The organism is Bradyrhizobium sp. 18BD (assembly GCF_054185225.1).
On sequence record NZ_JAVAYL010000009.1, the window covers coordinates 172,664 to 229,264 of the forward strand.

The window sequence follows — 56,601 nt, forward strand, 5'->3', positions numbered from 1 at the left end:
CGCCTTCGCCGGCATGTCCGTTGACGAACACCGCCGCGATGCCGTCGGGACAGGCGCAATAGTCGAGCACCCGGGCATAGCCGTCCCAGTCGATCGAGCTGTCGTCCCTGAAGGGCAGCACGGTCGCGACCGTGACGCCGCGCAGATCAGGTTTTGTCATCGGCTTGCTCATGATGGTTTCCGCCGTGGGAATTTCAGGCTCGCCCGCGCCTTCAGCACTTCGAGGCCGCCCTCGTTGCGGGCGCTCGCCTCCCAGATGATGGTGCGGGTCTCGTCGTGCTGCTCAGCGATCCAGACATCGAAGGTCAGCGTGTCGCCGTAGAACACGGGACCAGTGAACCAAAAGCGGTCCTCCACCGACACGCCGATGGTGCCGACCAGCTCGCTGGTGAGGATGCTGGTGCAGAGGCCCGCGACCATGATCCCCGGCGCCAGCCGTCGGCCGAAGCGCGTCGCTCCGGCATAGACCTCGTCGACATGAACGGGGCCGAAATCGCCGGTCGCAGCGATATAGAGCGCGCCATCCGCTTCCGTGATGGTCTTGCTCAGGCTGACCCTGTCGTTCACCTTCAGATCGTCGAAGGATTTCGGCTCATACATGGCTCAGACCTTGGCAAAGGGAACCAGGGTCGCGGTGCCGTCGATCACGGTCGTCCCTGATGGCGACAGCGTGCAGGTGACCCGGCAGGTCGCCTCCTCGCCGGCGACCGAGACGATCTCGGCCCTGGCCTCGACGGACTCACCGACGATCACAGGGGCGGCAAAGCTGAGCGCAATGCTGCCGATCCGCCGCGTCGGTCCGCCGAGCTGGCTGAGGCAGGTCGTGGCGAGACCGCCGACCGCGAGCTCGAAGGCCACCATGTTGGACGCGCCCGCCTTCTTCGCGCGGACGGCATCGACATAGAGACCGCCGAGATTGCCGCTGATGCCTGTGAACATGGCCTGCTCGGCGACCGTCATGGTCTTGCGAAAGGCGAAGGCGGCGCCGGGATTGAGAGGTGTGTGAGACATCGGTCGTTCCCTAGAGCTGCAAGCCGTTCTTGATGGTGCTGCGCGCAACCAGCATGCGGTGGATTTCGGAGGTGCCGTCATAGATGCGGGTGACGCGGGCGTCGCGATACATGCGCTCCAGCGGCAGGTCCTTGCTGAAGCCCATGCCGCCGAACACCTGGATGGCGCGGTCGACCACCCGGCCCTGCATCTCGGACGCCGCGACCTTGATCATCGAGACCTTGTCGCGCGCGTCCTTGCCCTGATCGATGTCCCAGGCGGCGTTCATCACCATCATCTTGACGCCGAAGATTTCGGTCGCGGAATCCGCAATCAGCTTCTGCACCATCTGGAAATCTCCGATCAGCTGGCCGAACTGGCGCCGCTCGCCGGCGTGCTTGCGCATCATCTCCAGCGCGCGCTGCGCCATGCCGACGGCGCGCGCGCCGATATGGGCAAGGCGGATCTGCAGCACACTCTGCATGATCAGCTTGAAGCCGCCGCCGACCTCGCCGAGCACGGCCGCCTTCAGAATGCGGCAGTCCTCGAAGCTCAGCTCGGCATGGCCGTAGCCGCGATGGCCCATCATCGGCTGCGTGCGCGCCACCTTGAAGCCGGGCGTGCCGCGATCGACCAGGAACAGCGTGATGCCGCCGCGGGCCCGCTTGTCCTTGTCGGTGAGCGCCATCAGGATCACGTAGTCGGCGATGTCGCCGTCGCTGATGAAATGCTTGGCGCCGTTGAGCACCCATTCGTCGCCATCGAGATGGGCCGTGGTGCTGATCGACGCGGCGTCGGAGCCCGCGCCCGGCTCGGTGATCGCCATGGCGCAGATCTTGTCGCCCTTCACCGTCGGCAACAGATAGCGCTCGACCTGATCGCCTTTGCAGGCCATCAGCATCGGATAGACTTGGCCGAACACGCGGCGGATCAGGGCGTCGGAGGTCTTGCCGAACTCTTCCTCGACGAGGCAGTGCTCGACGCAGGACAGCCCGCCGCCGCCGACATCAGCCGGCATGTTCATGGCGTAAAGGCCGAGCTTCTGCGCCTTGGCCTTGGTGACCGCGAGCGCATCGGCGGGCACCTTGGCCGTCTGCTCCACCACGTCCTCGAGCGGCTGCACTTCCGTCTCGACGAAACGGCGGACGGTGTCGACCAGGAGACGGGTATCCTCGGGCAGCGAAAAATCGATCATCGCGCCACCCCCACGGCCTTGCCGGCGATCATGGCGTCAATGTCGGCAGCGACATAACCGATCTCGCCGAGCACCTCGCGCGTCTGCGCACCTAATCGTTGCGGCACCAGCCGCACCTCCGGCGTTCGGCCGTCATAGCGCGCGGGATGAGCGACCATCCGGATCGGTGCACCGCCGGCACTCTCGGCACTCTTGAAGGCGCCGAGGTGGTTGAGCTGCGGATCGGACACGAGGTCGCTATAATCCTGCACGGGCGCGTGCCAGACGCGCGCAGCTTCCAATGAAGGCAACCAATCGGCCGTTGATTTCTGCTTCAGCCGGGCCGCAACGATCCGCGTGATCTCCTCACGCTTCGAAAAACTGTCGGCCTCCCCGAACTGCTTCAGCTCCTCGCTGCCGAGCGCGACCGCCAGCGCCCTGGGCGCGGCCATCGAGATTGCAAGGTGGCCGTCGGCCGTGGCGTGAACGCCGTAGGGACCGGGACTGAACCAGGCGGCGATGCCGGCCGGACCACGCGGCGTCGGCGACGGCGCGCCGTTCAGCCAGGCCGTCAGCGGCTCGACCTGGAGATCGATCGCGGCCTGAAAGAGATTGACCTCGACGAGCCGGCCCTTGCCGGTCTTCGTCCGCGCGAACAGAGCAGCGAGAATGCTCATGGCATAGAGCGAGGCGGCATGCTGATCGACGATGACGGCACCGACCGCCGTCGGTTCGCCATCGGCCCGCCCGGTGCGCATTGCAAGGCCCGACATCGCCTGAAGCAGCAGGTCCTGGCCGGGACGATCCTTGTAAGGACCGTCCGATCCGAAGCCGGTGGCGACCGCATAGATCAGACCGGGGTTGATCGCCTTCAGCGTCTCATAGCCGAGGCCGAGCTTGGCCATGGTGCCGGGCCGGAAATTCTCCATCACGACATCTGATGTCGCGACCAGCCTCTTCACGGCGGCGATGCCATCGGGATGCTTGAGATCGACAGCGATGCTGCGCTTGTTGCGCCCGGTCGCCAGGTGATTGACGCTGTCGCCGGCGACGAAATGATTGGCGACCGCCCAGTTGCGCTGGAACGCGCCCTCGATCGGCTCGACCGCGATGACGTCGGCGCCGAGATCGGCGAGCGTCTGCGCGGCGAGCGGTCCCGCGAGGTAATGATTGAAGCTGAGGATTTTGACGCCGTCGAGCAGGTTCATGCATTCACACCATGCTGGCGCTTGGGCTCTCGCATTCGCAAATGCTGTGGCCATCGCGCGATGTCTTCGCCTGGAGCGTAAGCTGGTGCCTGAACGACCGACAACATCGCCATCAATTATTTTCCGCACGAGGTTGATAACCGAAAGCTATGATGCGCATTGTCATCGCTCACCCATGACTGGATCGACCTGATGAATCTTCGACAGCTCGAAATCCTGCGCGCCGTGATGCGCACGCGATCGACGGTCGCGGCGGCGAAGGATCTCGGCATGTCGCAGCCGGCCGTCAGCAACGCCATCAAGCATGCGGAGGCCGCGCTCGGCTTCCTGCTGTTCGACCGCGTCAACAAGCGCATGATCCCGACGCAGGAGGCGCAGATCCTGCTCGCCGAAGCCGAGCCGCTGTTCCTGATGCAGGATCTGATCAGCCAGACGGCCGCGCATCTGCGTGCCGGGCGCAAGGGCCGGATGCGGATCGTTGCGACCTCGGAGCTGTCGGAATCGCTGCTGCCGCAGGTGGTCGCGCGCTTCAGCCGCGATCATGGCGGGGTGGAGATTTCGCTGGAGACGCAGCGGCTCGACGATCTCCTGGAATATGTCGAGACCGGCGTGGTCGACATCGGCTTCGCCATGGAGCCGCATCCGCGCCCGACGCTGGACTATCTGCCGCTGGCCCAGCTTGACATGGTCTGCGCCTGCCCTGCCGACAGCCCGCTGGCGCAATTGAGCTTTGTCAGCCCGACCGATCTGCGCGACACGCCGCTGATCAACGCCCGCACCTCGAGCCGCATCAGCAGCCTGATCCAGGAGGCGTTTCGCCGCAGCGCCGTCAACTTCGCGCCCGCCATCGACGTGCGCTTCATGAACGTTGCCGGACATTTCGTCGAGGAAGGGCTCGGCGTCACCATCATGGACGAGCTGACCGCGTCCTCGAAACGCTACAGACGCCTCAAAAGCGTGGCGTTCAAGCCGCGGACCGAAGTCACCATATCCGCCATCGTACCGGCCGGCCGCATGCAACAGCGGCTGACGCAATCCCTGATCAAGCATGCGCCCGAGGAAATCGCGGCCCGGATTGCGGCGGCGCGGCAGTGACGCGGTCATGCGCACGCTCGCGATAATGTCGCAACCGGCCATGCCAAGCCGAAGCGCATGACGAGCGCAAGCGCCGCCGCATCCTGCGCGGCGGGCAGCGGCAGCCGCGGGGGCCGCGGATGGCCAACCGCAAGACCCATATGGCCGAGCAGCGCCTTGCTGCCGGCGACATAGGCCTGGCCGCCGACGAATTCGATCACGGGCAGATATTTCAGGTAGAGCTCGCGCGCCTCCTTGATCGCACCGTGATCTGCAACCAGGCTGAAGATGCGCGCCATCTCTGAAGGCACCACGTTGGAGGCCACCGCCACCCAGCCTTGCGCGCCCTCGACGAAGGATTCGAAGCCGAGAATGCCGCCGAACACAGTCATCCTGTCGCCGCAGAGGCGGATGATGTCGCGCACCCGCGTCACCTCCAGCGTCGACTCCTTGATATAGAGGCAGTTGTCGATCTCGGCGATGCGCGCCACCAGCGGTGGCTTGAGATCGACATTGGCGGTCGCCGGATTGTTGTAGACCATGATCGGCAAGGAGATCGCGTCCGCCACCATCTTGTAGTGATGGACGAGCTCGTCGTCGGTCGGGGTCGAATAGAACGGCGGAATGATCATCACGCCGTCCGCGCCCAATTTTTCGGCACGGCGACTGAGACGCACCACCTCGCGCGTATCCTCCGCGCCGGTGCCGATCAGAACCGGCACGCGCCCTGCGGCCTGCTTGATGACGACCTCCGCAACGAGCGCCTTCTCGTCATCGTCGAGCGACAGGAATTCGCCGGTCGAACCGAGGGGGATCAAGCCGTGAATGCCCTGCTCGATCTGCCACTCCACGAAGGCGCGCAGGCCCGCGACATCGACCTCGCCGGCGGCCGTGAACGGGGTGATCATGACGGTGTAGGTGCCGCGAAACGTCTTCATCAGGAAACTGCCGGGAATACAGGTGAATGGAGCGGATGGCAGGTGCCTGCGGAATATCCGCATCTTTTCTGCAAACGATTGCAAGACTGGCTCTGCATTGGGCAACACCATCCATTTTTTGAGCTTGATCAGCGTAGAATTAGCTCTTAGCTTTTTGCAATCGTTTGCAGTGTATCGGCAGGTTTGATGAGCGTCACGCTCAAAGATGTGGCACAGGCGGCCCGCGTTTCGGTCAGCACTGCTTCCCGAGCTCTGACGGGAACCGGGCTGACGAGTGAGCGCACGCAACAGCGCCTGGCGCGCATCGCGCGCGAGCTCGGCTATCGGCCGAACCCGATCGCGCGCGGATTGAAGACCGGGCAGTCGCGGCTCGTTGCGCTGCTCGTGCACAATCTCACCAACGCCTCGTTCCAGGTGATGGCCGAAGTGGTGCAGGCGCGCCTGAAGGCGCTGGGTTATCAGATGCTTCTGTGCATCGGTGGCGATGACGCACAGCAGGAGGGCGACACCCTCACCACGCTGGTCGACCATCGCATCGACGGATTGATCGTCGTTCCCACCGGCAAGAATGGCGCTCAGCTCGAGGCGCTGGCAAAGGACGTCCCGATCGTCTGCCTGGTGCGGCGCGATGACGCAACCGATCTGGAGACCGTGCTGGCCGACGATCCGCAAGGCGCCTATCTCGGCACGCGCCATTTGATCGAACTCGGGCACAAGCGCATCGGGCTGATCGTCGGCCGCCAGGACACCACATCCGGTCGCGAGCGGCTGTCCGGCTATGTCCGCGCGCTGCGCGAAGCCGGCATCGCCAAGGACGATACATTGATTCATGCCGGCCATTTCGTGCCCGAGACCGGCGCGACATGCGCCCGCAAGCTGCTCGACCTGCCCCGCCCGCCCAGCGCGATCTTCGTCGCCAACCATGAGGCGACGCTCGGCGTGCTGCGCGTCACCGCCGAGCGGAACATCGCCATCCCCGACGATCTCTCGCTGCTCTGCTATGAGGACATGCCGTGGTTCGAATGGCATCGCCCGGCGATCAGCATCGTCGACAACGGTGCGCGCGATCTCGCCAATCTCGCCGTTGACCGGCTGCTGCACCGCATGGATGCCAAAGGCAACGGCAACGACCGCGTGCGCGAATATCGCGTCGGCGCGCGCCTGGTGCAGCGCGACTCCTGCCGCCAGTACGACGCCGCAAGCAACGGCAGGGCCGGCAAGCCCAAGCCCTCCGCCACCAAATCCAAATCATCTGCGGCCAAATCCGCCAAGGTCTGATCGATGCCCTATGTCGAAGTGCTCGCCCCGCAAGTTCCGTCCCAGCGCAAGGCCGCGCTGGCGCGGGCCGTGACCGACGGCCTGATGTCCGCGTTTGGCGTGACCGCCGACACGGTCACGCTCTATTTCCTGCCCATTGCTGCGGACGATTACGCGCATGCCGGCACGTTCGGCGCGCAGGCGACCGGCCAGCGCATCCTGCTCAAGGTCCACGCCTTCCGCCGCAGCGAGGCCGAGCGCCGTGCCGCCGCCATCGCGCTGACCCGCAGCGTGTGCAGCGCCTATGGCGTGCCGGGCGACGACGTCGCGGTCTACTTCCTCGATCGCGACCGTAGCGAGGTCTCCCACGATTCCAAGCTCGCCAGCGACTGACGGGAGTACGCCATGGATCGCTTTTACACCCCGGACCAGAAGGCTCTCCGCGACACCGCCCGCCGCTTCGCGGAAGCCGAGATCCTGCCGCGCGCCGCCGCGATCGACCGCGAGGACCGGTTCGACCGCACACTCTACAAGGGCATGGCCGATCTCGGCCTGTTCGGCATCTGCCTGCGCGAAGGCGCCGGAGGAGCCGGGCTCGATGCGGTCGCAGCCTGTATCGCGATGGAGGAACTGGCGCGCTGCTCCGGCGCGGTCGCCAATGCTTTTGCTATCCCCGTCGAAGCGGCACTCTTTTTCGATCATCACGGCACCGACGCGCACAAGGAGCTGATCCCCAGGATCCTCAGCGGCGACATCATTCCCGCCACCGCCGTCTCCGAGCCCGACCACGGCTCCGACGTCGCGGGCATCCGCACCAACGCGGTGCGCGAGGGCAATGGCTGGCGGCTCAACGGCACCAAGGCCTGGGTGACGCTCGGCGGCGTCGCCGACCGCATCATGGTGTTCGCGCGCACCGGCACGGACGCCGGCCACCGCTCCATCTCGTGCCTGCTGGTTGACGGCGCCCTGCCCGGCATCGCCCGCGGCAAGAACGAGGAGCTGCTCGGCATGCACGGCCTCGACGACTGCCAGATCACCTTCTCCGACGTCCGTCTGCCGGCGGACAGCGTGATGGGGCCGGAGAACCAGGCCTTCAAGATGGCGATGAGCAATTTCAACTTCAGCCGGCTGATGATGGCCTCGATGGCGCTCGGCATGGCGCAGGCCGCGTTCGAGGACGCCACCAAATACGCCCGCGACCGCAAGCAGTTCGGCCAGGCCATCATCGGCTTCCAGGCGGTGCAGTTCATGCTCGCGGACATGTCGACCGACATCGCCGCCGCGCGCCTCCTGATCCACCACGCCGCGCGCCTGCACGATGCCGGTGAGCCCATCGCCAAGGAAGCGGCGCAGGCAAAGCTGTTCACCACCGACATGGCGATGAAGCACGTCTCCAACGCGCTGCAGATCCACGGTGGCAACGGCTATTCGCGCGAGTACCGCATCGAGCGCATCTTCCGCGATGTCCGCCTCGCCCAGATCTACGAGGGCACCAACCAGATCCAGCGGCTTATCATCGCCCGCCAGGTCGAGAAGGAGGCCGCGTGATGCGGGACGCGCACCCATGCTGAGCATCATCACGGCCGAGCAGGCCGCTGGCCTGATCCGCGACGCCGACACGATGATCGTCGGCGGCAATGGCGGCACCGGCGTTGCCGAGTCCATCCTCGACGCGCTGGAGCGGCGCTTCGTCAGCGGCCAGGGCCCGCACAATCTGACGCTGATCAACATCACCGGCGTCGGCGCCGTGACGGAGAAGGGCATCTGCCATCTCGCCCATGAAGGCCTGATCGCCCGCGTGATCGGCGGCAATTTCGGACTTCAGGTGCCGTTCATGCGCCTCGTCCGCGACGAGCTGATCGACGCCTATAATTTTCCGCAAGGCGTGATGAGCCAGCTCTGCCGCGCCATGGCGGCGAAGCATCCGGGCGTGCTCACCCATGTCGGCCTCAACACCTACATGGATCCGCGCCAGGACGGCGGCCGCATGAACAAGCGCACAACCGCGCCGCTGGTCGATCTGCTGGAGTTGCACGGCCAGTCGTACCTGCTCTACCGCGTTCCGGCACCGCCCGACGTTGCGCTCATCCGCGGCACCTCGGCCGACGAGGACGGCTATATCAGCATGGAGCACGAGGGCACGACGCGCGAGGATCTCTCGATCGCACAGGCCGTGCACAATGCCGGCGGTACCGTGATCTGCCAGGTCAAGCGCATCGTGAAGCGCGGCTCGATCCATCCGCAGATGGTGAAGATCCCCGGCTTCCTGATCGACCACGTCGTGCTCGAGCCCGATCAGATGCAGACCTACGGCACCGTCTACGATCCGGCGCGCTGCGGCGAGACGCGCGTGCCGGTCGCGATGATCACGCCCGATCCGCTGACCGAGCGGCGGGTGATTGCCCGCCGCGCCGCCTTCGAGCTCCGCCCGCGCGACGTCGTCAATCTCGGCGTCGGCATTTCCGCGATGATCCCCAATGTCGCCGCCGAGGAAGCCATCTCCGACCTGATCACGCTGACGGTGGAATCCGGCGTGGTCGGCGGGGTGCCCGGTCATGCCCGCGAGTTCGGCACCGCCATCAATCCGCGCGTTATTCTCGACCAGGCCTATCAGTTCGACTTCTACGACGGCGGCGGGCTGTCCTGCGCCTTCCTCTCCTTCGCCGAGGTGGACGAGACCGGCAACGTCAACGTCACCCGTTTCGGCGAGCGGCGCGACGGCTCGGGCGGCTTCATCGATATCACCCAGAACGCCAAGCGGCTGATCTTCAGCGGCACCATGACCGGCGGCAAGCTCGACATCGGCGTCGAGAACGGCCGCCTCGCGATCCGCCGCGACGGCGCCTTCCGCAAATTCGTGCCGCAAGTCGGCCAGATCAGTTTTAGCGCCTCGCTCGCCGCGCAGCGCGGCCAGCACGTCAGCTACGTCACCGAGCGCGCCGTGTTCGAGCTCGAGAACGGCAGCGTGACCTTGACCGAGATCGCGCCGGGCGTTCGACTTGAAGAAGACATCCTCGCCCATATGGGCTTCCGGCCGCGCATCAGTCCGCAGTTGAAGGACATGGACCCGCGCATCTTCCGCTCCGGGCCGATGGGGATTGCGCAGAGCTTCAAGGCCCTGCCGGCGCGGCCGCGCAAGGTCGCCTGAGGGATCAGCATGGACACGAGCGCCCCGATCAATCTCCGTTACGAGGACATCGCGCTCGGCGCGGAGTTCGAGACGGCCGTGCACACCGTGACGGAGGCCGACATCGCGACCTTCGCCGACGTCACGCGCGACCATCATCCGCTTCATCTCGACGCAGGCTACGCGCGCTCGCGCGGCTTTCCGGCCGTGATCGGCCACGGCCTGTTCGGCCTGTCGCTGATGGAGGGGCTGAAGTCGGAGCTGAAGCTCTATGAGGAGACCTCGGTCGCCTCGCTCGGCTGGGACGAGGTGAAGTTCAAGGGCCCGATCGTCGCCGGCGATGCCTTGCGCGTGCGTTTCCGCTTCGTCGAGAAGCGGCCGACCAAAAATCCAGAGCGCGGCATCGTCGTCGAGACGCTCGACCTGCTCAACCAGCGCGACGAGGTCGTGACCGCCGCGCGCCACATCTCGCTGATCCTGACCCGGCAAGCCGATCGCGATGCGGCGGCTGCCACTTAGGCCAGGAATAGACGTCGGACCGGAGACGGCTCAACTGCCACCCACGATTTGACAGGAGTACCTTGATGCGATTTTCCAAAACCTTCTCCGCCCTGGCGCTTCTGATCGGCCTGACGCAGGCGGCCGGCGCCCAGACGTGCACGCCGAAAGTGCCGGCATCGAGCCTGATCGAGGCGCCGAAATGGCAGATGTCGATCAACCCGACGCTGCCGCCGCAGCAATTCGTCGACGACAAGGGCGAGCTGCAGGGCCTCAATGTCGAGCTCGCCCGCGAGATCGCCAAGCGCATCTGCGTCGAGGCCGTGTTCCTGCGCATGGACTTCCCGCCGATGATCCCGGCACTGCGCTCAGGCCGTTTCGATGCCATCAACACCGGCCTGTTCTGGACCGAGGAGCGTTCCAAGATGCTCTACCTCGTGCCCTACGCGCAGCAGGCGATCAGCATCTACACCGATCCCTCCTCCAGCTTGAAGCTGGAAAAATTCGAGGATCTCGCCGGCCGCGTCGTGGGCGTGGAATCGGCGACCTACACCGAGCGCAAGGCGCGCGAGTTCAGCACCGCGATGGAGGCCAAGGGACTCAAGCCGGTCGAGCTGCGCACCTTCGCCACGGTGACCGCGACCTCGGCCGCGCTCCGCGCCGGCCAGCTCGAAGCCGCCCTCAACATCAACGAGACCGCGAACTCGCTGGAGCAGAAGGGCATCGCCAAGATCTGGGTCCGCGACATCGCCGGCACCGACATCACCTTCGCCTTCCGCGACAAGCTGCTCGCCCAGGCTGCCGCCGACGCCCTCACCGCGATCCGCGCCGACGGCACCTACGACAAGCTGTTCGACAAGTTCGGCATGACCAAGCTGAAGGCGACGACCTTCGCCATTCGCGGGGACGGGCCGACGAATTGAGGGAATAGGATTGCGCTGATCCCGTCATCCTGAGGTGCGAGTTCTGTGGCGCGAAGCGCCGCAGGGCGAGCCTCGAAGGATGAACGGCCAAGCTGACGCAGCGGGGCTGTCGCCCTTCGAGGCCTCCGCTACGCTCCGGCACCTCAGGGTGACGGTTATATATATGAGCGCCTGTATCCGCATCGTCATAGCGAGCGTAGCCGACTGCACGGACACAAGTGGTAGGGTGGGTTAGGAAACGCCTAACCCACCCTACCTTTTCTTACGAGCTCGCCTGCGTCACGAACTTCGTGTTCAGGTACCCCTCGATCGCCTCGAGGCCACCTTCGGAGCCGTAGCCGGAATCCTTGATGCCGCCGAACGGCACTTCGGGCAGCGCGAGGCCGTGGTGGTTGATCGAGACCATGCCGCTCTCGATGTCGGAGCCGATCGCCTGCATCGTCTTGGTCGAGGTGGTGTAGGCATAGGCCGCAAGCCCGTAAGGCAGACGGTTCGCCTCGGCCACCACTTCGTCATAGCTGCGGAACGACGTGATCGGCGCCAGCGGGCCGAACGGCTCCTCGTTCATGATGCGGGCATCGCGCGGCACATCGGTGATGACGGTCGGCTCGAAGAAGAAGCCTTCGTTGCCGATACGCTTGCCGCCGGCCTGCACCTTGGCGCCGCGCTGGACGGCGTCGGAGACCAGACCTTCCATCGCGTCGACACGGCGCGGGTTGGCCAGCGGGCCCATGCGGGTGTCCTTGTCGAGGCCGTTGCCGACCTTGAGGCTCTTGGCCGCCGCGACGAACTTGTCGACGAAGGGCTGGTAGACGCTTTCATGCACCAGGAAGCGCGTCGGCGAGACGCAGACCTGGCCGGCGTTGCGGAACTTGTTGGCCGACAGAATCTTCGCGGCGTTGTCGAGATCGGCATCCGCGAACACGATCGCCGGCGCGTGACCGCCGAGCTCCATGGTGACGCGCTTCATGTGCAGGCCGGCGAGCGCAGCCAGATGCTTGCCGACCGCAGTCGAGCCGGTGAAGCTGATCTTGCGGATGATCGGATGCGGAATGAGATATTCCGACACTTCCGACGGCACGCCGAACACGAGCTGGACGACACCGGGCGGGATGCCGGCGTCGGCATAGGCGCGCACCAGCTCCATGCAGCTTGCAGGCGTCTCTTCCGGGCCCTTGACGATGATCGAACAGCCGGCTGCAAGCGCGGCCGAGATCTTGCGCACCGCCTGGTTGATCGGGAAATTCCAGGGCGTGAAGGCTGCGACCGGGCCGACCGGCTCCTTGGTCACGAGCTGGGAGACGTTGCCCATCCGCGGCGGCACGATGCGGCCATAGGCGCGGCGGGCTTCCTCGGAGAACCAGTCGATGAGGTCGCCGGCGAGCATGGTCTCGCCCTGCGCTTCCACGACCGGCTTGCCCTGCTCCATGGTCATCACGGGCGCGATCTCGGCGGCGCGCGAGCGGATGATGTCGGCGGCCTTGCGCATCAGCTTGTAGCGGTCGAACGGCGAGGTCTTGCGCCAGACGTCGAAACCGGCCTTGGCGGCCTCCAGCGCGCGGTCGAGGTCCGCCTTGGAGGCGTGCGGGGTCTTGCCGATCGGCTGGCCGGTGGCGGGATTGAGGATGTCCTCCGACTTGCCGGACGTGCCGTCGGTCCACTCGCCGGCGATGAACATTTGAACTTTCGGGTACATCCCTGGTGTCTCCTGCATGATTTCGGCGGCCATCGGCCGCCTAATAAGTGGGCGCAGAGCTACACCGAAAGGCGCCCGGCGGAAAGGGATCAATGATGCCGCAGCAGCGCATCGCTGATCTTCTCGGCGGCCATGATCACGGGGATGTTGGTATTGGCGGTCGGCAGCCGCGGCATGATCGAGGCGTCCGCCACGAAGACGTTATCGCTGCCGATCACCCTGCCCTGGGGATCGACCACCGCCATGGCATCGGCGGGATCGCCCATGCGGCAGGTGCCGACGGGGTGCCAAACGCCGAACACGCTCTGCCGCACGAACGCCTCCAACGCGCGGTCGTCCGCCAGCGTCGCCTGGAAGGCGGTGCCGTTCAGCAGCACGAGGCGGATCAAGAGCTGCCTGAGGCCCGCAGGCACGTCGAGCATTGGGCCGAGGATCGAGGCGACAATGCGGTTGGCCGTGCCATACCGGCTCAGGCGCTTGATCCGCGGCGAATAGGACGCCGGGAAGAAATCGCCCGCCTCCGGGTTGAGCGCGGGATGAACGACAAGCCTGGCGAGCAGCCGGACGGCATCGACCATCCGTTCGAGATCGCGCGGATCGGACAGCAGGTTGAAATCGACGACCGGATAGGTCCTGGGGTCGCGGCTCGTCAGGGTCAGCGAGCCGCGCGAATATGGCCGGTTGCACCAGAGGAAATAGAGCCCGAGCCGCGTGCCCAGCGCGTGCCAGCCGCCGCGGGCCGAGGCCGTGATGTACATGTCGGAGGCGTCACAGCCCGGATGTCCCGACGAGAAACGCATCGCCGCGAAATTGGGACGCCGCCGAGCCAGCGGCAGCCGCAAGCCACGCGGCAGATATTGGCAGAAGGACATCGCGGGATGATCGCGTAGATTGCTGCCGACACCGGGGAGATCGATGGTGACAGGGATGCCGAGCGCCTGCAGCGCCGCGCCCGGACCGATGCCCGCCCGCATCAGGATCGCCGGCGATTGCAGCGCGCCTGCGGTGAGGATCACGCGGCCGGCGCCGACCGTGAGCTTCTGGCCACCACGCGAGACCACCACGCCCGTCGTGCGGCGGCCTTCGAGCTGAAGCTGCTCGACATCGCTGTCAGCCCAGATGGTCAGGTTCGGCCGCGCCCGCGTCGTTGCATCGAGATAGCCGGCAGCAGTGGAGACGCGCCTGTCGTTGCGGTTGGAGAAAGCCGGCGGAAAGATGCTGTCCTCGAATTCGGCGTTCTGGTCCTTTCGGAACGGCAGGCCGGTTGCCGACAGCGCTTCGCTCACGGCCTTGCCGAATGGCGGCATCGCCTCGCGCGCGATACGGCGGATCGGGATCGGGCCGCTTTTCCCATGCAGCGGGCCGTCGAAATCGAGATCGGTCTCGAGCTTGAGGAAGTAAGGCAGCACGTCCGTCCAACCCCAGCCGCGCGCACCGAGATCGCGCCACTCATCGTAGTCGCGCGGCAGGCCGCGATTGGCCGACTGCACGTTGATGCTGGAGCCGCCGCCCATTACCCGGCCCTGCTCATAGGCGCGGACGACCGGCCTGCCCTCGGCGTTACGACCGGCCGCGGCCGAAAGTCCCGGCCAGATGTATTTGTCGCCGAAGAACAGCGTCATCGGATAGCCGTCGAGGATTTCCGGCGGCGTCGCGTCCGGCGGGGTGTCCATCCCGGCTTCGATCAGAAGCACGCGGCGGCTCCCATTCGCGGAAAGCCGATTGGCGAGCACGCAGCCCGCCGATCCGCCGCCGACGATCACATCGTCGAAATGCAGCTCATCCATTCCCGTCTCGTCGCGCAATTCGAAGGATCGGCGCGGCCGCTGGTGCAGCCGCGCCGAGTGAGCTCAGCGGAAGTTGCCCTTGGTCTCGGGGATCACGATCGCGCCGATCAGATAGATCACAAACACGCCGACCGCGAAGTAGGCCAGCGACATCGGAATCTCCGCCGGGCTGCCGCTCACCAGCGAGACGAAGGTCGGCATCATGCCGCCCAGTGCAAAGCCGATGTTCCAGGACAGACCTGTGCCGCTCGCGCGCAGCGCGGTCGGGAAACGTTCGTTCAGGAAGATCAGCACCGGCGCGTAACCGGCATTGCCGATGAACGCGATGGCGAGCGCAAGAAGCGTGATCTGCGTCGTGTCCTTGGTGCCGGCGAGGTTCAGATAGCACAGCGGCAGCAGCACCGCGGCCAGAACGCCGATAATGAGGAACGTCTTCTTGCGGCCGATGACGTCGCTGAGCGCGCCGACCGCCACCGCGGAGAAGAACGCCGAGACACTGGCCCCCATCAGGATCAGCGACGAGGTCTGGTTCGGGACCGCGTTGATCACCTTCAGGAAGCTCGGCAGGTAGCCGGAGGTCAGGTAGTAGCCGGCACCGCCGCCGAAGGTGATCAGCAGGTTGACGAGCAAGACGCCGCGATATTCGCCGGAGAACACGTCCTTCACCGGCGCCTTCGAGACCTTCGCCTGCTTGTTGCCCTGCTGGCGCTTGAGCTCCCTAAAGTACGGGGATTCCTCGAGGTTGCGGAAGATGAACCAGCCGAGCAGCGAGCTCAGCAGCCCCGAGAAGAACATGAAGCGCCAGCCCCACACCGCGAACGCATCGCCGGGGAACACCGAGGACGTGATCAGGAAGATGAAGGACGCCAGCAGCGCGCCGATGCCGGCGCCGCCACCACCGACCAGGCCCGACATCGCGCCGCGCCATTGCGGCGGCACCGACTCGGTGCCGATCGTGTGGGTCGAAGCCACGACACCGCCGACGAACACGCCCTGCACCAGGCGCAGGATCAGGAAGATGATCGGCGCGATCACGCCGACCTGAGCGATGGTCGGCAACAGGCCGAACGCCGCCGTGCTGATTCCGACGCCGATGATAGCGATCAGCATGGCCTGCTTGCGGCCATGCACGTCGGCGAAATGTCCGAATACCGCCGATCCCAATGGCCGCATCAGGAGCGTAACGGCGAACGAGCCGTAAACCGCGGCCAGCGACAGCGCCGCATTGCTCGACGGAAAGAACAGCGCGCCGACGACCGGCGCCACGTAGAGCAGAATGAACAAATCGAACAGATCCAGCGCCCATCCGAGCACCGATGCGATGATCGCGTTGACCATCTGCTTGTTGTCGGCCGATGCTTGCGCACCCGCGACCGGCATATCCATCTCAGCCATGTTGTTTTACCTCCCCCGTTTGAGTAGCGCCGCGGTTCGCATCCTTGCGAACCGCGGCAGTTCGTTCAGTCGCGTCTCAGCGGCCGACGAATTTCGGCGGGCGCTTGGCGTTGAAGGCCTCGACGCCTTCCTTGAAGTCTTCCGACTGGCGCAGCCGGCTGTAGCAATGGCCTTCGAGCTCGATGGCGATGGCGAGCGTCGAATCCTCGGTGTCGTTGAGCAGCTTCTTGGCGGTGCGCTGCGCCAGCGGAGAGAAGGTGCGGAGCTCGTCGACCAACTTGTCGGTCGCCTTCTCCAGCTCGGCATCCGGCACGCATTCGGTGGCGATGCCCCAATCATAGGCCTGCTTGGCCGAGATGCGCTTGGAGCGCATCACGATGTCCTTGGTGCGGGTGATGCCGACCATCTTCTGCAGGCGGGCCGAACCGCCCGAGCCCGGGATCTGGCCGAGCTTCTGCTCCGGCAGCGCGTATTGCGTGGTCTCCGAGGCGATGCGGAAATCGCAGGCCAGCGACAGCTCGAAGCCGACGCCGAAGCAATAGCCGCGGTTGGCGACGATCACGGGCTTGGCGCAGCGCGCGGGCGCGGCGATGTTCAAGGCGAGCTTGGAGACGTGCTCGGGGCTCGCCTCCATGAAGCCGCCGATATTGCCACCGCTGGAGAAGTGCTCGCCCTCGCCGCGCACCACGATGACGCGCACGCGCGGATCCTCGTCCAGCGTCTCGAAGGTCAGGCGGAGCTGGTCGCGCTGCGGCATCGCCACGACGTTATAGGGCGGACGGCCCAGGATGATATCGGCGCGCTCATGCGCCTCGTCGATCTCGACCTTGAATCCGTCGAGCTTGGCGAGCCGGGGATCGGCGAATGTATAGGGTGACGGCATGGCTTCTTCCTTCTGTTGATGGGTGATGATCAGGCCGCGTCCGACGGCGGCAGGCGCTCGGCCTCGTATTCTCCGGCGACGAGCAGTCGCCGCAGCAGCTTGCCGACCGGCGATTTCGGAATCGCGTCGACGAAGACGTAGCGGCGCGGCCGCTTGAAATTGGCAAGGCCCGTGGTGCGGCAGAACTGCTCCAGCTCGACCTCGGACACCGCGCGGTTGCGCTTGACGAAGGCGGCGACGATCTTGCCCCACTTCTCGTCGGCCACGCCGACCACCGCGACCTCGTCCACGGCGGGATGCAGCGACAGGCAGCTCTCGATCTCGACCGGCGAGACGTTCTCGCCGCCGGTGATGATCATGTCGTCGACACGGCCGGTGACGAACAGATCGCCGTCGGGATCGACGAAACCGGTGTCACCGGTAAAGTACCAGCCCTCGCGCAGCGATTTTGCGTCGGCCTCGGGGCGGCGCCAGTACCCCTCAAAAGCTTCGTCGCCCGCAAGCGTGGCGATGATCTCGCCCTCCTCACCGACCGCAGCAAGCTCCGCGACCGACTTCGCGCTGATGCGCACGACCTTGACGTGCTGGTTCAACCCGGCCTTTCCCGCAGAGCCGGGTTTTGCCGCGGCGTTCTGGTCGATCGTAAAGGTGTAGATCTCCGAGCTGCCGTAATGGTTGACGAACAGGTCGGGCTTGAACGCTTCGTTCAGCTTCTTCAGCAGGCCGTCAGTCATCGACGCGCCGGCAAAGCCGAGCTTGCGCACGCTGGACACGTCAGTCTTCGCAAAGGCCTCGTGATGGACGAGGTCGTGATAGAGCGTCGGCACCAGATAGAGGTTGGTGATCGCTTCCTGCTCGATCAGCGCCAGCGCCTGGCGGCTGTCATAGCGCGGCAGACAAATGAAGGTGCCGCCGATCAGCGACATCGCCAGCAGCGAGCGAACGCCCATGGTGTGGTAGAGCGGCATCACGCCGAGTGTGCGCTCACCGCGCCCGTAGAGATTTTGCGCGACATGGGCGATCGCCGCGGCCCGCTCGGCACGATGCCGTCGCGGCACACCCTTCGGCCGCGAGGTCGTGCCCGAGGTGTAGAGCATGATCGACCAGGAATCAGCGCCGACGCGCGGCTCGGCATCTAGCGCAGCGTCCGTGATCAGGCCGGCGAAGCTCGTCGCCTCGCCTATTCCGGGATCGACGGAGACGCGCAGCAGCTTGCCTGCCAGCGCCGAGCCCTGCACGGCTTCGGCCGAGATGTCCTGGTAGAACACCGCGCAGGCTTCGGCGTTCTCGATGCAGTAGTCGAGCTCGTCGGCCTTGGCGCGCCAGTTGATCGGCGTGATCACGAGGCCGGCGAACTGGCAGGCCCAGTGCAGCGTCGCCGCCTCCCAGCGGTTTTGCAGCAGCGTGACGACGTGATCACCGGGCTTGAGGCCAAGGCGGTCGAACGACGCAACGAGGGAGGAGATCTTGTCGTACCATTGCCGGTAGGTCAGGCGGAGATCGCCATCGACCAATGCGATGGCGTTGGGATCGCGCGCGGCGCTGGCCATGAAGCTGCTGGCGAGATCAAGCATCTGACGTCTCTTTTTTGGATGAAGCGAGCTGGGCGGCGGCTTCGAGCGCCGCCTGGATGATCGGGGTGTAGCCGGTGCAGCGGCAGATATGCCCGCTGAGGAGATCGCGGATCTCCGCCTCGGTCGGCGCCGGATTCCTCGCGAGGTAGTGGTCGAGCGACATCAGGATGCCGGCGGTGCAGAAGCCGCACTGGAGCGCGTGGTTGCGGCGGAACGCCTGCTGCAGCACGCCGAGCCGGTCGGCCGAGGGCGCGAGCCCTTCGACCGTTTTGAGCTCGCAACCGTCGACCTGCGCCGCGAGGGTCAGACAGGAACGGGTCAGCATGCCGTCGACGACGATGGTGCAGGCGCCGCAGACGCCGTGCTCGCAGCCGACATGGGTACCGGTCGCGCCTAACTGGTGGCGCAGGAAATCGGACAGCAGCATGCGCGGCTCGGCTTCGCCTTCGACCGGCTTGCCGTTGAGCGAGAAGCGGACGGGATGGCGGTGATCGGCCTTGAGACGGGTCATTGCAGCACCTCGCGGATCAGGTCGCGGCCGATCATGCGCACGAGATCGCGGCGGTACCGCGCTGTGGCATGAACGTCGTCGCGGGCGCCGAGCTCGTAGGCAAAGGCATTGAGCGCATCGTCGAGCGCGCTGCCCTCCAGCCGCGGCCAGTCGCGCACGGTCGGGACGTCAGCGACGCCGCCGACGGCGAGACGCACGCCGGTTGACGTTTTCATCGCAGCGCAGGCCACGATGGCGAAATCGCCATGGCGGCGCGCGACTTCACGGAAGGCGAAGCGCGACCCCTTCGTGACCGGCAGCGAGATGCTCTCGATCAATTCATCGTCGCTGCGCGCGGTCAGCATCATACCGGAGAAAAAGTCCTTCGCGGCGACCCGGCGACGGCGCTTGGCGCTGCGGAGCAGCACCTCGCCGCCGAGCGTGACCATTGCCAGCGGCATCTCGGCGCTGGGATCGGCATGCGCGAGCGAGCCGCAGATGGTGCCGCGGCTGCGGGTCTGCATGTGTCCGACCCAGGGCAGCGCCAGCGCGACCAGCGGCAGCGCCTCGGCGAGGTCAGGCCATGCGAGTAGATCGGCTTGGCGTACACCGGCGCCGATCATAACGGCATCGCCCTTCCGCTCGATCTGGCGCAGCTCCCTGATGCGCATGATGTCGATCAGCAGCTTTGGCTTGGCGAGGCGCATGTTCAGCATCGCCATCAGCGATTGCCCGCCGGCGAGCACGCGCGCATCGCCGCCCTGCTGCGCCAGCCCTTCGAGGACGTCGCCAACGCTCCCGACGCGGAGATAGTCGAATGCGGGCGGTTTCATCGGCGCCCCCCGAACAGCCTGGCGACCTTCGCCAGCAGCGCGAACAGCGAGAAGCCGCCGCCCTCCGCGCCGCCACCACCGGCCTTGCGCGCCAGCGCAGTGAAGAACTGGCCGATGATCACCCGCGTCGCGCCGTCGAGCAGACGACCGCCGATGCTGGCGACCTTGCCGCCGATCGCGGCGTCATAGCTATAGGTCAGCTTGGTCCCACCGTTGCCGTCGGGCGCGAGCGTGACCCGTCCCTCGGCGTTGCCAAAGCCGAGCGCGCCGGTGGCGCCGCCACGCAAGGTGACAGCATGCGGCGGATCAAGATCGAACAGCTCGACATCGGCGCGATAGCGGCCGGTGACGGGACCGATGCCGAGCGTGACGTCGGCGCGGAAATGCGTGTCGGTGACCTTGTCGACGCGCTGGCAGCCGGGGATGACGGATTGCAGCGTCGCGGGATCGAGCAGCATCGCCCAGACCTGCTCGGGCGCACCCTTCACCGAGGCCTGCCCCTCACCGCGCAGCCGGCGATCACCCTCGCGCATGGGCGCAGCCGTTGCGCCGCCCGCGGGCGGCGGCGCTTCGGCACCGCGCACCAGTTCGACAAGCCGCGCCGGCACCAGCGGCAAGGTGATATCGGCGACGCCGAGCGCATCCGCGACCGCATTGGCGAGGCACACCGGCGTCGACATGCAATTGCCCTCGCCCACGCCCTTCGCGCCGAGCGGCGTGAACGGCGACGGCGTCTCCATGTGGAAGATCTCGGGCTCCGGCACCTCTGTCGTGGTCGGCAGCAGATAGTCGGCGAGCGTTCCCGTCAGGAAGCTGCCGTCCGCGGCATAGGCATATTCCTCGAACAGCGCGGCGCCGAGCGCCTGGGCAAAACCGCCGCGGATCTGGCCGTTGACCATGCCTGGATGCAGAATCGTGCCGCAATCGTGCATGGTGACGTAGCGGTCGATCCGCGTCTCCAGCGTGACAGGATCGATCTCGACGCCGCAGAAGTCGAAGATGAAGCCGTGGCAGAGCGAGGAGTTGATGCGGTCGTTCTCATCGGGCGGCGTCAGCTCCGGAGGGGTCCAGAACACGGTCTCGCGGATGGTCTGGCCGGCATCATCAGGCAGCGAGCCCGGCGACCAATGGCTGAGCGCGGCGACGCGCGAGAATGCGATCCGGTTCTCCGGATTGTGCTTCGAGGCGACAAAGCCCTTTGCAAATACGATGTCGGCAACTTCGACATTGAGCTGGCTCGCGGCGATGCGAGCGAGCCGGCCGGCGACGCGCTCGGCCGCGAGCTTCGCGGTGCCCGCCACCGCCGCGGCAAAACGGCTGGCGTAATTGCCTGACGCGATCGACCAGGCATCCTTGGCGGTGTCGATCTCGGTGTTGACGCGGATGTCCTTGGGTTGGAGGCCGAACACGTCGGCGACGACCTGCGACAGCACGGTGCGATGGCCCTGCCCTTGCGGCACCGAAGCCACGTGCACCGTGACGCTGCCGACCGGATCGAGCCCGACCGTCGCTGTCGCCTGCGCGCCGTTCTTGGGACCGGCCTTGCGGCGCTCGGCCGCCGTCAGCACGGTCGTGATGTAACCCATGTTGGAGACGCTGGGCTCGACCACCGCGGTGAAGCCGATGCCATACAGGCGGCCCTGCGCGCGTGCCTCATCACGTTTCGCCTTCAGCTCCGCAAGCCTGCCCTGTTCGACCGCACGCGCGACGGCTTCCTGGTAGTTGCCGGAATCAAGCAGAGCACCGGTCGCCGTGCGATAGGGGAATGCGCCTGAAACGATCAGATTGCGCTTGATGACATCGAGCGGATCGAGGCCAAGGCCGATCGCGATCCGCTGCACCAGACGTTCGAGCGCGAAATAAACCTGCGGGCCGCCAAAGCCGCGATTGAGGCCGGTCGGCGTCTTGTTGGTGACGACGACGCGGTTGCGGATATTGACGTTGTGGATGTCGTAGGCGCCGGTCAGATTACCGTGCATGCGGTACAGCGTGGCCGGCTCCGGCGCGCGCAGATGGGCGCCGCAATCCTCGACCTGGTCCCAGTCGAGCGCGAGGATCTTTCCGTCGGCCGCGACCGCCGCCGACAGCGTCGTCGCGCGGTTGGTCGCCGACACCGACGCGGTGAGATGCTCGAGCCGGTCCTCGATCCACTTGACCGGCCGTCCCGTGACACGCGCGGCCGCCGCAATCAGCACGATGTAAGGGAACACACCCTGCTTGACGCCAAAGCTGCCACCGGAATCCGGCGGCGTGCGCAGCCGCAGCCGGTTGCCCGGCACTTTCAGCGCACGCGCGATCACCGTGTGGATGCTGAACGGGCCCTGGAAATTGGCGAGCACCTCATACGCATCCTCGCCGGCATCGTGCGAGGCGACGACGCCATAGGTCTCGATCGGCGTGCAGGAATTGCGCGGATATTTGATATCGATGGAGAAGCGATGCGGCGCATCCGCGAAGGCATTTTCGGGATCGCCATACCGGAAGGCGCGGTCGCTGGCGAGATTGCCGGGAAAGCCGTCATGCAGCACCGGCGCACCGGGCGTGATCGCGTCCAGCGGATCGACGACGGCGCCGCGCGGGCGGTATTCGACATTGATGAGCTCAGCCGCATCTTCGGCCCGCGCGCGATCGGTCGCGACGACCACGGCGACGGGCTCGCCGACATAGCGCACGCGATCCATCGCGATCGGCCAGCACTCGACCGGCGCCTTCACGCCGACGACGAGGCTCGTGGTGACGGCCTTGACGTCGCGTCCGGTCAGAACTGCTGCAACGCCCGGCAGGCGCTTTGCAGCTTCAGCATCGATGGAGAGAACATCGGCATGCGCATGCGGCGAGCGCAGGATCGTTGCGTGCAGCGTGCCGGGCTGAACGCCGAGATCGTCGATGAAGCGGCCGCGGCCAGAGAGCAGCGCGGCATCCTCGACGCGCTCAATCGAACGTCCGACCCACGGCTCATCGCCACTTCCCGGATTTGCGGATTTGACCGCCTGCAGCATATCCCGGCATACCTCCCGACGCGTTCTTTGACGCGACGATGACGTTTGTCAGGACAGGGGTGCAGGGCCCATACCGCCCGCTCTCACGACTTACCAAATCGTCTCATTCGAGAGCGTGCAGCGCAATATCAGTCTGGAAGAATCAACCAGCAAGACGCGAGACGTTGCGAAACTCGCGCGGGCTGACGCCGGCGTGATCACGGAAGAAGCGCGTGAAATGCGCCGGCTCCGGAAAACCAAACCGCTCGCTGAGCTCGCCGAGCGGCGTGTCCTCGCGCATCACAGCCTCCAGCGCGCGCTCCATGCGGACGACGTTGAGATAGATTTTTGGCGAGACCCCGAGCGAGGTCTCGAACAGGCGGAAGAACTGCGCGCGCGAGAGCCCTGCGCCCTTCACGAACTGATCGACATTGGCATAGGAGTCATGCACGCGCATCGCATCCATCGCGCGGCGGATGCGCCAGTCGCAGCTCACCGCGCTCATGCCGCGGATCGAGGTCGGAAAGCTGCGCCAGGGCGTGAACCGCTCGATCACCGCGATCATGAGATCGGACAGCGTCTGCTCGTGGGTGCGCACCGCATCGGGATTCGCCATCATTTCAGCGGCCAGATGCAGCGTGAGCTGGCGGATGCGCGGCGACACTTCGCCCGAGGGACGCTCGAAAAAGCCCGGCGCGCCGCTCGCGGCCCAACCGGGGCGGAACTCCTTCAGCCATTCCGGCTCGATATAGAGCGCCATGATCAGCGTGCGCGGGCGATTGACGTCATGCACATAGGCATGCGGCTTCCAGCCGTCGACGAGCACGGCAGCAGCGTCCGTCAGCGGCGTGACCTGGTCACCGACCATAAACTGCGTGTCGGCGCCCTCGACCTTGAGCAGGACGTGGCAGTGATGATGAGCGTGGCGGACCAGTGAACGGTCCATGTCGAGCAGAGCGACCCTGCCGAAAGCGCCATGAGCGATGCGCAGGGCCGTCGACATCAGTTCCTTCCTCCCAGCATTGCGCTGCAAAATGGTTGCTTTGTTGGCGCGGCACTATAGGCAGCACCCGCTTCATATTCCAACGATGCAAACCGACGCAAGTTGCTTGGAGGCGGTAACCGGCTCATGCACGCGCCTCCGCGAGAAGGCGCGCGACCGCGGCGCTGGGGTCGGCCTGCAACGCCGTGGCGAGATCGACGTCCTCCTCGCCCTTGACGCGGATGCGCTTAAAGGCGAGCTCGGGCGCACTGACCGGCGCGGTCGCATCCAGGCCCATCTTGGCGCTGATGCCGTTGTCGGTGGTCGGGTCGAGTTTTGAGCCGAGCGCGCCGGAGACGACCATGAGATCGCGGTCGGCCTGGAAGCGCGTCGCCACCGCCCATTCGATCTCCTCGGACGAGGAGATGTCGACGTCCTTGTCCACCACGACCACCTGCTTGATGTCGTAATGCGCGCCGAAGGCGCACATCATGATGTTCTTGGGCTCGCCGTCATTGGCCTTGTCGATCTTGATCACGAGATGGTAGCGGCAGGTGCCGCCGCGCGTCAGGCGAACGTCGAGCACGTTCGGGAAGCTGCGGCGCAGATGCTGGAGCAGCGTCGCCTCGCGCGGCACGCCGCCGAGGATCAGATGCTCGAAGCCGCCGCCAACGATGGTGTGGAAGATCGGCGCCTTGCGATGCGTGATCGCATCGACCTCGATCACCTCGCGATTGGCGCGCGGGCCATAATATTGGGGGAATTCACCGAACGGTCCCTCAGGCTCGCGCACGGCCTGCAGGATGCGCCCCTCGATCACGATCTCCGCATGGGCGGGAACGCGGACCGAATTGGTGCGGCACTTCACGACGTCGACGGGCGCGCCGAGCAGCGCGCCGGCAATCGCCATCTCGTCCTCGTCGAGCGCCGCGATCGCCTGCGAGGCCAGCATCAGCGCCGGATGCGCACCGATCACGATCGCGATCTCCAGCGCCTGGCCCAGCTCCTCGGCCAGGCGATAATAGGAGAAGGTGTGCCGCGGCAGCAGCAGCACGCCGATGCGATTCTTGCTGGAGATCTGGCAGCGGTGGATCGAGACATTCTGCACGCCGGTCTTGGGATTGCGGGCAATCAGCAAGCCGGCCGTGATGTAGGGTCCGCTGTCGCGCTCATTGTGCTTGGGCACCGGAAGCTGACGAAGCAGATCGACGTCTTCGTGGACGACGTCCTGCACCGGCCCGCTCGCGACCTCATGCGTCGGCAGCGGACAGCTCGCCGCGGCCAGGAACCGTGGCAGCAGCTGCTCCTCGGTGACACCGATGGAATCGGCGACCCAGTCGCGGCCGGCGAAGAGATTGGCGACGACGGGGATCGCGTGTCCATCGGGCCGCGGAAACAGCACCGCGCTATCGCGCTCCAGCCGCTTGGCTATGGCGGCGAGCTCATCAGCCAGCCCAATACCCTCGCGGGCAATCGCGAGCCTGCCGCGCTCGGCGAGGTAAGCGAGCCAGGTGCGCAGATCGGCTTGCGCCTTGGCGCTTGTTCCAGCCGGAGTTTCTATTTGCATGTAACGGGTCTTTCCTTGGGTCTTCAGATCAGGGCGCTACCTTGCGCAGCGTCGGCGAGCGGCGCTTGAGCGCCTCGTCCTCGCCCCAGCGTCGCACCACGCCGATATCGATGTCGTAGAGATCGAGCACGCGGCCGACGGTGTGCTCGACCATGTCTTCGAGATTTTCCGGCTTGGCGTAGAAGGCTGGCACGGGCGGCGCGATGATCGCGCCCATCTCGGACAGCGCCGTCATCGTCCTGAGATGTCCGGTATGCAGCGGGGTCTCGCGCACCATCAGCACCAGGCGCCGCCGCTCCTTGAGCACGACGTCGGCGGCGCGCGTCAGCAACGTCGTGGTCACGCCGGAGGCGATCTCGGACATCGAGCGCATCGAGCACGGCGCCACGATCATGCCGGCGGCGCGGAACGAGCCGCTCGAAATTGCCGAGGCCATGTCGTCGATCCCATGGCAGACATTGGCAAGCTCCCTCACCTCCGCGATCTTCAGGTCCGTCTCGTAGGCAAAGGTCAGCTCGGCGGTCTTCGACATCACCAGATGCGTCTCGACGCCGGCATTGCGCAGGAGCTGCAGCAGGCGCACGCCATAGGTGACGCCGGAGGCGCCGGAAATGCCGATGATCATCCGCTTGGGCGTGGTGTCCTGCATAGGTCCGGTTTCGCTCCCTGAGCACGCGCCCTTGAGGCGCGGTCCGCCGCAAGACTAGGCAATCGCAGCCATCACCACAAATAATGATTGATTATATTATTCATCATCTGAGATGATGACATGAGCTGGATTGGCGAACGAAGGACTGGCACCGTGGAACTCAGGCAGATGCAATATTTCCTATGCCTGGCCGAGGAGAAGAACGTCACAAGGGCCGCGCGCCAGCTCAACATCGTGCAGCCGGCGCTGAGCATGCAGATCGCCAAGCTCGAGGCCGAGCTTGGCCAAAAACTGTTCGACCGCAGCGTCCAGGGTATGACGCTGACCAGCGCCGGCGAAGCGCTGGTGCGGCTGACGGCCCCGATCGTGCGCGATGCCGAATATGCCCGGCAGGAGATGGCGCAGCTCGGCGGGCGCATCTCCGGCCGCGTCTCGGTCGGCCTCATCACATCGGTCGCGCAGAGCACGATGGCGAGTTCGTCGGCGACCGTCGCGAGCCGCTTTCCCGAGATCACGCTGTCGGCCTGCGAGGGTTACACCGAGACGCTGGTCGATTGGGTCAACACCGGCCAGCTCGATTTCGCGCTGATCAACGTGCCGCGGCGGAAGACGCCGCTGGCCGCGCATCAAATCATGGACGAGGAGATGGTGTTCGCCTGCCGCAAGGACAGCCCGATCAGGCCACCGGCAAAATTGCGCTTCGATCACATCGCGGGTTTTGACCTCGTGCTGCCCTCCAAGCGTCACGGCCTGCGGCTGATCCTCGACGAGCAGGCCGCCGCCGTCGGCATCGACCTGCGGCCGCGCCTAGAGCTCGACACCCTGCCCGCGCTCTGCGACGTGATCGCGACCACCGATTTCGCCACGGTGCTGCCGACCATCGCGCTCCGGCAATCGCTTGCGAGCGGCGCCATTCGGGCGCATCGCTTCGACGCGCAGCGGATCCTGCGCTCGATCGCCTGGGTGCATCACCCCCGGCGCGCCGTGTCGGTCGCAGCCAAGGCCGTGCTCGACGTCATCAGCCACGATCTGGCGCAGGCGGCCGCCGTCGCACGAGAGTTCGTGGAGCCCTCCTCCGGCGGCAAAGGCTCCTCTTCTCGCAAGGACCGTCGCAAGCCGCGAAATCGTGCCGGTTAGAACCGATCGAGATTGGCGCTCTGTACGTTGAAAGTCGCGATCGCCGATCAGATATTGCATGAGCCCGCCCTCGCGTCCGGACCGACCATCGCCCGCCATGCCCTTCTTCCGGCTCAACGACGACCATGTTCTCCCCGACGACCTCGGGGAGTTCGACCCCGAGACCGTGCCGCGCACCCTCGCCGCCTTCGGTGGCCGCATGGTCACCAAGGGCATGGAGCTGGCCATGCACGCGCATCGCAAGGATGAGCTGGTCCTGACCTTGCGCGGCATCGTCAGGCTGGAGGCGGGACACGGCGTCTGGATCGTGCCGCCGCGCTGCGCGGTGTGGATCCCCGGAGATGTACCGCACAGCGTCAGCATGATCGGCGATGTCGAGATGCATTGCCTGTTCATCGAACCGGAGGCGGTGCCGGCGCTGCCGCGGCAATGCTGCGCGCTGTCGATCTCGCCTTTGCTCGCGAGCCTGCTGGTCCATGCCACCCACATGCCTGTGATGTACGATGTCGACGGCGCCGACGGTCGGATCGCAACCGTGCTGCTCGACCAGCTCGCGGTCGCGCCGGTCGAGGAGCTGCGCTTCCCGATGCCTGTCGACGCGAGGCTGCGCCGCATCGCGAGCGCATTGATGGAAGATCCGTCGGATCGCGCCACGATCGACGATTGGGGCCGGCGCATCGCGGTTGCCCCTAGAACCCTCACCCGCATCCTGCAACGCGAGACAGGCATGAGCTTTGGCCGCTGGCGTCAGCAGCTCCACATCCTGATCGCGCTTCAGCGCCTCGACCAGGGTGCCTCGGTGCAAACAGTGGCGCTCGACCTCGGCTATGAGGGTGCGAGCGCCTTTGTCACCATGTTCCGCAAGGCGCTGGGCAAGCCGCCGGCGCGATACCTCGCCGAACGCCGTATCGCCGCGCACTGACCGGAATTCGCAATCGATTGTCCGATTCGCCGAATGCGGCTTGAGGGATGATCTCGTATCCAGGCTCCCGTAGCGCCGGCGGCGCATTGCAAGGGAGCCGATCACCATGGATTCACTCAGCACGGGCCTCGTCGCCGAGGTCCTCCATCGCCTTCACCAGGACGCAGAGATCGCCGACGCGCCGCTGATGCAGGCCCTCGTCGATGAAGCCGGCAGCCGCGAAGAGATGATCAGCCAGGCCATCGCGGCCGAGAGCCGTGATCTCAACGAAGTCTACCAGAACTATGCGAACAATTTCCTGAGCGTCTCGCCGCGGTTCGGGCGTTTCCTCTATATGTGCGCCCGCGCCTGCAAGGCGAAACGCATCGTCGAGTTCGGCTCGTCGATGGGAATTTCGGCGATCTATATGGCGGCCGCGCTGCGCGACATGGGCGGTGGCCGCCTGATCGGGACCGATCTCGAACCCGGCAAGATCGAGCGCGCCCGCGCCAACGTCGCCGCCGCGGGCCTCGCCGACTTCGTCGAGTTCAGGCTCGGCGATGCCCGCGAGACCCTCGCCTCCGGCTTCGGTGAGATCGACATGGTGATGCTCGACGGCGCCTTCACGCTCTATCTTCCCATTCTCCAATTGCTGGAGCCGCAATTGAAGCCCGGCGCGCTCATCGTCGGTGAGAACGCGTTCGAGGAAGCCTCCGGCTATATCGACTACGTCAGAGATCCCGGGAACGGCTACCTCTCGCTGTCACTGCCGTTCGACCCCGGCCGCGGCAACGAACTCACGATCAAGACCTGATCATCCGGGAGCCAAGCCTTGAACGAGCCGGGCCAGTCACCGCAAATCCCCGAACCATCACAGGGACGGGTCACAAAAATGTTGCTGCGCTGGCTGATGCGCTCCGTGCGCGTCACCGCCGTCGAGACGCTCTCGCCGCGCTTTCGACTCATCGAACTCGAAGGCGAGGCCCTCAAGGACGTCGCCTGGACTGCCGGACAAAAGATCCAGGTCGCGATGGGTGCGGGCCTCAGCGCACGCACCTATACGCCGATGTCGTGGGACACGGGCCGCGGCAGGACGCGGCTGCTCGCCTTCGCGCATGGCGACGGCCCGGGCAGCCGATGGGTGAGTGGCTTGCGCACAGGCGATGCCTGCCAGTTCTTCGGCCCGCGCCATTCGCTCGATCTTGCCGGTCTGGAGGCGCCTGTCGTTGTGTTCGGCGACGAAACTTCGTTTGGCGTCGCTGCAGCTCTGCGCAACAATCTGCAGGCCGGCGGCGCGCTCCACATGTTCGAAGCCACAGATATCGCGGAGTCGCGGCAAGCGCTGGATGCCATCAACCTTCGAGAAGCGAGATTGATCGCACGCAGCACCAGCGAGAACCATCTCGCGACTGTTGAAGCGGAAATGCTGCGCCTTGCTGCAAACGGAGCGCAATTCGTGCTGACCGGCAAGGCATCCTCGATCCAGCGCATCAGTCGCGCGCTGAAAGCCGCGGGCGTTGCGTCATCGCGCATCAAGGCCAAGGCTTATTGGGCACCGGGCAAGACCGGGCTGAATTGAGCTTTTCTTCACTCGGATAAGATGTCGCGCCCACTGCAGAATGAGACGGGTTGGTAAGTTTTGAGACCAGCAGGCATGACGGTCGCATTCGCGAGCTAATTACGATCCAGGCGTAGAAAATCGCGACTTGGCGCTCACCCCGACGACTCCTGTCCCGGACGATCCCAGGTCTGGCAGAACAAGCAGTCGGGAGATTCAGTCCGAGATGACACGGTTCGATCGCAGCAAGATCACGGACAGCGCAACGCGGTACGCTGAGGAGTTTCGTCCCGACCGCCGGATTCTGCTGTCGCTCGTTGCAGGCGCCGCTATCGCCGCGACCGGACTGCGCTCTGCGCAAGCACAAGATTATCCCGCCCGCCCCGTGCAGGTGCTCGTGCCCTTTGCCGGCGGCAGCGCCAGCGACGTGATCACGCGCATCCTGCTCAACCACATGTCGACCTCGCTCGGGCAAGCCTTCGTGGTCGACAACCGCCCCGGCGCCGGCGGCAATATTGGCACCGCAGCCGCAGCGCATGCCGCCCCGGACGGTTACACCTTGCTGATGAGCACCTCCGGCCCGCTGGCCGCGAACAAGGCGCTCTACAAGGATCTGCCCTACGATCCGCTGAAGGACCTCGCCCCGATCGGCCTGTTCGCAACGCTGCCGAATGTCATCGTGATCAATTCGAAACTGCCGCCGAAATCGCTCGCCGAGCTGATCGACTACGCCAAGGGCCATCCCCGCGAGCTGAACTACGGAACGGTCGGCGTCGGCTCGTCGCAGCATCTGGCGGCGGCCTATTTCGAGCAGCTCACCGACACCGAGCTCACGCACGTTCCCTACCGCAACATCGCCGCATATACGCCGGACTTCATCGCGGGCCAGGTCCCGCTCGGCTTCCAGCTGCTGCCGAACGTCCTCGGCCTGATCAAGAGCGGCGATGCGCGACCGCTCGCGGTTGCCAACGACAAGCGCATGACGGCGCTGCCTGACGTGCCGACCGCGTCCGAGGCCGGCCTGAAGAACTACGAGAGCGCGGCGTGGCTTGCGCTGCTCGCGCCGGCGAATACCGACAAGGCCGTCGTCGACAAGCTCTACAAGGCAATGGTCGAAGCGATGAACGATCCGAAGGTGCGCGCCCTCTTCGTCGAACAGGGCGCCGAGCCGCTGGTGATGGACTCCACGCGCCTGACGGACTTCATGACCGCTGAGACCACGAAGTGGGCGGGGATCATCAAGAAGATCGGCATCGAACCGATGTAAGGATCACATCGAGCCGGTGTGATCACATCGCATCGATGTGAGGATTACACCAGGCTCGACTTGCCGCGGCTCAGCACCTCGCCGGCGCCCTTGTCGCCGACGATCCTGCCCTGCTCGTATACCACCCGCCCCCGCGCGATGGTGGTGACGGGCCAGCCGGTGATGTCAAAGCCTTCCCACGGCGTGTAGTCGGAGCCGTGGTGCAGATCGGCCTGCTGAATCTTCTTCGTCAGCTTGGGGTCCCACAGCGCGATGTCGGCATCGAAGCCGACGCCGATCGAACCCTTGCGCGGGTAGAGGCCGTAGATCCGCGCATGGTTGGTCGCGGTCAGCTCGACAAACTTCTGCAATGTAATGCGTCCCTTCGAGACGCCCTCCGAGAACAGGATCGGCAGCCGCGTCTCGACGCCGGGAATGCCGTTCGGCACCCAGCGGAATGACGTCCGTGCATTCGGCGTCAGCTTGCCCTTGGGATCGTCGTAGCGGAACGGGCAGTGGTCGGACGAGAAGGTCTGGAACACGCCCGTGCTGATACCTTCCCAGATCGCCTGCTGGCTTTCCGCATCGCGCGGCGGCGGCGAGCAGACATATTTCGCGCCCGTGATGTCCATGTTGAGGCCCTTCATGTCGTCGGCCGTCAGCGTGATGTATTGCGGGCAGGTTTCGGCATGCACCGGCAGGCCGCGCTGCTGGGCCCAGCGCACCTGCTCCATCGCCTCGCGGCCTGAGACGTGCACGATCATGATGGGAACGCCGATCACCTCGGCATGGCTGATGGCGCGATGCGTCGCCTCGCGTTCGACCGCCTGCGGCCGCGAGGTGCCGTGATAATAGGGCGCGATGTGGCCTTCGCGCTCGAGCTTGCTGGTGAGGAAGCGGATCGCGTCATAGCCCTCGCAATGGACCATCACCAGCGCCTCCTCGCGCCGTGCGACGTCGAAGACTTCGAGCAGTTGCTTATCGCTGAGCACGAGGTCGTCATAGGTCATGAACACCTTGAACGAGGTGTAGCCGTCCTTGACGAGGGCCGGCAGCTCCTGCCCGAGCACGACCGCGGTCGGGTCGGAGATGATGAGATGGAAGGCCGTGTCGATGTAGCACTCGCCCTCGGCGAGCTTGCGGTAGTTCTCGACGCAGGTGCGCAGCGAGGTGCCCTTCTCCTGCAGCGCGAAGGGCAGCAGCATGGTGTTGCCGCCGGCTGCCGCCGCGCGCGTCGCCGAGGCGAAATCGTCGGCCATGACGACGTCGGGGCCGGAGGGCTGCGAAATGTGGACGTGGCTGTCGATGCCGCCGGGCAGCGCGAGCAGGCCCGTGGCATCGATCTCGCGCGCCGCGCCCTCGATGCTGTCGGCGATGCTGACGATGCGGCCGTCGCGAATGCCGATATCGGCGCGAAACTCGTCGCCGGCCGTCACGATGGTGCCGCCGCGAATGGCGAGATCGAGCTGCGTCACAGGAGTCTCCGTCACTTGATGCCTGCTGATGTCTGGAAGATCCGGCCCCATTGCGCAAGAGCCCCGATGTCGCCCCCGGCGAGCTCGAGCGTCCGCCACAGCGTCACCGCGACCGAATCCAGCACGGCGATGTTCAATTCCCGTTCGAGCGATGCGGCGAGCGCGGCACCGTCGAGATTGGTGCAGAGGATGACGACGGCATCGGCGCCCTCCGCGGCCACAGCGCGGCTCATATCCGCGATGGTCGCGGGCGCGACCTCGCCAAAGGAAAAATTGTCGCGCAGGCCGAGATGCCGCTCGGCAAGCGGGGCGACGCCGTCCTCCGCCCAGACGGCACCGATGCGCCGCTGCACATCATCCGTATAGGGCGAGACCAGGCCGACACGTTTTGCCCCCAGCGCGCGGGCGGCATCGATGCAGGCGAGCGTCGATGTGGTCGCGGGGACACCGGTGCGCGCGGTGATCGCCTCGCACAGGCTCCGGTCGCGGCCGATGCCGAGCCAGCTTGCGGAGGTGCCGTTCCACGCGATGGCGTCGACCTTGGCGTCCGCCAGCAGATCCGCCGCCGGCAGCATCACCGAGGCATCGAACTGGTTCAGCGCCGCGGCGTCGAGCGCAATCTCGGTGACGCGGAAGCGCGAGAAATGCGCGGTGACGCCGTCGACGCCGGCCAGCATGGCGCTGGTGACGGGCTCCAGCACCGAGTTGGAGGACGGCGTGATCATGCCGAGGCGCTTGCGCATGGTGGTCATCTTCCTGCGGCCCGTTGCCTGACGGGGGTGACATTGTGTCTGGCCCACAGCGCTTCCGCAACCTTCTGCGCCTCGCGAACCAGCTCGGCACCATCGGTGCTCAGCAAGCGGCCGTCCTCGATCACGATACGGCCATCGACAATGACGGTCTTTACGTTATTGCCGTTGCCGGACCACACCAGCGCGCCGAAACCGTCGATGACGGGTGCGAGTGTCGGCTCGGACAGGTCGAGCAGGACCAGATCCGCCTTCTTCCCCACCGTGATCGAGCCGATCGCGTCGCCCAGCCCGAGCGCTTCGGCGCCGCCCTGTGTCGCCCAGCGGAGCGCCGTCCGCGCGTTCAGCCCGTCCTTCTCGCCGCGGATCCGCTGCATGGCGACCGCCCAACGCATCGCCTCGAACATATCGCCCGAAAACGTATCGGTGCACAGCGCCATCCGGGCGCCGTGACGCGCGATCGAGGCCGCGGGCGCGATGCGACCGGTCTTGGCATTGCCGATCGGCGTATAGGCCATTGTCGCCTTCGCAGCGCCGAGCGCGGCTTCGTCATCGGCGGTCACGTGGATGCAATGCGCCGCAATCAGGCGCTGGTCGAGCAGCCCGGCCGCATCGAGCACCTCGACCGGCGACCGGCCGCTGCGCGCCTGGGTTTGCGACACCTCGATTGGGCTCTGGCAGACGTGGGTGTGGACGTTGCCGCCATATCTCTGCACGAGACCGGCGACCTCGCGCAGCAGATCGTCCGAACAGGTATCCGGTGCATGCGGGGCAAAGTCGCACCTGATCCGGCCATTGTCGTGGCCTTGCCAGCGTTCGACCAGCGCAACGTTCTCGGCGATGCTCGCAGCACCAATGGCGGCCGAATAGTCGTAACGCTTCTGCGTCAAGGCTTCCGGATCGGCGTCGTGGATCCGGCCCGCGATGACCGCGCGCGAGCCAAGCTCGGCATGCGCCTTGGCCAGCGCTTCCGGGTAGCGGTAGAAATCGACGATCGTCGTCGAGCCCGTCCGCAGCATCTCGTAGACGCCGAGCCGCGACAGCGCGGTGGCCTCGCCCTCGGTCAGCCGATGTCCTTGCGGAATGCCGGCCGTGAACATCGGCGCAAAGCCGAGATCCTCGATCATGCCGCGCGTGATCATCAGCGGCGTGTGGTTGTGAACGTTGACCAGCCCCGGCATCACGAGCTTGTCGCGCGCGTCGATCGTCCGCTTTGCTGACCAACGCTTCGCGAGCTCGTCGCCATCGCCGACGTCGACGATGCGGCCGTGCTCGATGGCAACCGCGCCGCCTTCGACCATGCGATCGGCGCCGTCCAGGGTGACGAGAAGTCCGCCCTTGACCAGGAGATCACAGGCGCGCGGTATTGTTGCTGATTCCATCGCTCAAGACGCCTGCGCAAGGCGCGTCGACTCCTCCCGGATCAGGGACAGGATGTGGCGCTTTGCGTCATTGAATTCGGGGCTGGTGATGTCGCGCGGGCGCGGCAGGTCGAAATTGACGGCCTCGCGGATCCGGCCCGGCCGCTTGGTCATCACTACGATCTTGTTGCCGAGCACCAGCGCCTCGTCGACGCTGTGGGTGACGAACACGATGGTGCAGCGGCGCTTCTGCCAGATCGCGACCAGCTCTTCCTGCATTTCGAGCTTGGTCTGGGCGTCGAGCGCGGCGAACGGCTCGTCCATCAGGATCACGCTCGGGTTCATCAGCAGCGCCCGGGCGATACCGACCCGCTGGTTCATGCCGCCGGACATCTCGGACGGATGGTGATGCTCGAAACCGCGCAAGCCCACGAGATCGATGAACTCCATGGCGCGGTCGTAACGCTCGGCCTTGGCGACGCCCTTGAGCTTGAGGTGGAAGGCGATGTTGTCGATCGCCGTCAGCCACGGCATCAGGGTCGGTTGCTGGAACACCACGCCGCGGTCTGAGCCGGGCCGCTCCACCTGCTTGCCGTCCACCAGCGTGCGGCCGGAGGTCGCCTGCTCGAAGCCGGCGATGATGTTGAGCAAGGTCGACTTGCCGCAGCCGGACGGGCCGAGCAGGCAGACGAAGTCGTTGGCCTCGATGTCGAGATTGATGTTGTCCAAGGTTAGCAGGTCGCGGCCGCGCCGCTTGTCGGAGAACACCTTGACGATGTTGCGAAGCTCGATTGCCGCCATCAGCCCGCCCTGCCCTGCACGGTGGTTGTCTGCTGCCAGCGCAGCGTGCGTGCCATGATCGCCTTGAGGCCGAGATCGGAGAGATAGCCGAGCAGCCCGATCGAGATCATTGCCGCGAGCACGATGTCGTAGCGCAGGAAGTAGTAGGAATCCCACAGCACGTAGCCGAGGCCGCTCTTGACCGCGACCATCTCGGCGGTGACCGTCAGCATCCAGGCCGATCCGACGGCGATGCGCAGGCCGGCGAAGATCGAGGGCAGCGCCGCCGGCAGCACGATGTCGGTCAGCATCTGCCGACCGTTCGCGCCCATCATCGCGCCGGCGCGGACGAGATTATGGTCCACGGTCTTCACGCCGTGGATGCTGTTCATCAGCACGGGAAAGAAGGCACCGAGGAAGACGAGGAAGATCGCCGGCTTGTCGGCAATGCCGAACCAGATGATGGCGAGCGGAATCCAGGACACCGGCGGGATCGGCCGCAGCATCTGCAGCGTCGGCTCCAGCGTCTTCTCGAACAGGCGCGACCAGCCGATCGCGACACCGGCGAGAATGCCGAGCAGGCTCGCCAGTGCAAAACCGCCGAACACGCGGAGCGCGCTGGCGAACGCGTCGCGCAGCCAGTGCCCGGAATAGGTCTGCGTGGTCTCGTCGAAGCCGAACACCCAGTCCCCGAGCGCGTGCAGCACCGCGCTCGGCGCCGGCAGCAGCGCCGGCGGCAGCATGCCGCTGCGGGCAAAGGCCTCCCAGCCCGCGATCAGCAGCGCAGGGACAATGACGCGTTCGAGCCCCTGGAACGCCCGCGTCAACCGGAACGCCGGCTTGGCCGGAGAGACGTCAGTAACCGAGGTCATTCTTGGCCTTTCCGGTGGCCTTCTCCAGGAACGAATAGTCCATGTTCTTCTCCGCTTCCGCGGAGACATCCTTGGAGATGTATTTGAGGTCGCGCATCATCGCAGCGATCGCGAGCGTCTGCGAACGATGGATCGCGGGATCGGGCGAGGCATTGTTCAGCGCTTCGGTTGCCACGGTCTTGTCGAGGCCGGTGAGCTTGTTGATGACTTCGATCCACGGCCCCTTGTCGGCGATCAGCTTGTTGTCGAGCTCGACCACCGCGCTGACGATGCCTTGCACGCCGGCGCGCTGGCTGGCGATCACGTCGGAGCGGGTGACGATCAGGTTGGTCAGGTTGCCCGCGGCCTGGTCATACGGCAGCACGAAATGCTTGCCGGCGCCGGCGAGCCGGATCTGCGAGGCGAACGGCTCGACCGAGCAGATCATGTCGACCTCGCCGCGCTGCAACGCCGCGAGATGGTCGGACGGATTGGGAATGTTGATGAACTGGATGTCCTTGTTGGGGTCGACACCCTGCTTGAGGAAGGCGCCGCGCATGTGGATGTCCTGCGCGTTGCCGCGGGAGGCCGCGACCTTCAATGGCTGGCCGTCGCTCTTCGCCTTCGTCACGGTCGCCTTGAACGCGGCCCAGTCCTCCGCCGGCAGGTTCAGCTTCGCGGAGGAGAGACATTCCGAGCCGCCGTTGATCTGGCCGGACACGGCGACGACGTCAAAGCCCTTGTCGAGCGCGGTGATGTAATGGAGGTAAGTCACCTGCGCGACGTCGATGCTCTTCGAGATCAGAGCAGTCAGCACGTCATTACCCGAGTTGAAGCCGGTCGCCTCGACCTCGACGCCCTTGGCCATACCGGGAATCAGCGACATCGGCAGGCAGTGCGCGCATTTGGCGTAGCCGAGCTTGATCTTCGCGGTCTGCGCCATGGCGAGGTCGCCACCGCCGAACATCGCCGCCATCACCACGAGGCCCACTCGCAAACTCGTCCGCATCGCTTACTCCGTTTCGGAAGGCGCGAGATCTCGCGCGTCGCGCCAGATCATTGGCCGGGCTTTGCGGCAACGCAATCCGGTTTTTGCATGCTGCATACAATTTGCGCGCTATGCCATTGTTTTCAGCTACATGCGTCAGTATTTTGGGCAAGCCAAGGGGCCGGAAACGGCTAGGATGAACTGAAGCAATGAGGCGCGCGTGCAGCAGAAGTCGGAAACCCTGAAGGGCCGAAAATCGCCCAAACTCAAGAGGATGGGCCTGCATGAGCGCGCCGCCGCGCGGATGCGGACGATGATCATTCGCGGCGAGCTGGCGCCGGGATCGCAGACCCAGGAGACCCGGCTGTCGAAGGAGCTCGGCGTGTCGCGCACCCCGCTGCGCGAGGCGATGAAGGTGCTGGCGGCGGAAGGGTTGATCGAGCTGCGCCCCAACCGCAGCCCGCGCATCGCCGACATCGCGGTCGAGGGCATCCAGGAATTGTTCGAGGCGCTCGCCGGCATCGAGCGGCTGGCCGCGGAGCTTGCCGCGGAGCGCGCCACCGAGCGCGACCTCGCCCGCCTCCGCACGCTGCAGACCCGGATGGAGGGTCACCATCGCAACGGCAAGCTCGACGAATACTTCGCCATCAATGGCGAGATCCACAACACGATCGTCCGCATGGCCCGCAACACGCCGCTGCGCGAGGCGCACGAGACGCTGATCTCCCGCGCCGAGCGCGCGCGTTATCTGGCGCTCGGTGCCGACAAGCGCTGGAGCAATTCGGTGGACGAGCACGCCGACATCCTTGCCGCCCTCGAGGCGCGCGATAGCGAGGCTGCCGGACGCCTGCTCGGCGCCCATGTCCGCCAGACCGGCACCGCCCTGCTCGAAACGCTCGCCCCCAAGCCCAAGCTGACGGCGGCCTGACCATGAAGCTGCTGCTGCTCAACCCCAACACCAGCACCTCGGTCACCCAGTTGATGACCGATGTCGCCCGGCGCGCCGCCGCGCCCGGCACCGAGCTCGTCCCCTGCACCGCCTCGCGCGGCGTGCCCTATATCGCCACGCGTACCGAGGCGCAGATCGGCGGCGCCATCGCGCTGGAGATGCTGGCCGAGCAGCACACCAAGGTCGACGCCGCGATCATCGCCGCGTTCGGCGATCCCGGTCTGTTCGCCGCGCGCGAGACCTTCGACATTCCCGTGATCGGCCTTGCGGAAGCTGCGATGCTCACGGCGTGCATGGCCGGACGCCGTTTTGCGATCGTCACCTTCGCGCAGGCACTGGGCCCCTGGTACGAGGAATGCGTCCGCGACCACGGGCTGCGCGAGCGCTGCGCCGGCATCCGCATGCTCGATACGCCGTTCAAGGCGATCTCGGACGTCGGCACCGAGAAGGAGGATCTGCTCGTCGAACTCGCGCAGCGCGCCATCGTCGAGGATGAGGCCGATGTGCTGATCTTCGCGGGCGCGCCGCTCTCGGGTCTTGCCGAGCGCGTCGCCCACCGGATCCTCGTCCCCGTCGTCGACCAGGTCGTCGCCGCCGTGAAGCAGGCCGAAGCGCTGGTGGCGCTTCGCCTGCGCAAGGCGACCGCGGGCACGTTCCGCCGGCCCGCTGCGAAACCCACTATCGGTCTTGCCGACGCGCTCGCCGCGCGGCTCGAGCATCGCGACAGCTAGGGGAGCTTCGGCCGCCGATGCGAAAAGCCCAATTCGTTTTCGATGGCACGGCCGAAGGCAAACAGACGGGATTCGCAGCCCGGCGGCGCGATGATCTGGATACCGAAGGGCAACTCATTTGCGTCTCGCCGCGCCGGCAAGGTCAGGACGGGAAAGCCGACCAGCGAGACGATGAAGGTGACCGCGAGATAATCGATCGGCGTCTCCAGTACCGTACCGTCGATCGCGGTGACATCGCTGATCTCGTTCGGCCAGGGGAAGACAGAGGCCGCCGGCGCGATGAGGAAATCGGCGCGGGTGAACAGCTCGCGAAAGCTGCGATAGATCGCGGTGCGGCGCCGCTCGGCGTTGAGATAATTTTCGGCGGAGAGCTTTGCGCCCGCCTCGATGTTCCAGATCACGGTGGGCGTGAGCTCGGCGCGGCGTGTTCTCAGCAGCTCGCCATAGAGGTTGGCGATGTGCGCGGCACGCAGCGTGCGGAAGGTCTCGATCGCGCCGCTGCAATCGGGCGAGGACGGCACGACATCGGCAATTCCGGCGAGCGCGTCGCAGGCGGCGGCAAAACGCGCGCGGACATCGCGCGCAATTGTCGCGACACCGAAATCGGGTGTGACTGCGATCCTGGGGCGCCCCACGATGGCCCGATCATCACTGACGATGTCCGCGGAGAGCGGATCATTCGCATCGCCTCCTCCACAAACCGCCAACGCCAATTCGAGATCATCGACGCCGCGGGCGAGAAAGCCGTGGGTTGCGAGCATGTCCCAGCCGAGTGGGCGGCGCGGCGACGGGATGCGGCCGGGCGTTGGCCGGATCGAGGCTACATCGCAAAAGCTTGCGGGCGTGCGCACCGAGCCGCCGAAATCGGTGCCATGCGCGAGCGGCACCATGCCGGCCGCGACTGCGACGGCGGAGCCGCCGGACGATCCGCCGGAGGTCAGCGCGGGATCGAACGGATTGCGCGTCGGCCCGCACACTTTATTGGTGCAGACCGCACCGAAGCCGAATTCCGGCGTGTTGGTCTTTCCCAGAATGATCGCGCCGGCGCGTCGCAGCCGCGCCACGACGAGATCGTCCTCGGCGGGGACGTGATCGCGAAACAGCACCGAGCCATAGGTGGTCGCAAGCCCCGCTGTGTCGGTGAGATCCTTGATCCCGACGGGCACGCCATGCAGCGGACCGACCGGCGCGGGCGCGGCATCGCAGATGTCAGCGGCGCGACGGGCACCTTCCGCATCCACGGTCACGAACGCCGCCAGTTGCGGATCCCGTTCGGCGATCCGCGCCAGATGCGCCTCGACGGCGTCGCGCGAGGACAGCTCGCCCGTCGCGATGGCGCGCGCAAGGGTTGTGGCAGTGAGGTCGCAGATCGATGGCTTCGATGTCATCGCCGCACCATGCCAAACCTCGCAGCGAAAGGCGAGCGCGGCGGGCACGAGACTTGCTTTCTTCCTCGGAAGAACCGGAGGCAACACCATGGCTGAAGCGCAAGGCGGGCGTTCGCTCGTCGTCGATGCCGTCACCCACCGCTATCCCAGCGGCGCGCTCGCGGTCGAGAACATCAATCTCGACATCAAGGGCGGCGAGATCATCGCCCTGCTCGGCCCGTCCGGCTGCGGCAAGACCACGCTGCTGCGCATCATCGCCGGCTTCATCGCGCAGACGCAGGGGCGCATCATCATCGGCGACGACATCGTCGATGCGCTGCCGCCGAACAAGCGCGCCGTCGGCATCGTGTTCCAGAACTACGCGCTGTTCCCGCATCTGTCGATCAGCGAGAATGTCGGCTACGGCCTCGCCGCGCGCGGCATCGACAAGGCGACGCGCCAGCGCGAGGCGCAGCGCCTGCTGGAGCTGGTGCAATTGCCGTCGATGGCCGAACGGCTGCCGCGGCAGCTCTCCGGCGGCCAGCAGCAACGCGTCGCGCTCGCCCGCGCGCTCGCGATCAAGCCGTCGATCCTGCTGCTCGACGAGCCTTTTGCCGCACTCGACAAGAATCTGCGGCTCGACATGCAGATCGAGGTCAAGCGGCTGCAGCGCGTCTCCGGCATCACCACGCTGATCGTGACCCATGACCAGGAAGAAGCGTTGTCGATGGCCGACCGCGTCGCGGTGCTGAGCCACGGCAAGCTCGAACAGTTCGGCACGCCTTCCGACGTCTACGACCGGCCGCAGACCCTGTTCGTGAATACCTTTGTCGGCTCGACCAACCGCATGCCCGGAATCGTGGTGTCGGCGGACCGTACCGAAGCCAAGGTGCGTCTCGATGCCGGCGCGGAGATCATCGCGCGGCCGGCGGCCGGCAGCCTCACCGAAGGCGGCCGCGTCACCGTCTGCATCCGGCCCGAGCATCTACAATTCGTCGGCGACGAGACCGGCTTTGCCGGCGTGGTCGGCATGTCGCTGCCGCTCGGGGCCACCGTCGTCCACGAGGTCACCACCGCCGACGGCTCCGGCGTCAAAGTTTCCCAGGCGCGCATCGGCGAGACGCGCGCGCTGGAGAGCGGCGTGGCCGTGCGCCTCGCCCCGCTCGCCCCTTCGCTCGCCAACGCCTTTCCCGCAACGCTTTAGTTCCAGTCATTGTCCACAACGGAGTTCGACATGATCCTCAACCGCCGCAGCCTGATGACGACGGCCCTCACCCTCGGGGCCATGAAGGCGTTTCCCGGACTGAGCTTTGCCCAGGCCCGCCCGCTGGTGTTCGCGACCTTCACCGGAAGCTGGGAAGAAGCGCACAAGGCCGTGCTGGTGCCGGCCTTCCGCAAAGCGAATGCCGATGCGGCGATGGTGCTCGACCCCATGCTCTCGGTGGACCAGATCGCGAAGGTCAATGCCGCGAAAGCCAATCCGCCGATCGACGTCATGCTGCACGATCCGGGTCCGGCGCTGGTCGCGATCGGCCAGGACCTCGTCGAGCCCTATCCGGTCGAGAAGAGCGCCTATTACAAAGACCTGATCAGCGAGGCGCAGGAGCCGATGGGCCCCGCCCCGTTCTTCCAGGTCGTCGGCCTCACCTATAATCCTGAAGCCATCAAGACGCCGCCGACCTCGTGGGCCGATCTGTGGAAGCCCGAGTTCAAGGGCCGCGTCGGCATCACCAACCTCAACTCGACGCTCGGCACCGGCTGGCTGGTCGAGATCGCCAAGATGCGCGGCGGCTCCGAAGCCAATGTCGATCCCGCCTTCAAGGCACTTGAAGAGCTGAAGCCCAATCTCGCCGCGGTCGCCGCCAATCCCGGCGCGCTCGCAACCCTGTTCCAGCAGGGCCAGATCGACATCTCGCCCGGTAATTTCAACGCCATCCAGATCCTGAAAGCGCGCGGCGTGCCGGTCGAGTTCGTGGCGCCGAAGGAAGGCGCCATCGCCTTCAAGACCACGATCCATATCGTCAAGAACTCGCCGAACCGCGAGCTCGCCTTCAAGCTGATCGAGGCGGCGCTGACGCCGGAGGTGCAGACCGCACTGATGAACCCGCCCTATCTGATCGTGCCGACCAATTCCAAGGTCGCGATGGGCGGCGAGATCGCGCGCGTGCTCGCCAAGGACACCGCGGAGCTGAAGCAGAAGTTCGTGTTCCAGGACTGGAAGAAGATCAACGAGCAGCGCTCGGCCTGGATCGAGCGCTTCAACCGCGAGATCAAGATCTAAGACCTTGAAGGCTTGAGCCATGGGCGCAGCACCGGCATCACGGGACGTCACGTCCTACGGAATGGGATTGGCAGCGCCGCTCGCGCTGTTCTTCCTGCTGTTCTTCGTCGCGCCGCTGCTGCAATTGTTCTGGCTCTCGCTCCACAACGACACGGCCGGGCTCCATTGGGGGCTCGGCCAGTACCTGCACTTCCTCACCGATCCCTTCAGCCTCAGCGTGCTCGGCTCGACCTTGCTGCTGGGCGCTGAAGTCACGGCCGTCTGCCTCGTGCTCGGCTTTCCCATCGCCTGGCTCTATCAGCGGGTCGGGCCACGGCTCCAGACCATCATCATCCTGATCGTGCTGCTGCCGCTCCTGACCAGCGTGGTGGTGCGCACCTTCGCTTGGATCGTCATCCTGGGACGTCAGGGCATCATCAACGCAACGCTGCAGTCGCTCGGCATCATCGATACGCCCCTCAAACTGCTCTACACCCAGTTCGGCGTGGTGATCGCGCTGGCGCAGGTGCAGATGCCCTTGATGACGCTGCCGCTAATCACCGCGCTCGGCCGCATCGATCCCAATCTCGACGACGCCTCCTGCTCGCTCGGCGCCGGAAGCTGGCGCACCTTCTTCAGGATCGTGCTGCCGCTGTCGCTACCCGGCGTGATCGCCGGCTGCACGCTGACCTATGCCGCCGCCATCACGGCCTTCATCACCCAGTCGCTGGTCGGCGGCGGGCAGATGCTGTTCATGCCGATGTATCTCTATCAGCAGGCCTCGACCCTGCAGAACTGGCCCTTCGCCGCCGCGATCTCGATCATCTTCCTGCTCGCCGTGCTCGCGGTCGTGTCCGTGTTCACCACGCTCGGCCGCATGTCGCGCGGCTACGGAGGCGCATGATGAGCGGCCGCAAGCGCACGCTGGAATCGTTCAGCTTCGAGCTGGCCATGACTGTGATCGCGATCATCGCGCTGATCCTGATCATCGCGCCGTCGCTGGTGGTCCTGATCGTCTCATTCACCTCCGGCTTCTCGCTGCGCTTCCCGCCGCCGGGCTATTCGCTGCGCTGGTATGTCGAGTTGTGGAATGCCTGGCAGCTGCATTTCGCGGCCAAGAACAGCCTCATCGTCGCGCTGTGGGCGACGGGCCTGTCCGTCGGGCTCGGCGTCGCGGCTGCGCTGGCGATCTCGCGGTCGCGGACGCTGTCGGCGCGGCTGCTCGATTCCCTCTTCATGTCGCCGCTGGTGCTCCCCGCATTGGCCTTCGGCCTGGCTGCGCTGATGCTGTTCTCGCTGGTCGGCCTTCCGGTGTCGCCGCTGACGCTGGTGATCGGCCACACCGTGGTCTGCGTGCCCTATGTGGTGCGCAACACGGTCGCAGCGCTGGCGCAGTTGGAGCCGACCCTACTCGAAAGCTCGGCGGTGCTGGGCGCGAGCCGGCTCTACACGTTCCGGCGGATCGTGCTGCCGCTGATCCGGCCGGGCATCATCGCGGGTGCCTTCATCGCCTTCATGTCGTCCTTTGACAACGTGCCGGTCTCGCTGTTCCTGCGCGATGCCGCGACCGACATGCTGCCGATCCGGATGTGGCAGGACCTGGAAGGCAAGCTGGATGTGACCATCGCAGCCCTGTCGGGCGTGCTGATCATCGCGACCGTCGCGCTGGTCGCGGTGATGGAGCGCGTCACCGGCCTGTCGCGCCGCCTGACCAACTGATCAGGCGCCGCGGAACAGCGAATAGCCCCAGCGCGTGAATTTCAGCGGCAGATGAAAATGCTCGTCAACGTTCTTGATGCGGAAGCGGAACGGCGTCACGGTCAGGAAACCGTCGCTGTCGCCGAAGAATTCGCCGAGGTGAAACAGGACCTCGTACTCGCCCGCCGTCACGCCCGCGCCTTGCGCGACGGCATGATCGAGCACGCCATTGGCGCCGAGCCGTCCATCGGCAATACGAAGCGAGTCCGGACCGATCCGCCAGATCTCGACGCGCAGCCCCTGCGCGGGCCGTCCGCTTGCCACATCGACCGCGTGAATGGAAATACCGCCTGCCACCATGTTCCTCCCGTGAGCGCAGCGCCATGGTAGACGCAAACACGGCCGTTCGGCCAGCGCCTGCGCTGCTGCCGGCTCTCGGCGCGATGACCTCGCTCCAGGCGCTGGTGGCGCTGGCCTTGTTCGCGCCGGGCGTGGTCGCGCCGCGCGCCCATATCGAGGTCTGGCAGCTCTCGATGTTCTCCTGCGCGGTGTTCGCCGTCGGCATTCCAGCCTCGTTCTGGGGCGGCGGTTTCATCGCGCGCCTGGGTTCGCTGCGGGTCGCAAGCCTGTGCGCGGCGGCGATCGTCGTCAGCATGGCACTGGCCTCGCTCGGCACGACCGCGGCCCTGCTGACCGCAGGCCTCTGCCTCGGCCTTGCCTTCGGACCGGAGACGCCGGCGAGCGCGGCGCTGCTGGCGCGGCTGGTAACCGCCGATCGGCGGGCCTTCGTGTTCTCGGTGCGCCAGACCGGCAACCAGATCGGCGCCGTCTGCGGCTCGCTGGTCCTGCCCGCGATCGCGATCTCGCTCGGACCTGCCTGGTGCTACGCGGCGGTCGGCGTATGCGCGCTGATTGCGATCCTGATCTACGAGCGGCTGCGGCCGGCCTATGCCGGCAAGCTCGCCCCGCCTCCGGAGCTCAATCTCCGTGCGCGGCTGGCGCTCGTCACCGCGGACCGGCGCATCGCGATGCTGGCGCTGGCCTCGATGCCGTTCAGTGCGATGCAAGTGTCGCTCAACACCGTCTTCGTCACGCTCGGCACGCGCGAGCTTGGCCTCAGCCATATCGAGGCCGGGATGGCGCTCGCCTGCGCGCAGGCCGGCGGCCTCGTCGGCCGCCTCGGCTGGGGTTTTGTCGCCATGCGCCTCAATGCCTCCCGTGCCGTGCTCGTCGTCATCGGCCTCGGCATGGCCTTCTGCGCGGCGCTGCTTGGCCTCGACGGCGCCTCGCTCGGTCGCACCGGACAATTCGCGATTGCCGCGCTGTTCGGCCTGACCGCTTCGGGGTGGAATGGCGTCTTCATCGCCGAGATCGCCCGCCTCGCGCCGCAGGACAGGATTGGCGACACCACCGGTGCGGTGCTGACGGCATCCTATGCCGGGCTGCTCGCCGCGCCAGCGTTGGTGTCGATCCTTGACGGTGCAGCCAGCCTCGGCGCAGCTTTCTTCGCCTTGGCGTGCCTTGCGCTGTGCGGCACAGTGGCGCTGATCTGGGGAGGCCATGACAAAAGGAGAAAATAGCGCGCGCGAGATCGCGGCCGATGTGACGGCCGGACGAACCAGCGCGGTCGAGACCGCCAAGGCCGCGCTTGCGCGCCTCGAAGTGGCCCAAGCACTGAACGCCGTGGTGACGATCGATCTCGCACGCACTTTGGCCGATGCTGCAGCGGTCGACGCGCGCCTGCGTGCCGGCGAAACGATGCCGCTGGCCGGCGTCCCCATCGTCGTCAAGGACAACGTCTGGACCCGCGGCTGGCGTATCACGCAGGGCTCGCGCCTGTTCTCCGACTTCATTGCCCCACAAGATGCGATTGCGATCGAACGGCTGCGCAAGGCCGGTGCGGTCGTCGTCGGCATCGGCGCGACGTCGGAATTCGCCAGCAAGGGCGTCACGACCTCGCGGCTATATGGGCCCACACACCATCCGCTCGATCCCACGCTGACACCCGGCGGCTCGTCCGGCGGCCCCGCCGCTGCCGTTGCGGCCGGCCTCGTGCCGCTCGCGATCGGCACTGATGCGGGCGGCTCCAGCCGCAGGCCGCCGGCCCATGTCGGCGTTGTCGGCTTCAAGCCGTCCTATGGCGCGATCCCCTACGGGCCCGGCTTTGCCGAGCCGTTCTTCGGCCTCTCCGTCATCGCGCCGATCGCCGCCGATGTCGCCGACGTCGCGCTGGCGTTCGAAGCCATGGCCGGCGCCGATCCGCGCGATCCGGATTCCGCCGTCATCGCGCGAGAGGCCGACAACATCGCGGGCTTGCGCATCGCATTCTCGCCGCGCCTCGGGCTTGATGTTGCCGTCGACGATGTCGTCGCGAACGGGCTCTTTTCCGCGGTCGAGCGCCTCTCCGCTAGCGGCCTGCACATCGCTCACCGCGATCCCCTCTGGCCACCGGGCGCGACCGAAGAGGCCATCATGCCGCTTCAGCATGCCGGTCTCGCCGCGCTCTATGGTGATGCTTTCCGCAAGGACCCCTCCGTCTTCGACCCCGACATCGCAAAACAGATCGAGCGCGGGCTCACCTGGTCAGGCACTGAGGTCGCGGGCGCACTGGTCGCAAGCACCGCGATTGCCAATGCCTTCGCTTCCTTCTTCACTGGGACCGACCTGCTGCTGGCGCCGACGGTGCCCTGCGTCGCCTGGCCGTTCACCCAGCTCGGCCCCGACATGATCGGCGGCCGCGCTGCAACTCCACGCGCGCACGCTGTGTTCACGCCCTTCGTCAATCACGCGCGCCTGCCGGCGATCTCGATCCCATGTGGCACGGACGAACGCGGGCTTCCCTTCGGCTTGCAGATCATCGCTCGGCGCGGGCAGGACCGCACGCTGCTGAGCGCCGCGCGACATATCGAGGCGCAGTTGCAGGCCTAGTTTCGGGTCGCCGCGACGATTTCGGAATAGTAGCAGTATACCCCTGTTTTGCCCGACGGGTCAATCATGACGCCGTCTGCGTAAGCCATTGATTTCATTAACACCGGCTACTGTGCATGGGGTTGTTTTGGCACTTTTTGTTTGATCGGCCGTCCTAGCCGGCAAAAGACTGCCGCAACCGCCGCCAGCCGATGACGATGCCGGTGATCGAAAACACCAGCCCGAGCGCGCAGAGGCTCACGATCAGGACATCGCGCAAGGGTGGATGCGCCACGAGGATTGGAAAATCGAGCGTGTGGAGCGCGCTGTAGGCCCAGCGATAGGACCGCCGCGACGCATCCAGCCTTTGCAGCACGCTGCCGTCGGCGCCGTCGATGTCGAACCAGACATCGCCGCAGCGTGAGCGGTAGACCGGCGCACCGGGCACAGCGGAGTGCGCAGGATAGTCGTTGTCGTCGGCGAGGATCGACGGTGTGCCGCAATCCGTCGCAAGCCGCGTCATCAGGCTCCCGATCGCCTGCGTGCCGATGACCGCCGACCCGCGACCGTCTGGGCCGACCACAATCTGCGTCCCAAGACCAATCCGTTCGCGTCGATAGAGATTGCCATCGAGGGCGAACCACTCGACTTCACGGGCCAGCGGCGATATCGGTGCGCGATCGAACGACAGCGCAGCGGCCCAGTCCGGCGCTGTATTGATCACGCCATCCTCGGCCGAACTCAACTGCCCGCGTGAAAACAGCCGGCCGTGATCCATCGAGAGCCAGCCGCTAAAGATCCAGGTCAAGACGAAGACCGTGGCCACGAGACCGATGACGTGATGCAGCGCGTGCCAGCCTCGATAAGGCGTTATGATCCGGCCTCCCCGCATCTTCGCCCGCACGATCCCGAGCACCGCGCCGAGCACCGCTGCGATCAGAGCGAGCAGCGACAACGTCCAGACCACGCGGTCCCACAGCGCCCAATTGCTCCTCAGCACCGTCGGATAGATCCAGTGCAGCACGCTGCCGGCGAGATTCCATGCGCGTTCGTTCCGTGTCGTGTCGAGGACGACTTCGCCGGTGCGCGACGAGACATAGACCTCAGTTCCGGCAACATCGCCGAGCGCAACCCGGTACAACGGCCGGTGGCGATCAAAGCCGTTCGGCACGCTCCATTGGTCGTAGTCCGCCTCCGCAACGACAGCCGCTCGCGCGGCATCGAGCCCGCGCTGACGCGCATGATCTCGCGCAATCGCGAGCGCGGCCTCGCGCGACCGCACCGATGCATCCAGCCCGTCAATGGCGCGAACCGCGCGCAGGCGCGACGGCCCCGACACGATGTAGACCGGTCCGTCGCTCCGCTGGACCAGTCGCGCGCGGGTCGCGTCCGCAACCTCGCTCGCGGCCTCGGCCGCAGTGATCTTCACCGCGGCATGATCCACTGCTGCAAGTCCGGCAAAACGCTCCGCCTCCGTCAATGACGGAAACGGAACGAAGTGCATCACGATTCCGCTCGCGAACCACATCGCGAACAGCAGACAGAACGCGATCCCGAGCCAGCGGTGCAGCAGGACGATCGCGCCCATCATGTGATCAGCGCCTCACCATTTGAATGCGGCCGAGAGCTCATAGGTGCGCGGCGCACCGAGCAGGATCTGGTCGGGATAGAACGGATCGCCCCAGACCGCGTAGCGCTTGTCGGCGATGTTGCGCACGCGGAAAGTCAGGCGCGCCTGGTCGACCGCATTGAAGACGGTCCTGGGGATGTCGACGAAAGCATAGACGTCGGCGACGGTATACGCCTTCATCGTCACGACATTGGCATCGGTGTTGTAGCGGTCGCCGACATGGCGGCCGGTGATGCCGAGCTCCACCGGCCAGGGGGTGAAGAACCGGTAGGACGCGCCGGCATTGGCCACGACGCGCGGAACGTTCGGCGGCGTGTTGCCGGAGAACGAGCCGCCGGCAAAATTGTAGTCGGCATAGTGCGCATCGACATAGGCGATGTTGCCCCAGAGGCGCAGCGGCTCGATCGGGCGCACCGCGGCCGCAAGCTCGACACCTTTCGATTCCTGCTGTCCCGCAATGTTGAGCGTCTGGCCGCCGGCTGCCGCATAGACGTTCTTGCGCACGATGTCGTAGGCCGAGAACGACCACTCCGCCCTGTTGTCCCAGAACAGATGCTTGACGCCGGTCTCGTAGGTGCGCGCGGTCGTCAGGTCGAGGTTCTGGGTCGGGCCGAGCAGGAAGATGTTGTTGGCCGAGATGTCGGCGCCGGTGGCGTACTGGCTGAAGAAGGTCAGGCCGGGCACGGCGTCCCACGTGTAGCCGATGCGGCCGGTGACAGGCGCCCAGTCTTGCGTGAACGGAAAATTCGCCTTCTCCAGCCCGTTCTTGTCGGTCGAGTTGCGATCGAGCCCGATATGCTCGACGCGCAGGCCACCGACCAGCGCGAAGCTGCGCGTCAGCTTCAGCCGGTCCTCGAACGCCAGCGCCTCGTTGTCGATGCGCGCGGTCTGCTGCTGCGTCGTGAGCAGGCCGTAGAAGCCGCGATTGGGATCGACCAGCGAAACGGAATCGCTCGGGAAGTTCGCAGCGCCGGGCCGGACGAAGTCGAGGTAGCTCGACGACAGTGTGGTGACAAACCGGTTGTCGAAACCTGCGATGTTCGTGTCCCAGGTCAGGTCGGTGATGTTGCCGACGAGGCGCTGGCTGTGGGCGACGTAGAAGCGCTCACGATCGACCAGGTTCGTTCCGGCGTTGAACGCCTCGACCTCGTTGTTGAACCAGCTACGTTCCGCCCCGTAACCATAAGCCTGGCTCTTCAGCGTCAGGTCAGGCGCAAGCTTCAGCTCGAAGCCGCCGCGCAGCCACACCTCCTGAGCGATGTTACGATTATCGAGGACGTTGTAGTTGGTGTTGAAGGTACGGTCGTCGATGGTGACCGCGCCGAGATTGGTCCCGTTGTAGTTCGAGATATAATTGCCGGAGACGATGCCGCTCGTCGCATGCGAGCCGCTGAAGACGGTCGGCACCAGCGGCGCGCCCCAATAGGCCTTTGAGCGGTCCTCGCGGTACTCGATCGCGCCCCAGACCTTGAGGCTGTCGGAGATGCGGTAATTGAGCTGGCCCGAGACGTCGAACGTCTTGGTGTTGGTGTCGTCGGCAAAGCCGTTGAGCGAGGAACGGCTGATGTCGAAGCGGTAGTCGAGGCCCTGCACATTGGTGCTGCCGCCCGAGCCGTAATGCGCGCGGAACGAGTTCAGCGTGTCCCAGGAGAAATCCGCCTCATTGCGGATCGGTCCGGTGTGCAGCTGCTTGGTGACGAGATTGATCGCGCCGCCGGCGGCGCCCTCGCCCGACATCAGCGAGGCCGGACCTTTCACGAATTCGACGGCCTCCAGGTTGGCAGTGTCGGTGATCCGCGAAGTCATGTTCTGCGGACCGATCTTGATGCCGTTGTAGAGCGTGTTGATCTGGCTGTTGGTGAAGCCGCGCATCGAGAACGCCGCAGGCTCCGCCGGATTATCCCCGGAGGTGACGCCGACGGCTCCTTGAGCTACTTCGGACACGGTCCGATAGCCCTGCTCGCGCATGGTCGCGGCCGAAATCACCTCGACGGTCGCGGGCAGCTCCCGCACGGTCAGGCCGAGCCGCGAAGCGCTGTCGGCAACCACATTGCTGTTGAGCGGCGTCTGCGTCTGTTCCTGCGCTGCCGCGCCCGGCATCGCCGGTTTCGGCGCAGCCGTCGCAGCTGCGGATCGGCGCGTTGCCGCGCGACGGACGCTCTGCGCGTCACGCCCGGCAGGTTTTGCTTGCTTGCGGGATTGGGCGGGCGACACTTCGACCGGCGGCAGGCGTTCGCGAGCCTCCTGTGCCAGTGCGGCGGGCAGATCGATGGCGGCAAAGGGTGTCAGCGCGGCAGAGGCGAGCAGAAAGCTGCGCGGTCGTACGAGACGGATGGAAGACACAGGCTAGACCTCGGTATGACGTCAGTGGCACGTCACAGCGAACCAAGGTCTCATCTTCCGGCTGTGAGCCTTCCGATGAAGCCGAATGTCTGTACTCCCCGACCGACATCTTCGCGTGTGACCACGGCTGACGGCAGGTCTCCTGGCTCGCGGGTCGTGACCGCTTCGTCGCCTTCCCGGGACCGAGGACCCAGTGGCTTCTGACGAAGGATTCACCGCTTACAGTTGCGGGGGCAGCCGCGGCATTGGGGACAACGTCCCCGCACCGCATTCCCTTTTCATCCCCTCTCGGGGAAACCGTCAAAGCCATCTAGGATTACGATCAAGACAGAGTCAATGTGCAAGCTGCGGCGTTATTGCCACAGCGAGCAACTTCCTTGGAGATGAGCATGGAAGGCGAGACCTTCCTCTGGCTGATACGGCATGCCCCCGTCGACGGCGTCAAAGGCACGATCCATGCGCCCGACGCGCCGGCCGATCTCGGCGATCGCGCGCAACTGGACGCGCTGCGGCAGCGCCTGCCGCAGGATGCCGCAAGCTATGCGAGCCCATCGCGACGCACGGTGGAGACTGCGCGCGCTCTGGGGCTCGAGCCGGAGTCGGTCAGCGACTTCCGCGAGCAGGATTTTGGCGACTGGACTGGCCATCGGCATGACGCGCTCGCTGCGACCGGTGGCGCGGCCTATGCGCAGTTCTGGAGCGATCCGGCGCGCGGACGGCCGCCGGGCGGCGAAAGCTTTGAAGATCAGGTCGCACGCGTCCGATTAGGTCTGTCACGGATCGGCGCGGGCGCCGCAACGCTGGTCGTGCATTCCGGCACCGTCCGCGCGGCGCTGTGCATCGCGCTCGATCTCACGCCACAAGCAGCCCTGCGCTTCGTGATCGATCCGCTATCACTGACCCGGATCGACCGGCTCGCGAACAGCTGGCGCGTCGTTTCAGTCAATCAGCGGATCAGCTAGGCCGATCCGGCACATTGGCTTGCGCAAAGGTCGCCATGCCGTTGTGGAGCGCGCAGGCCGCGCGCACCAGCGGCAGCGCGATGGCGGCGCCCGATCCCTCACCGAGCCGGAGATCGAGGCTGATCAGCGGCTGCACGTTCAGCGCGCGCAGCACCAGCCGATGACCCTGCTCCGCCGATTGATGCGACGGCAACAGGAACGGCTGACATGACGGGTTAAGCCGCGCTGCCGCCAGCGCAGCTACCGACACGATAAAACCGTCAATCAAGACCGGGATGCGGCGCTGTGCAGCCGCGATGATCGCGCCGCAGATCGCCGCGATCTCGAGCCCGCCGACGGCGCACAGGATCTTTTCGGGCGCGGCGCCCGCAACACCATGCCGCGCGATCGCCGCATCGATCACGCGCGCCTTGTGCGCGCGGCCCGCCGCATCGACACCGGTACCGCTGCCCGCGATCTCCCCGGCGCTGATGCCGAGCAGGCTCGCGGCAATCGCAGCCGACGTCGTGGTGTTGCCGATGCCCATCTCGCCGAAGATCAAGAGATCGGGCTGGCTGGCCTCGGCACGCGCCACCGCGCGCTGACCGGCTTCGAATGCAAATGCCAGCTCCGCGGGCGTGAGCGCGGCTTCGACGCTGAAATCGCGCGTGCCACTGCGCGGCTTGTCGGTGACGACGCCCGCCATCGCCTCCTCCGCCAGCGTGCCGGCGTCGACGACTTCGAGGCTGGAGCCCAGTTCGCGCGCCAACACCGAGATCGCGGCACCACCCGAAGCAAAAATCGCCATCATCGCGATGGTCACGGCTTGCGGATAGGCCGAGACGCCCTGCGCGACGATGCCATGATCGCCGGCGAAGACGATGATCGGCACGCGTCCCGCACGCGGCCGCTCGGTCGCCTGCAGGCCCGCAAGCTCGACCGCGAGCTGCTCCAGCCGGCCGAGCGCGCCGGTCGGTTTCGTCAGTTGCGCCTGACGCGCGATCGCCGCATCGCGATGGACCGCGGAAACCGCCGGGTATTTCTGGGTGACCCATTCAGGGAGCATGCTGCCTCGCTTACGGCCTGCGCTTGAGAATGTAGCTGTCCATGATCCAGCCGTGGCGCTCGCGCGCCTCTTGCCGCATCGCAACGATGCGCGGACCGACCTCGGTCAGTGCGCCGGATAGGATGATCTGATCGGGCATACCGAGATAGGCGCCCCAATAGATCTGAATCCCGGCTGGATCGAGCGACTGGAACGCGGTGCCGCCGTCCAGCATCACCACCACGGTATCGACGCCGTGCGGCCAGCCGCCTTCACGCAGGCGGCGTCCGGTCGTGACCAGGAAGGGCTCGCCGATGTCGTTGAGCGGCAGCGCATGCGCCGCGCACAGCGCCTGGATCGAGGTGATGCCGGGCACGACCTCGATCTTCGGCAAAGGCTTCAATCGCCGCGCAATGCGCAGCGAGGAATCGTAAAGCGATGGATCGCCCCAGATCAGCAGCGCGACCTTGCCCTCGCCGTCGAGATGACCCGCGATCGCCTGCGACCAGCTTGCGGCGACGGCATCGTGCCAATCGTCCACGCCCTTGCGGTAGTCCGCCTCGCCGGCATCGCGCACGGGAAGATCGAACTCGGCGATGCGCGTCTTGTCGCTACTGAGAACATCCGCGCAGATCGTTCGCCTGAGATCGGCGAGATCGGACTTCGCGGTCCCCTTGCGCGGGATCAGGACGAGATCGGCTGCGTTGATGGCTTGAATGGCGGCGCGCGTGAGTTGACCGGGATCGCCGCAACCGATGCCTATCAGGGAGAGCGTGAGCATCGCGCGTGCAGGGGCGGCCGTGACGGCCGCCCCTTTGTCTCTCAAGCCGCGTTATGCAGGCGCGGGGTGACGAGGCCGGGCGCGGTGACGCCACGCAGCGATTTCGCCAACGCCAGCACGGCGAGATCGGCCAGCGGCTCGATCACGATGACCAGGGCATAGGAGGCCGCGAACGTCGCGATGCTCGCGAGGTTGCTCATCGCGAAACCGGAGCCATAGAGCGCCCAGAACGCCACCCAGGCGATCACGCCGGCCTGGTAGGTCGTCGAGAGCGCCAGCGCCTGGCGATACTTCAGATCGACATAGGCGGTGTTGCGCGAAATGATCCGCGAGGCGATCGCCTGGATCGCGAACAGCGGCACCAGCAGCGTCGTGACGTTCATGCCATATTGCGGCAGGTCGGCCGGCTCGAAGAACACGCCCTGAAGCAGCAGGCCGAATGCGAGACCGAAGGCGGCGGGCGCCGCGCCAAACAGCAGGAACAGTGTCGAGCCCAGGATGAAGTGCACCTCGGAGACACCGACCGGGAAGTGCGGCAGGATCTCGAAGAAGGTGAAGACGAGAGCGGTGGTGGCGAGCGTCCGCACGGCGAATGAAACGACGCCCTGCTCGCGCACGGTCTCGACCGCGAGCTTCAAGGCAACGCCGCCTGCGGCGATGCCGGTTGCGTAACTCAACACGAGCTTGGCGCCCGTCACGATTCCGGGTTCGATATGCATGGCTCAGTTCCTTCCTGCCGTCACACCCGACGGCCTTGGCCTCAAAACGTGCAGGGCCGGTCTCCTGGCTCGCGGTTCACTGGGGTTCTCCGGCCTTCCCGGACCTTGCGGTCCAGTGGCTGATCGGAGCCCCTCACCGCTTACAGTCGCGGGGGCGGCTGGGGTTTTGGGCGCCGCAACTGGGTCCGCCCACCCCCATTCCCGATTATGCTCCAGCGCTTTGCGCTGCGTCGAGCACCATGCCTCTCCTGTGTGCCCCTTTCGCCGGCCGGGCGTCAAGAGGAGACCGGCGGCCCGAGCCATCATGACGGATAATCCTCTGCCAACGCGCCGAACAGGATGACGGCCGCGGTCGAAGCCGCCCCGCCGCGCGCAAGCTGTTCCGCAAGCTCGGCAATGGTGGTGCGGAGCAGGCGTTCGTCGTCGCGCCCGAGGGATTCGGCGAACAGCGCCGGGGTGTTTGGCGAAAGGCCGTGCTCGATCAATTTTGCGACAAGCGCCGGAAAGGTGCGCCGGCCCATATAGACCACGGTCGTCGCTTCAGGGTCGGCCAGCGCCGCCCAATTCAAATTCTGCGGCAGCTCGCCGGTGACGTCGGCCCCGGTCACGAACTGCACCCGGCGCGAGGTGTGGCGCCGGGTCAGGGGAATGCCGGCTTGCGCAGCGGCGACACAGGCTGAGGTGACGCCGGGAATGATCTCGTAGCCGATGCCGGCCTCGCGCAGCGTCTCGAGCTCCTCCTCGAGCCGGCCGAAAATGCCGGCATCGCCCGACTTCAGCCGCACCACGCGCGCGCCGGTTGCGGCATAGTCGACCAGCAGGCGGTTGACGTGGTGCTGCTTGGTCGAGGGACGCCCTGCCCGCTTGCCCACTGCGACGAGATTGGCGCCGGGCCGGGCGAGATCGAGGATCGCGCCTGACGCAAGATCGTCATAGAGCACGACATCGGCCTCGCGCAGCCGCGCGGCGCCCTTGAGCGTGAGCAGCTCGGGATCGCCGGGACCGGCGGAGATGAAAGAGACAAAACCGCTCACCGGTCCTCCGCGATCAGATGGAAGAACGTGCCGGTGGCCTGGCCGCGGCGCGAGCCGGTCTCGGCGATGACAGCCCCCGTCGCGTCGTGTACGACCGCCAGCGCTGTATCCGGCTGGGCGAGGATGGTCGAATAGTGGAATTCGTGACCGCGCAGCCGCGCGCCCGCCTGATGCCCCGGCATCGGGGCTGCAAGCGCGGCGAGACGATAGCCGAGATGCATGCGGCGCTTGGCAAAGCTCGTCTCCAGCCCGAGCAGGCTCGTCATCTCGTGGCGGACACCGTCGGCATCAGTCAAGGCCGTTCCGAGTACCATATACCCCCCGCATTCGCCGTGCACCGGCCGCGTCTCGGCGAAGGCGCGCAGGCCACCGCGGAAGCGCGCATTGGCGGCGATTTTGCCGGCATGCAGCTCGGGATAGCCGCCGGGCAGCCAGCACACATCGGCATTCGCATCGGGCGCTTCATCGGCGAGCGGCGAGAACGTCGAAATCTCGGCGCCGGCTGCGCGCCAGGCTTCCAGCATGTGCGGATAGACGAAGGAGAACGCCGCATCGCGGGCCAGCGCAATGCGCTGGCCGGGCGGCGTGACGTTCGGTCCGTTCGCGGCAGGTTCCGGCGACCAGTCGGCGGCCGAGCGCAGCACCGCGTCGAGATCGACATGCTCGGCGACGAAGCGCGCGGCCTCGTCGATCAGCTTGCCGATCTCCGCCTGCTCCTCGGCCTGCACCAGGCCGAGATGCCGCTTCGGCAGGCTGATCTCAGCATGGCGCGGCAGCGCACCGAACACGGCGATGCCGACGTCGTTCAGCGCACGCCGCACGAGATCTTCATGACGCGCGCTCGCGATGCGGTTGAGCACGACGCCCGCAAGGCGCACACCGGCGCGGTAGTCGCGAAGGCCCGCGGCGATCGCAGCCGCGGTCTGCGCCTGTCCGGAGGGATCGATCACCAGCACCACCGGCCAGCCCAGCATCTCCGCGATGTCGGCGGTCGCGCCGGTGCCGGAGACACCGCGCGCGGCAACGCCGTCGAACAGGCCCATCGAGCCTTCGGCCAGCACGACATCGGCATCCGCGCCGCGGCTGACGAGATGGGCGATGGCGCCACGATCCATCGCCCAGCTATC

General features: G+C 66.1%; 53 protein-coding genes and 2 riboswitches (2 of these 55 only partly in view). Of the genes, 21 read left to right on the plus strand and 32 right to left on the minus strand.

Going from position 1 to position 56,601, the window contains the following annotated elements; translation table 11 throughout:
• The 5 genes in view from RAD16_RS18300 to RAD16_RS18320 are tightly spaced (at most 10 nt apart) and all read right to left on the minus strand, a layout consistent with a single transcriptional unit that may run on beyond the window.
• On the minus strand, positions 1-172 hold the beginning of the coding sequence (locus RAD16_RS18300) for a dihydrodipicolinate synthase family protein (protein WP_458159287.1). The gene continues 782 nt to the left of window position 1, outside the view; the window shows 172 of its 954 coding nt (coding positions 1-172); the start codon lies at positions 170-172; its stop codon lies beyond the left edge, outside the window.
• A complete protein-coding gene (locus RAD16_RS18305) occupies positions 169-600 on the minus strand; it encodes a MaoC family dehydratase (RefSeq protein ID WP_011086090.1) in 432 nt (143 codons plus the stop codon). The genes RAD16_RS18300 and RAD16_RS18305 overlap by 4 nt, the downstream gene beginning before the upstream one ends.
• A 3-nt stretch (positions 601-603) precedes the next feature.
• Positions 604-1,011, minus strand: coding sequence for a MaoC/PaaZ C-terminal domain-containing protein (locus RAD16_RS18310; protein WP_458159288.1), 408 nt, complete (start codon positions 1,009-1,011; stop codon positions 604-606).
• Between the two features lie 10 nt (positions 1,012-1,021).
• The gene (locus tag RAD16_RS18315; protein WP_458159289.1) at positions 1,022-2,185 is read right to left on the minus strand and encodes an acyl-CoA dehydrogenase family protein; all 1,164 of its coding nucleotides are present in this window, start codon (positions 2,183-2,185) and stop codon (positions 1,022-1,024) included.
• The gene (locus RAD16_RS18320; protein WP_458159290.1) at positions 2,182-3,372 is read right to left on the minus strand and encodes a CaiB/BaiF CoA transferase family protein; all 1,191 of its coding nucleotides are present in this window, start codon (positions 3,370-3,372) and stop codon (positions 2,182-2,184) included. Before RAD16_RS18320 ends, RAD16_RS18315 begins: the two co-directional genes overlap by 4 nt.
• Positions 3,373-3,564: 192 nt before the next feature.
• Between RAD16_RS18320 and RAD16_RS18325 the strand changes: the two genes are divergently transcribed.
• Positions 3,565-4,467: a LysR family transcriptional regulator gene (locus tag RAD16_RS18325; RefSeq protein ID WP_458159291.1), complete on the plus strand. Its 903-nt coding sequence runs from the start codon at positions 3,565-3,567 to the stop codon at positions 4,465-4,467.
• A gap of 5 nt (positions 4,468-4,472) precedes the next feature.
• Here RAD16_RS18325 and dapA read toward each other — a convergent pair whose 3' ends face one another.
• Entirely contained in the window at positions 4,473-5,387 is a 915-nt protein-coding gene (dapA, locus tag RAD16_RS18330; protein WP_458159405.1) for a 4-hydroxy-tetrahydrodipicolinate synthase, read from the minus strand.
• Between the two features lie 183 nt (positions 5,388-5,570).
• Here dapA and RAD16_RS18335 point away from each other — a divergent pair, with 183 nt between their 5' ends.
• The 6 genes from RAD16_RS18335 (at position 5,571) to RAD16_RS18360 (ending at position 11,189) form a co-directional block, all read left to right on the plus strand.
• Positions 5,571-6,662 carry a LacI family DNA-binding transcriptional regulator gene (locus tag RAD16_RS18335; RefSeq protein ID WP_458159292.1) on the plus strand — a complete coding sequence of 364 codons (1,092 nt, stop codon included), beginning with the start codon at positions 5,571-5,573 and terminating at the stop codon, positions 6,660-6,662.
• A gap of 3 nt (positions 6,663-6,665) precedes the next feature.
• Positions 6,666-7,034 (plus strand): tautomerase family protein, encoded by a 369-nt coding sequence (locus RAD16_RS18340; protein ID WP_458159293.1) that lies wholly within the window; start codon positions 6,666-6,668, stop codon positions 7,032-7,034.
• 12 nt (positions 7,035-7,046) lie between these two features.
• Positions 7,047-8,189, plus strand: a complete 1,143-nt coding sequence (locus RAD16_RS18345; protein ID WP_458159294.1) for an acyl-CoA dehydrogenase family protein — start codon at positions 7,047-7,049, stop codon at positions 8,187-8,189.
• Between the two features lie 16 nt (positions 8,190-8,205).
• Positions 8,206-9,789, plus strand: coding sequence for an acyl CoA:acetate/3-ketoacid CoA transferase (locus RAD16_RS18350; RefSeq protein WP_458159295.1), 1,584 nt, complete (start codon positions 8,206-8,208; stop codon positions 9,787-9,789).
• A 9-nt stretch (positions 9,790-9,798) separates the two neighbouring features.
• Positions 9,799-10,287, plus strand: coding sequence for a MaoC family dehydratase (locus tag RAD16_RS18355; RefSeq protein ID WP_458159296.1), 489 nt, complete (start codon positions 9,799-9,801; stop codon positions 10,285-10,287).
• 65 nt (positions 10,288-10,352) lie between these two features.
• Entirely contained in the window at positions 10,353-11,189 is an 837-nt protein-coding gene (locus RAD16_RS18360; protein ID WP_458159297.1) for a transporter substrate-binding domain-containing protein, read from the plus strand.
• A gap of 262 nt (positions 11,190-11,451) precedes the next feature.
• Here RAD16_RS18360 and RAD16_RS18365 read toward each other — a convergent pair whose 3' ends face one another.
• The 11 genes from RAD16_RS18365 to RAD16_RS18415 form a co-directional block, all read right to left on the minus strand.
• Complete coding sequence (locus tag RAD16_RS18365; protein ID WP_458159298.1) at positions 11,452-12,885, minus strand: NAD-dependent succinate-semialdehyde dehydrogenase; 1,434 nt, start codon at positions 12,883-12,885, stop codon at positions 11,452-11,454.
• Between the two features lie 89 nt (positions 12,886-12,974).
• Positions 12,975-14,672, minus strand: a complete 1,698-nt coding sequence (locus RAD16_RS18370; protein ID WP_458159299.1) for a GMC family oxidoreductase — start codon at positions 14,670-14,672, stop codon at positions 12,975-12,977.
• A gap of 63 nt (positions 14,673-14,735) precedes the next feature.
• Complete coding sequence (locus RAD16_RS18375) at positions 14,736-16,067, minus strand: MFS transporter (protein WP_458159300.1); 1,332 nt, start codon at positions 16,065-16,067, stop codon at positions 14,736-14,738.
• Between the two features lie 76 nt (positions 16,068-16,143).
• Positions 16,144-16,950, minus strand: coding sequence for an enoyl-CoA hydratase/isomerase family protein (locus RAD16_RS18380; protein WP_458159301.1), 807 nt, complete (start codon positions 16,948-16,950; stop codon positions 16,144-16,146).
• A 29-nt stretch (positions 16,951-16,979) separates the two neighbouring features.
• Positions 16,980-18,524, minus strand: a complete 1,545-nt coding sequence (locus RAD16_RS18385) for an AMP-binding protein (protein WP_458159302.1) — start codon at positions 18,522-18,524, stop codon at positions 16,980-16,982.
• Positions 18,517-19,035: a (2Fe-2S)-binding protein gene (locus RAD16_RS18390; protein WP_458159303.1), complete on the minus strand. Its 519-nt coding sequence runs from the start codon at positions 19,033-19,035 to the stop codon at positions 18,517-18,519. The genes RAD16_RS18385 and RAD16_RS18390 overlap by 8 nt, the downstream gene beginning before the upstream one ends.
• Complete coding sequence (locus RAD16_RS18395) at positions 19,032-19,847, minus strand: FAD binding domain-containing protein (protein ID WP_458159304.1); 816 nt, start codon at positions 19,845-19,847, stop codon at positions 19,032-19,034. The genes RAD16_RS18390 and RAD16_RS18395 overlap by 4 nt, the downstream gene beginning before the upstream one ends.
• The gene (locus RAD16_RS18400) at positions 19,844-22,846 is read right to left on the minus strand and encodes a xanthine dehydrogenase family protein molybdopterin-binding subunit (protein ID WP_458159305.1); all 3,003 of its coding nucleotides are present in this window, start codon (positions 22,844-22,846) and stop codon (positions 19,844-19,846) included. Before RAD16_RS18400 ends, RAD16_RS18395 begins: the two co-directional genes overlap by 4 nt.
• Before the next feature lie 142 nt (positions 22,847-22,988).
• A complete protein-coding gene (locus tag RAD16_RS18405) occupies positions 22,989-23,828 on the minus strand; it encodes a helix-turn-helix transcriptional regulator (RefSeq protein WP_458159306.1) in 840 nt (279 codons plus the stop codon).
• 124 nt (positions 23,829-23,952) lie between these two features.
• A complete protein-coding gene (locus RAD16_RS18410) occupies positions 23,953-25,374 on the minus strand; it encodes a UbiD family decarboxylase (RefSeq protein WP_458159307.1) in 1,422 nt (473 codons plus the stop codon).
• Positions 25,375-25,402: 28 nt separating this feature from the next.
• The gene (locus RAD16_RS18415; protein WP_458159308.1) at positions 25,403-26,023 is read right to left on the minus strand and encodes a UbiX family flavin prenyltransferase; all 621 of its coding nucleotides are present in this window, start codon (positions 26,021-26,023) and stop codon (positions 25,403-25,405) included.
• A 168-nt stretch (positions 26,024-26,191) separates the two neighbouring features.
• On the opposite strand from RAD16_RS18415, the gene RAD16_RS18420 reads away from it, so the two are divergent.
• From RAD16_RS18420 to RAD16_RS18440, 5 genes are all read left to right on the plus strand, one after another.
• On the plus strand, positions 26,192-27,160 hold the full coding sequence (locus RAD16_RS18420) for a LysR family transcriptional regulator (RefSeq protein ID WP_458159406.1): 969 nt from the start codon (positions 26,192-26,194) through the stop codon (positions 27,158-27,160).
• A gap of 58 nt (positions 27,161-27,218) precedes the next feature.
• Positions 27,219-28,082 carry an AraC family transcriptional regulator gene (locus RAD16_RS18425; protein ID WP_458159309.1) on the plus strand — a complete coding sequence of 288 codons (864 nt, stop codon included), beginning with the start codon at positions 27,219-27,221 and terminating at the stop codon, positions 28,080-28,082.
• Between the two features lie 106 nt (positions 28,083-28,188).
• Positions 28,189-28,875, plus strand: coding sequence for an O-methyltransferase (locus RAD16_RS18430; protein ID WP_458159310.1), 687 nt, complete (start codon positions 28,189-28,191; stop codon positions 28,873-28,875).
• 78 nt (positions 28,876-28,953) lie between these two features.
• Positions 28,954-29,640 carry a siderophore-interacting protein gene (locus RAD16_RS18435; protein ID WP_458159311.1) on the plus strand — a complete coding sequence of 229 codons (687 nt, stop codon included), beginning with the start codon at positions 28,954-28,956 and terminating at the stop codon, positions 29,638-29,640.
• A gap of 205 nt (positions 29,641-29,845) precedes the next feature.
• A complete protein-coding gene (locus RAD16_RS18440; RefSeq protein ID WP_458159312.1) occupies positions 29,846-30,886 on the plus strand; it encodes a Bug family tripartite tricarboxylate transporter substrate binding protein in 1,041 nt (346 codons plus the stop codon).
• A gap of 44 nt (positions 30,887-30,930) precedes the next feature.
• Here the strand turns inward: RAD16_RS18440 and hydA are convergent, their stop codons facing one another.
• From hydA to RAD16_RS18470, 6 genes are read right to left on the minus strand one after another with little or no spacing between them, the layout of a single operon-like run.
• The gene (gene hydA / locus RAD16_RS18445) at positions 30,931-32,391 is read right to left on the minus strand and encodes a dihydropyrimidinase (protein WP_458159313.1); all 1,461 of its coding nucleotides are present in this window, start codon (positions 32,389-32,391) and stop codon (positions 30,931-30,933) included.
• Entirely contained in the window at positions 32,352-33,092 is a 741-nt protein-coding gene (locus RAD16_RS18450) for a maleate cis-trans isomerase family protein (RefSeq protein ID WP_458159314.1), read from the minus strand. The genes hydA and RAD16_RS18450 overlap by 40 nt, the downstream gene beginning before the upstream one ends.
• Positions 33,089-34,471 carry an amidohydrolase family protein gene (locus RAD16_RS18455; RefSeq protein ID WP_458159315.1) on the minus strand — a complete coding sequence of 461 codons (1,383 nt, stop codon included), beginning with the start codon at positions 34,469-34,471 and terminating at the stop codon, positions 33,089-33,091. Before RAD16_RS18455 ends, RAD16_RS18450 begins: the two co-directional genes overlap by 4 nt.
• Positions 34,472-34,474: 3 nt before the next feature.
• Positions 34,475-35,251, minus strand: coding sequence for an ABC transporter ATP-binding protein (locus RAD16_RS18460; protein ID WP_458159316.1), 777 nt, complete (start codon positions 35,249-35,251; stop codon positions 34,475-34,477).
• On the minus strand, positions 35,251-36,102 hold the full coding sequence (locus RAD16_RS18465; protein ID WP_458159317.1) for an ABC transporter permease: 852 nt from the start codon (positions 36,100-36,102) through the stop codon (positions 35,251-35,253). Before RAD16_RS18465 ends, RAD16_RS18460 begins: the two co-directional genes overlap by 1 nt.
• Positions 36,086-37,090: an ABC transporter substrate-binding protein gene (locus RAD16_RS18470; protein WP_458159318.1), complete on the minus strand. Its 1,005-nt coding sequence runs from the start codon at positions 37,088-37,090 to the stop codon at positions 36,086-36,088. Before RAD16_RS18470 ends, RAD16_RS18465 begins: the two co-directional genes overlap by 17 nt.
• Positions 37,091-37,289: 199 nt before the next feature.
• Here RAD16_RS18470 and RAD16_RS18475 point away from each other — a divergent pair, with 199 nt between their 5' ends.
• Positions 37,290-37,997, plus strand: a complete 708-nt coding sequence (locus RAD16_RS18475) for a GntR family transcriptional regulator (protein WP_458159319.1) — start codon at positions 37,290-37,292, stop codon at positions 37,995-37,997.
• 2 nt (positions 37,998-37,999) lie between these two features.
• Positions 38,000-38,749: an aspartate/glutamate racemase family protein gene (locus RAD16_RS18480; protein ID WP_458159320.1), complete on the plus strand. Its 750-nt coding sequence runs from the start codon at positions 38,000-38,002 to the stop codon at positions 38,747-38,749.
• Here RAD16_RS18480 and RAD16_RS18485 read toward each other — a convergent pair.
• Positions 38,746-40,137, minus strand: a complete 1,392-nt coding sequence (locus tag RAD16_RS18485) for an amidase (RefSeq protein ID WP_458159321.1) — start codon at positions 40,135-40,137, stop codon at positions 38,746-38,748. The genes RAD16_RS18480 and RAD16_RS18485 overlap by 4 nt on opposite strands.
• An 88-nt stretch (positions 40,138-40,225) precedes the next feature.
• On the opposite strand from RAD16_RS18485, the gene RAD16_RS18490 reads away from it, so the two are divergent.
• From RAD16_RS18490 to RAD16_RS18505, 4 genes are read left to right on the plus strand one after another with little or no spacing between them, the layout of a single operon-like run.
• Positions 40,226-41,320, plus strand: coding sequence for an ABC transporter ATP-binding protein (locus RAD16_RS18490; RefSeq protein WP_458159322.1), 1,095 nt, complete (start codon positions 40,226-40,228; stop codon positions 41,318-41,320).
• 30 nt (positions 41,321-41,350) lie between these two features.
• Positions 41,351-42,397, plus strand: a complete 1,047-nt coding sequence (locus RAD16_RS18495; RefSeq protein ID WP_458159323.1) for an ABC transporter substrate-binding protein — start codon at positions 41,351-41,353, stop codon at positions 42,395-42,397.
• A 19-nt stretch (positions 42,398-42,416) separates the two neighbouring features.
• Positions 42,417-43,280 (plus strand): ABC transporter permease, encoded by an 864-nt coding sequence (locus RAD16_RS18500; protein WP_458159324.1) that lies wholly within the window; start codon positions 42,417-42,419, stop codon positions 43,278-43,280.
• Complete coding sequence (locus tag RAD16_RS18505; protein WP_458159325.1) at positions 43,280-44,095, plus strand: ABC transporter permease; 816 nt, start codon at positions 43,280-43,282, stop codon at positions 44,093-44,095. The genes RAD16_RS18500 and RAD16_RS18505 overlap by 1 nt, the downstream gene beginning before the upstream one ends.
• On the opposite strand, the gene RAD16_RS18510 is transcribed toward RAD16_RS18505, so the two are convergent.
• Positions 44,096-44,431 (minus strand): hydroxyisourate hydrolase, encoded by a 336-nt coding sequence (locus RAD16_RS18510; protein ID WP_458159407.1) that lies wholly within the window; start codon positions 44,429-44,431, stop codon positions 44,096-44,098.
• 26 nt (positions 44,432-44,457) lie between these two features.
• Between RAD16_RS18510 and RAD16_RS18515 the strand changes: the two genes are divergently transcribed.
• Both RAD16_RS18515 and RAD16_RS18520 read left to right on the plus strand, forming a co-directional pair.
• Positions 44,458-45,654, plus strand: a complete 1,197-nt coding sequence (locus RAD16_RS18515) for an MFS transporter (RefSeq protein WP_458159326.1) — start codon at positions 44,458-44,460, stop codon at positions 45,652-45,654.
• Positions 45,635-47,002, plus strand: a complete 1,368-nt coding sequence (locus RAD16_RS18520; RefSeq protein ID WP_458159327.1) for an amidase — start codon at positions 45,635-45,637, stop codon at positions 47,000-47,002. The genes RAD16_RS18515 and RAD16_RS18520 overlap by 20 nt, the downstream gene beginning before the upstream one ends.
• A 154-nt stretch (positions 47,003-47,156) precedes the next feature.
• Here the strand turns inward: RAD16_RS18520 and RAD16_RS18525 are convergent, their stop codons facing one another.
• Positions 47,157-48,572: a PepSY domain-containing protein gene (locus RAD16_RS18525; protein WP_458159328.1), complete on the minus strand. Its 1,416-nt coding sequence runs from the start codon at positions 48,570-48,572 to the stop codon at positions 47,157-47,159.
• Between the two features lie 12 nt (positions 48,573-48,584).
• The gene (locus tag RAD16_RS18530) at positions 48,585-50,954 is read right to left on the minus strand and encodes a TonB-dependent receptor (RefSeq protein ID WP_458159329.1); all 2,370 of its coding nucleotides are present in this window, start codon (positions 50,952-50,954) and stop codon (positions 48,585-48,587) included.
• A 115-nt stretch (positions 50,955-51,069) separates the two neighbouring features.
• A riboswitch (cobalamin riboswitch) is annotated at positions 51,070-51,271 on the minus strand.
• A 72-nt stretch (positions 51,272-51,343) separates the two neighbouring features.
• On the opposite strand from RAD16_RS18530, the gene RAD16_RS18535 reads away from it, so the two are divergent.
• Positions 51,344-51,916, plus strand: a complete 573-nt coding sequence (locus tag RAD16_RS18535) for a histidine phosphatase family protein (RefSeq protein WP_458159330.1) — start codon at positions 51,344-51,346, stop codon at positions 51,914-51,916.
• Here the strand turns inward: RAD16_RS18535 and cobT are convergent.
• The 5 genes from cobT to RAD16_RS18560 form a co-directional block, all read right to left on the minus strand.
• Entirely contained in the window at positions 51,909-52,961 is a 1,053-nt protein-coding gene (cobT, locus tag RAD16_RS18540) for a nicotinate-nucleotide--dimethylbenzimidazole phosphoribosyltransferase (protein ID WP_458159331.1), read from the minus strand. The two genes, RAD16_RS18535 and cobT, sit on opposite strands and share 8 nt — an antisense overlap.
• 10 nt (positions 52,962-52,971) lie before the next feature.
• Positions 52,972-53,721, minus strand: a complete 750-nt coding sequence (cobF, locus tag RAD16_RS18545) for a precorrin-6A synthase (deacetylating) (RefSeq protein ID WP_458159332.1) — start codon at positions 53,719-53,721, stop codon at positions 52,972-52,974.
• Between the two features lie 41 nt (positions 53,722-53,762).
• Positions 53,763-54,440 (minus strand): energy-coupling factor ABC transporter permease, encoded by a 678-nt coding sequence (locus RAD16_RS18550; protein ID WP_458159333.1) that lies wholly within the window; start codon positions 54,438-54,440, stop codon positions 53,763-53,765.
• Between the two features lie 37 nt (positions 54,441-54,477).
• Positions 54,478-54,697, minus strand: a riboswitch (cobalamin riboswitch).
• Positions 54,698-54,742: 45 nt separating this feature from the next.
• On the minus strand, positions 54,743-55,474 hold the full coding sequence (cobA, locus tag RAD16_RS18555; RefSeq protein WP_458159334.1) for a uroporphyrinogen-III C-methyltransferase: 732 nt from the start codon (positions 55,472-55,474) through the stop codon (positions 54,743-54,745).
• A protein-coding gene (locus tag RAD16_RS18560) for a cobyrinate a,c-diamide synthase (protein WP_458159335.1) crosses the window boundary here: on the minus strand, positions 55,471-56,601 show its 3' portion. 180 nt of this gene lie beyond the right edge of the window; the window shows 1,131 of its 1,311 coding nt (coding positions 181-1,311); its start codon lies beyond the right edge, outside the window — the gene reads right to left on this strand; its stop codon occupies positions 55,471-55,473. The genes cobA and RAD16_RS18560 overlap by 4 nt, the downstream gene beginning before the upstream one ends.

Coding starts and splice junctions, on each gene's coding strand:
- RAD16_RS18505 (WP_458159325.1), top strand. CDS start 43,280: ATGAGCGGCCGCAAGCGCACGCTGGAATCGTTCAGCTTCGAGCTGGCC.
- RAD16_RS18400 (WP_458159305.1), bottom strand. CDS start 22,846: ATGCTGCAGGCGGTCAAATCCGCAAATCCGGGAAGTGGCGATGAGCCG.
- RAD16_RS18460 (WP_458159316.1), bottom strand. CDS start 35,251: ATGGCGGCAATCGAGCTTCGCAACATCGTCAAGGTGTTCTCCGACAAG.
- RAD16_RS18490 (WP_458159322.1), top strand. CDS start 40,226: ATGGCTGAAGCGCAAGGCGGGCGTTCGCTCGTCGTCGATGCCGTCACC.
- RAD16_RS18480 (WP_458159320.1), top strand. CDS start 38,000: ATGAAGCTGCTGCTGCTCAACCCCAACACCAGCACCTCGGTCACCCAG.
- RAD16_RS18500 (WP_458159324.1), top strand. CDS start 42,417: ATGGGCGCAGCACCGGCATCACGGGACGTCACGTCCTACGGAATGGGA.
- RAD16_RS18395 (WP_458159304.1), bottom strand. CDS start 19,847: ATGAAACCGCCCGCATTCGACTATCTCCGCGTCGGGAGCGTTGGCGAC.
- RAD16_RS18315 (WP_458159289.1), bottom strand. CDS start 2,185: ATGATCGATTTTTCGCTGCCCGAGGATACCCGTCTCCTGGTCGACACC.
- RAD16_RS18415 (WP_458159308.1), bottom strand. CDS start 26,023: ATGCAGGACACCACGCCCAAGCGGATGATCATCGGCATTTCCGGCGCC.
- RAD16_RS18455 (WP_458159315.1), bottom strand. CDS start 34,471: ATGGAATCAGCAACAATACCGCGCGCCTGTGATCTCCTGGTCAAGGGC.
- RAD16_RS18375 (WP_458159300.1), bottom strand. CDS start 16,067: ATGGCTGAGATGGATATGCCGGTCGCGGGTGCGCAAGCATCGGCCGAC.
- RAD16_RS18440 (WP_458159312.1), top strand. CDS start 29,846: ATGACACGGTTCGATCGCAGCAAGATCACGGACAGCGCAACGCGGTAC.
- RAD16_RS18350 (WP_458159295.1), top strand. CDS start 8,206: ATGCTGAGCATCATCACGGCCGAGCAGGCCGCTGGCCTGATCCGCGAC.
- RAD16_RS18335 (WP_458159292.1), top strand. CDS start 5,571: ATGAGCGTCACGCTCAAAGATGTGGCACAGGCGGCCCGCGTTTCGGTC.
- RAD16_RS18340 (WP_458159293.1), top strand. CDS start 6,666: ATGCCCTATGTCGAAGTGCTCGCCCCGCAAGTTCCGTCCCAGCGCAAG.
- RAD16_RS18425 (WP_458159309.1), top strand. CDS start 27,219: ATGAGCCCGCCCTCGCGTCCGGACCGACCATCGCCCGCCATGCCCTTC.
- cobF (WP_458159332.1), bottom strand. CDS start 53,721: ATGCTCACGCTCTCCCTGATAGGCATCGGTTGCGGCGATCCCGGTCAA.
- RAD16_RS18430 (WP_458159310.1), top strand. CDS start 28,189: ATGGATTCACTCAGCACGGGCCTCGTCGCCGAGGTCCTCCATCGCCTT.
- RAD16_RS18435 (WP_458159311.1), top strand. CDS start 28,954: ATGTTGCTGCGCTGGCTGATGCGCTCCGTGCGCGTCACCGCCGTCGAG.
- RAD16_RS18310 (WP_458159288.1), bottom strand. CDS start 1,011: ATGTCTCACACACCTCTCAATCCCGGCGCCGCCTTCGCCTTTCGCAAG.
- RAD16_RS18305 (WP_011086090.1), bottom strand. CDS start 600: ATGTATGAGCCGAAATCCTTCGACGATCTGAAGGTGAACGACAGGGTC.
- RAD16_RS18465 (WP_458159317.1), bottom strand. CDS start 36,102: ATGACCTCGGTTACTGACGTCTCTCCGGCCAAGCCGGCGTTCCGGTTG.
- RAD16_RS18370 (WP_458159299.1), bottom strand. CDS start 14,672: ATGGATGAGCTGCATTTCGACGATGTGATCGTCGGCGGCGGATCGGCG.
- hydA (WP_458159313.1), bottom strand. CDS start 32,391: ATGGGGCCGGATCTTCCAGACATCAGCAGGCATCAAGTGACGGAGACT.
- RAD16_RS18550 (WP_458159333.1), bottom strand. CDS start 54,440: ATGCATATCGAACCCGGAATCGTGACGGGCGCCAAGCTCGTGTTGAGT.
- RAD16_RS18525 (WP_458159328.1), bottom strand. CDS start 48,572: ATGATGGGCGCGATCGTCCTGCTGCACCGCTGGCTCGGGATCGCGTTC.
- RAD16_RS18420 (WP_458159406.1), top strand. CDS start 26,192: ATGCAATATTTCCTATGCCTGGCCGAGGAGAAGAACGTCACAAGGGCC.
- RAD16_RS18485 (WP_458159321.1), bottom strand. CDS start 40,137: ATGACATCGAAGCCATCGATCTGCGACCTCACTGCCACAACCCTTGCG.
- RAD16_RS18390 (WP_458159303.1), bottom strand. CDS start 19,035: ATGACCCGTCTCAAGGCCGATCACCGCCATCCCGTCCGCTTCTCGCTC.
- RAD16_RS18365 (WP_458159298.1), bottom strand. CDS start 12,885: ATGTACCCGAAAGTTCAAATGTTCATCGCCGGCGAGTGGACCGACGGC.
- RAD16_RS18495 (WP_458159323.1), top strand. CDS start 41,351: ATGATCCTCAACCGCCGCAGCCTGATGACGACGGCCCTCACCCTCGGG.
- RAD16_RS18320 (WP_458159290.1), bottom strand. CDS start 3,372: ATGAACCTGCTCGACGGCGTCAAAATCCTCAGCTTCAATCATTACCTC.
- RAD16_RS18355 (WP_458159296.1), top strand. CDS start 9,799: ATGGACACGAGCGCCCCGATCAATCTCCGTTACGAGGACATCGCGCTC.
- RAD16_RS18470 (WP_458159318.1), bottom strand. CDS start 37,090: ATGCGGACGAGTTTGCGAGTGGGCCTCGTGGTGATGGCGGCGATGTTC.
- RAD16_RS18520 (WP_458159327.1), top strand. CDS start 45,635: ATGACAAAAGGAGAAAATAGCGCGCGCGAGATCGCGGCCGATGTGACG.
- RAD16_RS18325 (WP_458159291.1), top strand. CDS start 3,565: ATGAATCTTCGACAGCTCGAAATCCTGCGCGCCGTGATGCGCACGCGA.
- cobT (WP_458159331.1), bottom strand. CDS start 52,961: ATGCTCCCTGAATGGGTCACCCAGAAATACCCGGCGGTTTCCGCGGTC.
- RAD16_RS18405 (WP_458159306.1), bottom strand. CDS start 23,828: ATGTCGACGGCCCTGCGCATCGCTCATGGCGCTTTCGGCAGGGTCGCT.
- RAD16_RS18385 (WP_458159302.1), bottom strand. CDS start 18,524: ATGCTTGATCTCGCCAGCAGCTTCATGGCCAGCGCCGCGCGCGATCCC.
- RAD16_RS18345 (WP_458159294.1), top strand. CDS start 7,047: ATGGATCGCTTTTACACCCCGGACCAGAAGGCTCTCCGCGACACCGCC.
- RAD16_RS18410 (WP_458159307.1), bottom strand. CDS start 25,374: ATGCAAATAGAAACTCCGGCTGGAACAAGCGCCAAGGCGCAAGCCGAT.
- RAD16_RS18380 (WP_458159301.1), bottom strand. CDS start 16,950: ATGCCGTCACCCTATACATTCGCCGATCCCCGGCTCGCCAAGCTCGAC.
- RAD16_RS18515 (WP_458159326.1), top strand. CDS start 44,458: ATGGTAGACGCAAACACGGCCGTTCGGCCAGCGCCTGCGCTGCTGCCG.
- RAD16_RS18535 (WP_458159330.1), top strand. CDS start 51,344: ATGGAAGGCGAGACCTTCCTCTGGCTGATACGGCATGCCCCCGTCGAC.
- RAD16_RS18360 (WP_458159297.1), top strand. CDS start 10,353: ATGCGATTTTCCAAAACCTTCTCCGCCCTGGCGCTTCTGATCGGCCTG.
- RAD16_RS18450 (WP_458159314.1), bottom strand. CDS start 33,092: ATGACCACCATGCGCAAGCGCCTCGGCATGATCACGCCGTCCTCCAAC.